The organism is Shewanella sp. DNRA4 (assembly GCF_012843185.1).
In the GTDB taxonomy this organism is placed as follows: domain Bacteria; phylum Pseudomonadota; class Gammaproteobacteria; order Enterobacterales; family Shewanellaceae; genus Shewanella; species Shewanella xiamenensis.
In genome coordinates this window covers 403,701-444,289 of sequence record NZ_JABAIP010000001.1, presented here as the reverse complement: position 1 = coordinate 444,289, position 40,589 = coordinate 403,701, and the positions used below count along the sequence as shown (strand labels likewise).

Genomic DNA, 40,589 nt, shown 5'->3' with positions numbered 1-40,589 from the left:
TCCCAATTTGTAGGGTAATCGACGCCAGCTTTTAATAAATACGATGAAGTTTTCATTACTACATATTGACACTGGTGGCGCTAAATGGATAGCCCTTATACCCATACATTGTTAGCCGATTTCTGGTAAGGCCAAACATAGGCAAATAGATGAGAATTTGTATGGCAGCAGGTGTGGGAATTTTCGATTGAGCTAACGAGCCGAAACACACTTTGGGGCAAAAGCTTTTAGCCAGATGAACTGTTGTTATCTTGTGTTAACAATTAAGGTAATCTCAGGTTAGCCGCCATTATCTTATAAACTGATAAGTTTAGTGCTAAGTAACCCTCTTTCGCTATCCGAAGTATTTCACCCATCACTTTAATCAATCGACCAAATTAGAAAGCACACTATTTTGCAGCGGTTAACTCAATAAAAGCGGCGGTGTACATTTTCAAATTCAGCATAAACTGTTTATGGGTAATAAATTCTTTCTCCGTGTGGCCGGTGTATTCCACGCCAGGCATGGCGGGGCCAAAACTTAAGGCGTTAGGAAATAATTTACTGTTGGTTGAGCCGCCAATGGCCACAGGTTTGGGAGATGCTATGCCGGTAAAGTGGGCAAACACATTGAGTAAGGTTTGCTGATGGGGTGCATCCTTTATCACCATAGGTTCGCCCCAATAACTTTCCACATCGATGAGAGTCACTTGATGCTCTGCTTGCCATTTGTTCAATGCATCCTTGGCTTGGGCTGAGAGTAACTCAGGCGTTTTGCCCACTGGTCGACGTAAATTAATGGTGACTTAAGTCCCTTTACTCGTTTGCGCAACGACAGTGGGGACCAGCGTTAAAGCGCCCATAAAATCATCTTTATAGGCCAGATCGCCAAACTGCTCGGCATAAATCCCCAACCCCACTAACTCATTCATGGCGGCGACAGTGAGTGCCGCGGTGGTTTTAGGCCAAGTGAATGGCTGCAGTAATGCGGCCAAATGCGTCACAGCATTCACCCCATCTTCTGGCGTGGAGGAATGGGCCGCCTTACCGTCGGCAAAAATATGCAAGTCGCACACGGCCTGCTCGCAAGTACGCTCGAATCGATACTTCATCCCCTGCTGCTTTGCGGCGCTCGCCTGTAATTGTTCAAACAAGCTTGGGGTAATGGCATGAATTTGCGCCTCGGCTTGCTGTGGCACTTGGCTAGCAAAATAGCCGCCTGAGAATGCCGTTAAGCTAGGAACTTTTGCGACGCCCTGCTCCTGCGTTGACTCAAGATTCGGTACAGTAAAGCCAATCTTACTCCAACCCTTTTCGGCGGTAACCACAGGATACTCAGCATCTATGGTGATATTCATCTGCGCTGGAGTGTAATGGGCTAAAAAGGCTTTTAGTGGATCCCAATCGGACTCTTCGGCTAAATACACCAACAGCTCAATGCGTTTTTCCCGTTTGAGTTGTTTATCTTTGATGGCCTTCATCGCATACATGGCGGTGACAATCGCGCCTTTATCATCTTCGGTACCGCGACCTATCAGCTTGCCAGGTTCAGACTCGGTATCCAGCACATAGGGACTTTTGGCCCAGAGCGCGGGATTGGCGGGTTGCACATCGCCGTGGGTGACGACTCCCAATTTCTCAACCTGTGAGCGTTGGGCATCGACAACATTGGCATCGAGGCCAATCAGCACCACATAACCGTGGTCGGCATAATCGAGCCCGAGTTCTTGGCTCAAGCTTTTTAAACTCGACTTAAAACCAATAAAAGCAGGGTTGGTATCGGGCGTTTGCCCCTCCACTGCTTGGGTATTAAAACTGATTAAATGCGCCAGACTCTTGACCATCTGTGCGTCATAGATGCTCACCGCATAATCGGCCACCTTAAGTGCATCTTGGCTAAGGCTAGTTGATGACGCTGCTGCTTGCGATGTCCACAGCGCAGCGGCTAATAGGGAATAAGAAAAACGACGACAGAGGCTCGTACAGTTAAACTGAAGCAATTCCATAGAGGTCCTATTTATTATTTGTATGATGAGGGACTTACATTCAAACGCACCAAAGTAATGGCTTTATCCTTTGCCGAATATTGCCTTAGTGCGGGGCTCAGTTTGCCATAGTTCTTCCGTTAAAAACCGCAGGCTAACCATTTGTTACAAACAAAACACAAAATCGATGGAACCCTTAGGCGAATACATGCTAAACAGTCAGCTTAAAATAAGCTTAATGGTTGTTAACACCATTAATCCAACAGAATAATAATCACCTAACGGGAAATTGACATGAAGGGACTAAGCCTAAAATCACAGGCCCTTAACGCGCGAACACTCAAACCACGCGCAATCACACTGACCTTTAGCGCTATCACGCTCGCCCTCGCCTTAAGTGGCTGTAGTGCACAGCACAGCGATATTGCGGCGCAGGCGAAAGTCGCACCGAATGCCATGTCGGCACAGATCATCAGCCAAAATGCCAGCAACCCATTCTTTAAACCCTATGATACGTTTATGGAAATACCGGCCTTCGATAAGATTAAGCCCGAGCATTTCCTCCCTGCATTTAAGGCGGGTATCGCCCAACAACACGAAGAAATCCAAGCGATTGTCGATAATAAAGACAAGCCGACCTTCGCCAACACCATTGAAGCGATGGAGTTTTCGGGCGATCTCGTCACCCGCGTTTCCAACGTCTTCTTTAACTTAACTGGGGCTGATACCACTCCTGAGCTGCAAGCGATTTCCAAGGAAGTCTCGCCAATGTTATCGTCCGCCGAAGACGATATCTTATTGAATGATAATCTGTTTCAACGCGTTAAAGCCGTTTACGACAGCAAAGGCAGCTTAAAGCTCAACACGGCGCAGGCCAAATTACTCGAAGACACCTATAAATCGTTCACCCGTGGCGGTGCTAACCTCAGCGAGCAGGATAAAACCAAGCTGCGCGCCCTGAATGAAGAAATCGGCAAACTTAACTTAGCCTTTGGTGACAATCTGTTAGCCGAAACCAATGCCTTCGAGCTAGTGATTAATAAGCAAGCTGACTTATCAGGTTTACCGGCCGATGTGATTGCCACCGCCGCCGAAACCGCGAAAAAACGTGGCCATGAAGGCAAATGGGTATTTACCACGTCACGCCCGTCTATCACGCCATTTTTAACGTATGCCGATAATCGCGAACTACGCGAAAAGCTCTATAAGGGTTATATCGAACGTGGTAATAACAATAATGCCAATGATAACAAAGTCATTCTGGCAAAAATTGCCGCACTGCGCGCCGAACGTGCGCAGCTCATGGGCTATAAAACCCATGCGGATTTTGTGTTAGAAGATCGCACCGCCAAGACGCCTGAAAATGTCTACGGCTTACTCAATAAAGTTTGGCCAGCAGCCCTTGCCCAAGCCAAGGCTGAGGTTGCAGATATGCAGGCGTTAATCGACAGCCAAGGCGGCAAGTTTAAGCTGCAAGCTTGGGATTGGGATTACTATGCCGACAAAATCCGTGTTGCGAAGTACAGCTTTAACGAGCAGCAAACTCGTCCTTACTTCTCCCTAGACAGCACCCTAAAAGGCGTGTTCTATACGGCCAATCGCCTCTATGGTTTAAGCTTTAAAGAACGCACCGACTTACCCAAATACAACCCCGAAGTGCGTACTTGGGAAGTGTATGATAAAGACGGCAAGCTTATGGCCATCTTTATGGGCGACTATTTTGCCCGTGATAGCAAACGCGGCGGCGCTTGGATGAACTCGTTCCGCAAGCAATACCATATGAATGGTGTCGATTCTAAACCCATTATTGTCAACGTGTTGAACTACCCTCGCCCAGCGGGTAATGAACCTGCGTTGCTCACCTTCGATGAAGCCAGCACCCTGTTCCATGAGTTTGGCCATGCGCTGCACGGCATGTTATCCAATGTTGAATATCGCTCACAGGGCGGAACAGCAGTACCTCGCGACTATGTGGAGTTCCCTTCACAGGTCAACGAAAACTGGATGACTCAGCCCGAAGTGCTCGCGCAATTTGCTAAGCACTACAAAACCGGTGAAGTGATCCCGCAGGAACTGGTGAAAAAAATCCAAGCCGCCAGCAAGTTCAACCAAGGCTTTGCGACCGTTGAATATATGGCCGCCACTAAGCTCGATTTAGATTGGCACACCTTAACCGATACCTCGCCTAAGGATGCCGCCAAGTTTGAGGCCGACTCGTTAACTGCCATGGGATTGATTAATGAGATCAGCCCACGTTACCGCAGCACTTACTTCTCGCATATCTTTGCGGGCGGTTATTCTGCCGGTTACTACAGCTACCTCTGGTCGGATATTTTAGGTGCCGATGCCTTCGAAGCCTTTAAAGAAAATGGCATTTTCGATAAAGCGACCGCCGATGCCTTCCGTAACAACATCTTGTCTAAGGGTGGCAGTGACGACCCTATGTTGATGTATAAAAAATTTCGTGGAAAAGAGGCAGGAATCGAACCGTTGTTGCGTAGCCGCGGTTTAATTGCTGAGTAATCAACCGCCAGCACGGTGAAAACAATGCGAGTATTGTAGTTATGAACAAAAAATAAGGTGCCATCGGCACCTTATTTTTTTAGTTCTTATTTAACCACGATGGGAATATTAAGCACCTCAGATGCCGTCCCTGCGAGTCCAACATCACTTAAGCCTGGCGTTGTAACTGTGACAATTAAATTACCAGAGTCGGGCTGATCGCCACCTTTTAAGCTTACAACAAACTGTCTGCCACCATTATAATTTGTACTTGGCCAAGTATAACTACCTGAACTCGTGACAGTAGCGCCTGTAGCTTTAAAGTTAACCACTGTTCCAGCAGGCATTTGCTGATTATTAATATCAGCTATAGTAAATACAACAGATGCGCTACCTTTTAGTCCGATATCAATTTGGTTGTTACCTGCAACATTATCAGTAATCACAACATTTCCAAGACTGGTTGCGTAAGCCTCACTGCTTGACATTACAAGAACAAGCGAGCGCCGAACCGAAATTGAAGCTTGTGGGCTACATTTTACCCCAGGAACTGAAGCGTCACATAACACACCGCTGTACTCTCCATCCGCTAAGTTAAACTCTCCTTGTCCTGTTGGATTCACGGGATCAATAAAGTCAGTGAAGGTTTCGCGAGCACCGGAGGTATCCGTAGTACTTGCTGTCATATACTTCGGCGTATAAATACCATCTTCGTTATGATCAACGTAGGCTTCGGTCAAGTCATAACAGTCTCCGCTGTTATCACGGCCACAATTTGTTGAGGTACCGACAAATAAATTAAATTCATTCGCGGTATCGAGAATATTGTTGCTATTTAGATCAGGGAAAGACTCTTCACCAATTGCTGTAGCAGTAATAGTGACTCGTCCACCATAGGGTTGGCCATAATAGTTCCCAAAATAGCTTCGACCAGCGAGATTGACCTCTTGCTTTAATAAAGCAGTAGGATCTTTAACGCGATTACCAATGCTATCGAAAAAAGGCCCATTAGCGGCAACACCAACTGGACGAGGTTGTTGACTAGTCCAAACTACAGAACACACTCCTTTTTTTGTTTGGCATGAACTCTCAATTGAACCACCTTCCGCAGTGAACACTACAGCAGTACCATCTGGCACAGGGTTGTTAAAAGCGTCAGCTAAACGGGCTGTTACAGTCACTTTAGCGCCATCATAATCCCAGCCTTCAACGTTTAAAACTGAAGCGGAGAGTGAAAAGCTGTCTTGATCAGGCTTACCCGTTGAAACGACTAATACATTAGATTGGCTTGAAATGACGGCCCCATTGGACCCTTGAGTCGTTGCAGTCACACGCACCGTGGTTGCGACAGTACCAGAATTCACTACTGTTTGTACGTAGCCTTGATTATTCGATGTCGCAGTTGCAGGTGTTAAGCTTAATCCAGCAGAATCATTGTTAAGCTTAAAATCGACCGATTTATTCGCTACAGCATTGCCATTTGTATCCAACACTCTAAAACGCAAAGTGGCAGATTCTGCAGTGCCAGTGCCTTTGATACCAATATTCTGAGGTGTTGCATCAACGAAAACGATACTACCTACACTTGCTGACAACACTTTAATAATACCTGTAGCGGAAAGGTTTTTACCCCCTACATCTGCAGTAACAGTAATATTGTCATCACCGACACATCCTTTTGCGAGATAGGTACTCGTTGCTTGGCCGCCGACTGCGGTAACAGGAGTACTTAACACTGCTTCTGGTGTCGCCTTATTTGAACAAGTTGAAGCAAATTTAACATCCACAGGCTCGGTAAATGGATTACCGTTACTATCCTGAAGAAGGACAGAAATCGTTGCAGTTCCTCCTGCTGATAATGTGGTAGCACTCACATCTGCTTTGCCTGACACGAAGGGCGAGCCACTTCCCATTAATACATTGGTAGCGCCCACTACAAAGACTTGCTCACCAAACTCACCCGTGTTCAACGATGCTTTTGCAGTACCCGCACCAGGAAGACTTCCCGCATATAAATTAACGCTAGCTTTGCCATTAATATCTGTAATGGCAGTTTTTACTGGTAGATCGCCAATTGTTGTATCAAAAGTAACAATGGCTGCTTTTGATAATCCAGTTACTGTTGCAGTTAAAATGCCAGGTGTAGTCGACGTAATACTATCAATCGCATTACCAGCAGAGTCTGTCAGTTTTAGAGTAACTTGAGCTCCCCCATTAGCGGCTCCGCCATCTCCTTTAGTTTTAAAATCAAAAGGATCAGATGTTACAGCTGCTCCACTAGCGGGTGTATATGTTGCAGTAATCCGACCAGAACCGAGCTTGTTTCCAGGTAAAACATCAATGGAAACTTTTCCATCTGCATTAGTGACACCACTTTCAGGTGTTAGAACTCCATCACCTTCTAAATTAAAAATAATTCGCCCCACAAAAGGGCTTCCATTTTTAGTTAATTCTGCATTCAATTTCCCAGGAACAGCATTCGAAACTTCAGTTATCGGTTGCCCACTTGAATTTGTCAGCCCCAGTTTAATGACATATTTATCTGATGGAGTGGTACCAGAGCCATCATCGGAGATACTGCCTCCGCCTCCACATGCAACCAAAAAAAGTGAACATAGTCCTGCGAGAAAAACCTTATACGCTGACTTCATTGTCAGGCTCCCTGTTATTCTAATGATAATACTAAGATTGACGCTTATAACTTATAGGCTAACATTACACAATTTTCACGTAACTTTTCCATTACTCTCTTATTTTATTTTGCATATTTTGAACTTAGTTTAACATTAGAACTCATTTAAACTTCTGCATTTTCTTGCTAGTCTTGTCGTCGCCAATATTAGAACGTATAAAAAACACACAGGAACCCCCATGGCAACCTCATCACAACATAAACTCGGCCTTACCAGTAAAATTTTAATCGGCATGGTTACGGGTATTGCAATTGGACTATTTCTACGTAATTACTTTCCGGATAGTGCATTTATTAAGGACTATATTACCAACGGCTTTTTACATGTTATCGGTACGATTTTCATCTCAAGTTTAAAAATGTTAGTCGTTCCACTGGTATTTATTTCCTTAGTCTGTGGGACATGTTCCTTAAGTGAACCCTCAAAATTAGGGCGATTAGGCGGCAAAACATTAGCCTTTTATTTATTCACAACCGCTATAGCCTTAGTACTAGCTATTATCAGTGCAGTGATAGTCCACCCGGGTAATGCTTCACTCGCGTCAGAGAAAATGCATTACGTTGCAAAAGAAGCGCCGAGTCTCGCTGATGTGTTAATCAGCATAGTGCCGACCAATCCAATGCAAGCCATGAGCGAAGGCAATATGCTGCAAATCATCATTTTTGCAGTGATTTTTGGGTTTGCTATCGCTCATATTGGCGAGCGTGGTAAACGTATTGCTGTATTGTTTGAAGATTTAAACGAAGTGATTATGCGCGTAGTTACCCTGATTATGCAGCTTGCGCCTTACGGTGTTTTTGCTCTAATGGGTAAACTTGCCTTAACTCTCGGCGTAGAAACTTTCAGCAGCGTGGTTCAGTATTTCTTTGTCGTACTCGTCGTATTGCTTATTCACGCTTTTATTGTATATCCCATTTTACTTAAGGTGTTTTCAGGTTTAAGTCCGTTGATCTTTATTCGCAAAATGCGCGATGTACAGTTATTTGCCTTTTCCACCGCCAGCTCTAACGCTACCTTACCTATTACCATAGAAGCTTCAGAACACCGACTTGGTGTAGATAATAAAATCGCCTCTTTTACCCTGCCATTAGGTGCCACCATTAACATGGATGGCACGGCTATTATGCAAGGTGTCGCAACGGTATTTATCGCTCAAGTATTTGGTATTGAGTTAACCATTACCGATTATGCGGCGGTGGTTGTAACCGCGACTCTGGCCTCGATTGGTACTGCAGGCGTCCCTGGTGTTGGCCTCATAATGCTCGCGATGGTGCTTAACCAAGTTGGCCTCCCCGTTGAAGGTATTGCATTAATTATTGGTGTCGACCGACTACTGGATATGGTTCGTACCGCAGTAAACGTCACTGGCGATTGTGTGGCCACAGTCGTGATCGCTAAATCAGAAGGCGAATTTAATGAAACCGTCTTTAATAATACTCAAGCTGGCAAAGTTGCCCCAAGCTTCGATGAGCAAGTCCATAAAATAGATTAAAAATATCTCTATAATTTATCGTTTATGTGATCATTCCAAGCCCAACATTGTTGGGCTTGTTTATTCTGCAATATCACCATTCTGTGAACAAGCAAATAGAATAGTCCTTTAATCATCGCTATATTAGCCTGCATCAATATTGGCGTTGGAGAAGATTATGTGGTGGAGAGTGAGTTGGATGATTGTCGCCTTTTGGCTGTTAAGCGCACATTTTTTACGGTATGACCAGCTTGTATTCACAAGCCTTTTTGCTATAGCACCTTGTTTCCTGCTTATTAAACAACCACTTGTGATTCGAATAGTTCAAGCCGCTTTGTTTATCAGTGTCATCACCGTTTGGGGAACCACTGCAATCGATGCTGTACAGATACGGCTCGCCCATGGAGAGCCTTGGTTAAGACTGGCGATCATCATGGGTAGCGTAATGCTATTTAGTTTAGGTGCAGTGTGGAGCGGCAACGGCATCTGGAGTAAAGCGAAATAAAGGCAATAGCCATTAAAAATGCATTAAAGATAATGACTTTAAAGACAATGGATTAGTACTTATTTTCGCCACTAACGAACCTTGGTCAGCCGAGGTTAAGTTCCTTGTGGGTAAGATAAGACAATATTTGGCTCCCGCGTATAATTTGCGTACACTGAGTCCAGTCGACGTTAAGGCATGAGTATTATGAGAATTTTGGTTGTTGAAGATGATCTTATTTTATCCCATCATCTAAAAGTGCAGTTAAGCGATTTGGGCAACCAAGTTCAAGTGGCCCTCACTGCCAAAGAAGGTTTTTTCCAAGCAACCAATTACCCTATAGATGTTGCCATTGTCGATTTAGGTTTACCCGATCAAGATGGTATTAGTCTTATCCAACAATTACGTGAAGAAGGCGTTAAAGCCCCCATTCTTATCCTCACAGCGAGGGTGAATTGGCAAGATAAAGTTGAAGGCCTCAATGCGGGCGCTGACGATTATTTAGTTAAACCCTTCCAAAAAGAAGAACTTGTCGCAAGACTTGACGCCTTAGTCAGACGTAGCGCCGGCTTTGTCAAACCAGTCATTACCAGTGGTGAGTTAAAACTTGATCTTGCCGCTAAACAAGTAACGCTCGGCAATGACATTATGGAAGTCACCGCCTTCGAGTACCTTATCCTCGAATATTTAATGCGCCATTGTCATGAAGTCGTCGCAAAACAGCGGCTATTAGATGTCATTTATGGCGACAAAGAAGGCGATCCTAATACTATCGAAGTGATGGTGAGTCGCTTACGTAAAAAACTCACCCGCGATGGCATTGATAATCCGATAGCCACAATCCGTGGCCAAGGATATAAATTTAATCTGCCATGCAACTAAGGCTCAAATTCAAGAAACGTCTGCTTACCCGGATGTTTCTCACCTCGTTATCTATCATCACCTTAGTAGGGTTTGGCCTCGCTTGGATGGTCAACATTCTGCATGCGCAAAATAGCTATAACGAAGAAACCGCCCAGCTTATCGCCGAAATTCCACAAGTTGCCGCCGAGCTTAGAGAACATGATCTTATTCCTGATACCAGTGCTTGGTTAGAGGAAAACAACAAGCAAGAGCGGTATGTAATCGCAAGTTGTGATGAGAAGTTTAAACAAGTATGGACCTCATCCCTCGCTGTTGACCGTGGCCTCTTCGATACCTGCGAACGTTTCAACGAAATCCGTAACGACTCTCCGCCCTATTACCTCACCATGGCCGATGACAGAGGTTACTTTGTGTATTTGCTCGCGGTAGAAATCGCTGGCGTACATTACAACCTGCTTGTAATGAAAGATGCAGCCAAGCTCGAGCAGGAATACAGCAAATTCAGTAAACGCACCTATATCCGTCTGGCCATGGTGCTCGCTCTCGCACTGATTCTGCTGGTCAGTGCGGCATATTGGGGGATGCGTCCACTCGTAAGGATGCAAAACGAGTTGCAGTCGATAAACCAAGGTAAGACTAAGTCACTTTCAGAAGGTTACCCCGTTGAGCTTGAAGGCGTAACTCAAGCGCTTAACCAACTATTACAGCAATCGAGCGCCCAACAACAACGCTATCAAAACGCGATGAACGATCTGGCGCACAGCTTAAAAACTCGTCTTGCAGCCGTTCACGCCATTACCGATGATACAAGTCTGACAAAGCAATCTGCCAATGAAAAAATCATGGAGCAGATCAGCCAAATGGATCAGCTGGTTAAATATCAACTAAAACGCGCCATGTTAGGTCGCCAGGGATTAAAGCAGGAACACACCGCGATTGCCCCACTTGTTGAGCAACTCGCACAAATGCTATTTAAAATTTACCGTGACAAACAGGTGAAATTTAAAGCCAACATATCGACTAATTTATTGTTTCCCGGTAATAAAGGCGATTTAATGGAACTCTGCGGTAACTTAATGGAAAACGCCTTCAGGCTATGTATTAGCCAAGTACAGGTAACAGCACATTTTAATCAGCAGGGTGATTTTGAATTGATCGTCGAAGATGATGGCCCAGGCGTAGAAGAACAACTTAGGCAAAAAATCATTCAGCGCGGCGTAAGAGCCGACAGCCAATCGCCAGGGCAAGGGATTGGCTTAGCCGTATGTGATGAAATTGTCAGTAGTTATGGCGGAAGTCTAAATATTGAAGAAAGCCATCTTGAAGGCGCGCGATTCAGAATTACCATCCCAACCTAACTATCCTATGCATAAACAGCATAAAGCTGCTCGGCGCGATTAAACATCACCCAAGAGGTGGCAATGTACTTATCATTACTGATAGGCATATTGCCACGATGGGAATGAGTAAAACCTGCTGGCGCAATCACCATTGTGCCTTTTTTAGGTGCGATTTTACGCTGCTGATAATAAAACTCGGTCTCGCCGCCCTCTTCTACATCATTTAAATAAAACATGTAAAGCACCACACGGTGTAAGGCCTCGTTGTGGTTAAGCTGAGGAAATTGCTCTGAATGCCAGTGGGGATATCCACCTTTATTCTTTTGATATTTCTGAATATTAATACTACCACTGCGGTATAAATATTTGACCAATGCTTCGGCTCTCGGCTTACCAAGACGCTCAAAATTCGTTGGCGTTAGAGTCACAGCTTGACCTTGTTCATCACTAACAGAAACCGCCACCGCCCCCATCAACGCCATCGAATATTGAGTAAAATAATCAGCGATCCCCTTAAGGGTATAAGATAACAACTCATTCTTAAGTGGCTGTAAATCTATGAAATTATCTAGTGTAAGATCTCGACTGATCTTTTTTTCAAGATCTACCCCATTACCGGTTTGCCCATCAACCACACCTGAGTGGTTTTCGAACGCAAGAATGAGACGATCACATAAGTCTTCAGGTATCGCATTAGGGTATACTTCGATAAAATCCATATAGGCTCAATGCTTCGGTTATTTTCCAATCTTACTATGCTGACATGTTAGTTAAGTAATTGTAAAGCTGCACCATTGATATAAAATAACTCCATTGGCTTCACGATAACAAAAATATGAAAAAAAGCTGTAAAGTATCAATTCATCAATTACAAGTGGGTAATTTTGTGCGGTTACCCGTTGCTTGGAAAGATCATCCTTTTTTATTCAGTAGCTTTCACATAAAACAGGCTGCGCAAATTGAATTAATTAAAAATCTCGGTATTGAACACGTAATTGTCGATTTAGAGCGCAGTGAAACCGCACCGTTAAATCCTGAGGCCATTAATCCTATCAAGCTGCCACCGAGTCCTGAACTGCACGATCTTAAAAATGATATGGATGTCTATAAGGCTGAGCAAATCGAAGTCCAGAAAAAACTACGCCGAGATATTCATAAAACGGAACAAAACTTCACCCGTTCAGTGGCCATGATGCGCAGTATGATTTCTAAACTACGCAATCGGCCGTTGAATGCCGTTGATGATGCTAAGGTGTTAGTCCACAGTATGGTGGAACAGCTGTTAACTTCCGATAATCTAGTACTGCACTTAATGAGTGACGCCAAACAGGATGAGAGTATTTACTACCATTCGTTAAACGTTGCCATACTGGCCATGCTGATTGCCAAAGAGATGGAATGGGATCGAAGTGAAATTGAATTAATCGGTTTAAGTGCGCTATTTCATGATGTGGGTAAACTCAAAGTGCCACCGCAGATTTTGAAAAAGACCACACCTTGGTCTGCGCCTGAGCTTAATTTTATTAAGCAACATCCCCTTCTTGGGATTGATTTACTCAAACTGGCTGAGAATTTCCCTGAGGCTGCCTTCCCTGCTATCACCAATCACCATGAGTTTCTTGATGGCACAGGTTACCCCAAGGGATTGCAGGAAACGGATCTTGATAAGATGTCCCAGCTATTAGCAGTAGTGAATGAATATGACTCCCTGTGCTACCCAGGTAATCAGGGTAAAGCTCGTATGCCATACGCCGCGTTGGGACACTTGTATAAACAATATAAAACAAAATTAAATCAGGAATATATTGGCAAAATGATCAAGATGCTTGGCATTTATCCCCCCGGAAGTGTGGTGGAATTGTCAAGCGGCCAATATGCGATGGTGATGTCGGTCAATCTGCAAAAGCTACTTTGCCCTAAAATCCTCGTTTACGATGCATTAGTGCCAAAAGATCAAGCGCCTATCGTTGATCTTGAAATCGAAGGGATCAGTATTGTCCGCTGCCTTCCTCCCGCGGCACTACCTGAAAAAGTTCACGAATATCTCAACCCTCGAGAACGAGTCAGTTATTACTTTGGTGGCGATAGCCGCAAATAACCCCCATAGAAAAGCCGGAGAAACTCCGGCTTTTTGCTAATACTTTGCGATTAAATCAAATTGGCCAATTACAGCCAATGCTTACGCTTAAAGAAAAAGTAAGTCCCCGCAGCGCTCGCAAGCATCATTAGAATCGCCATCGGATAACCATATTGCCATTCTAGCTCGGGCATACCATTAAAGTTCATTCCGTAGCTACTCGCGATCAGTGTCGGAGGCAGAAAGACAACGGCAGCGACCGAGAAAATTTTGATGATCTTATTCTGCTGTAATCCACTAAAACCCATCGCAGCATCCAGCAAGAAGTTTAACTTGTCGAAGATAAACTGGCTGTGAGGCATTAAAGACTCAATGTCCGAGAGCATTTCACGTAAGTCTTTTAAGTGTTCATCGGATAATTGCCCGCGGTAATATCGCTGCATATAACGTAGTGAGCGCTGGGTATCGAGCAAACTTAAGCGAATCTTACCATTGGAGTCTTCTTGCAACGTGATCAGCTTAAACACATCATCGAGCTCTTCACTGTCAAAAACCTGCTCACCGACATTTTCAAGCACGGTATACACGTCTTCGATCAAATCAGAGAGATAATCCACTTTTAAATTAAATAGTTCGAGAAACAATTCCTGAGGGGTTGATACTTCTAGCCGACCTAACCGCAGATAGTTTCGTAATAGGCGGATAAGTCCGACATCCTCTTCGCGGATAGTCAGTAGAAAATTAGTACGCAGGTTAAAGGAAACGTTCACCCCACGCACATCTTGCCCCACCCGTTGTGGGAATAAGGAATTGATATGCAGCCCGTCGCTGTTTTGATAAAAACGTGCCGACGCCTCAATCTCGTTGATATCTTCTTCGTCTGGCACTTCTTCAACTGAAAAATGACTTAACCACTCTCGCTCTGCATCATCAGGTTTATAAAGATCCAACCATATGGTCGACGCCGGAATACTGTCCTGAGTGTTAATCTCTGTCACCGTCAACTGACGGTTTTTATAGACGTAGGCAGTAATCATGTGTCCTCCTGAAAAAAACTTAAGCTAAAAAGTCCACTTAAGTGCAGGCTAAAAAATTGTCGCTAGTTTAACGCATAACTTCGCAATGAAAAGGCGGGAGAGATAAATTCGTAAAATAAATATGCCTTAGTCTTCGAGGATCTCTAGTCGCTCAGCATTTGAAAAACGAATATGTACCCCCTCAACCGTGACCATCTTTGCTTCTGAGATATCGCCTTTACGGGCATGATAAACACCGAAACTGTCACCCGATGGGGATACAATTGTCACGGTCACCACTTTATGCTGATCGTGCCAATACCACACACTGTAGCTTAAAACACAAAGCCCCAGCAGTAAAAATACCCCACTGATAGCGTAGCGCCGCAATAGGCTCGGCAACACAGGCGTATTTTGTAATGACGCTTGAACCACACCAGGCTTACGTTTAGCGAGCAGCAAAATCGCCATAATGATGACGGCGAGGGTGAGCAGCAGTTTTGTTAACAAGGTACACTCCAGAGGAACTAACTCGCCGTAGTATAATCGACAAATAAAAGGGAAACTGTCATTAAGATCAAGCTTATGAAACTCTTACTCAGGGGCTTGGACATTAATTTTGAATCGAAGATAACACCAAAAGATGACAAACAAAGGAAAGTTAACAATCCTCAAATTGTTTTGCCATCCTGCGAATTTGAGTTAACAGCACACCGTGACGATTACGTTCAGCACACAGTTTTTGATGAACAGGATCTGATGGATTACCAACAAGTATAATTCGCACTTGATAGCCAAGGGCTTTGGCTGCGGCCTCGTAAGCCATGTACTCCCAGCGGCAGAGATTAGTATTATCACAAATCACCACAGGCTGGGCATTGCTGAGTGCTTGAATAAATGCAGTTAAATTACGTTGATGGTATTCGGAAAGTTTTTTCGCATCGAATCGATACACCTCTCCCTCGTAGAAAAAACTGTCGGTCGAGAAAATACCACCTTGACGGACGCGCAGCGCATATTCTAACGGCAGATTAGCGACAAACTGTTCAACCCAATAGGATTTACCGCAGCCCGGCAAGCCACGCATGATAATCGCCAGTTTTTGCGCCATGGGCTCGTTGCTCATTCTTTTAAATCAGACTCGGCTAAATCGGAGCCAATAACACGCCCAGCAAGAATTGTATCGACTAATCTAGGTACGATATTCCCTGCCTTACCGGTTAAATGATATTGAAACTGGCTGTGTCTATCAGGCGATTGTAAATTAACCTCGACAGTTTGCGCCCCATGATGATTTGCCGTGTCAACAAAACCCGCAGCGGGATATACCGTGCCCGAGGTACCAATGGCGATAAATAAATCACAGTTATCGAGCGCATCGTGAATTCTATCCATGCCTAACGGCATTTCACCAAACCACACCACATGGGGACGTAACCTTTGTGCAGGAATACAACACGTACAACAGTTGTTTACCCCAAAGGGTTCTCTTAATAAAAAGGTCTGACGGGAGCGAGGACAGCGGCCTTTAGATAATTCCCCATGCATATGCAGTAAGCGACGCGATCCAGCCCGCTCATGTAAATTATCAATATTTTGGGTGACAACCAATAACTGTCCAGAAAACTCAGCCTCTAACTTGGCTAACGCCTCATGAGCCGCATTAGGCATCACAGTACCACTGTGTAACTGCTCCCAACGGCTATTATAGAAACGTTCAACAAGCTCGGCATCTCGGGCATAACCTTCGGGGGTGGCTACATCTTCAATATGATGCTCCTCCCACAATCCATCTTGATCGCGAAAAGTTCGTAATCCCGACTCGGCAGAAATACCCGCGCCAGTTAATACCACAATATGTTTGTACATACTGTTTCCTTTTATTGTAATTATTCTATTTATTGTCCCGAATTTTTCGCATCCTGAACATTATTCCTTGGTATAACCTTACAAAAACTATGCTTGAATTGCCGCAATTTATTGCGATTTCACGCTCAGTAACACAATTTATCTGCATATAGCCCCATAAAGCTAGAACAAAGGTTTAAGTTTTTAATTTGAGCCTCTATAATGGCAATCACTATCCACGGATGAACCTATTGGTTCTGCAATCAAGAGATTAGCAATGACAGATGGAAATCAAGCGCTAAAAAAAGCCGGTTTGAAAATCACCCTGCCACGAGTCAAGATCCTAGAACTGATGCAAGGACCTGAAAACCAACATATCAGTGCAGAAGACTTATATAAGAAACTGCTCGATTTAGGCGAAGAAATTGGTCTAGCGACAGTTTACCGTGTATTAAACCAGTTTGATGATGCCGGCATAGTCAGTCGTCACCACTTTGAAAGTGGTAAAGCCGTGTTCGAGTTATCGACTCAGCATCACCACGATCACTTAGTTTGCCTGTCTTGCGGTAAAGTAATTGAATTTTCAGATGAAGTGATCGAACGTCGTCAAGAAGAATTGGCCAGTAAACATAATATTAAGCTGACAAACCACAGTTTATATTTGTACGGCCATTGCACAAATGACACCTGTGATCATAACGACGAATAAGTTCGCTCGAAGGCATATTTCAATAGTGTCTTAGCTGTAAGCTATATCATAAAAAAACCAGCCATCGGCTGGTTTTTTATTAAAATACAAATGGTTAGTTATAAAGTTTTTGCGTAGACGTTGACTTTATACCCCATAAACTCGCTAGGTTCACGCCAATGCATTCCTATGCGTTTAGCCACTGCTTCAGAACCTAAATTCCCCTCTAAGATCAAAGCGATGATTTGCGTAATGCCAAACTGCGGGAACACGCTGATTGCTGCTTGAGCAGCTTCGGTACCGATGCCTTTACCCCAATATTCAGGAAAATAACGATAGCCAATTTCGACTTCGTTAAACTCAGGAATAAATTTTGGCCCACAAAAACCAATCACCTTGCTATCAGCCTTATGCTCAACAGCCCAGCGGCCAAATCCCCGTTGTTGATAATCCTGAAGGATCACATTGTGGAACAGTTCACGAGCTTGCTCACGCTCAGTAAAAGGCTCGGTTGGAATGTATTTCAACATCGCAGAGTTACTGTTCATCAAATAGAGGGCATCGATATCCTGCTCGGTAAAGGGTCTAAGAATTAAACGCTCTGTCTGTATAATCATATTGGCTTCCTTCATATTGCCCTCTATATACTCACTCATGTCCAGCTTAGCAACTAACGATGAAAATCACCGCTACGCTCTGGCTGATAAACAATTTCTTCAATACGGACTTTTACCATTGAGCCCCCAGGGCCTGGCCACTCGATTTCATCACCTTGTGATAAGCCCAATAAGGCGCTGCCTACGGGAGCGAGGATGGAAATCGTGCCCTCACCCGTCGCATCCTTAGGATAAACTAAACGCAAACAAAAAGTGTCGTTACTGGATGACACACTAAATTTCACTTCAGAATTCATCGTCACCACATTAGCGGGCATCTGCGCTGCGGGCACAATGTCTGCTCGGTCGAGTTCCGCCTCCAATGCTGCACGTCCCGGAAATGCATTCGCAGGTAATGACTCCAGCAGACGCTCGAGTCTTTCTAAATCGATTTCTGAAATAATAATCTTTGGCGTTTTCACAGTCTTTCCCTCATGTAAATAGATGCCCCTTAGGGTTAGCCATCTGCTCTGGGCTTATCCTCCCCCAATGGGATAAGCCCATAAAAAATACGCTCGCAGCTTAATGCCGCAATCGTGTGATAATTAAGTACAAGATTTATAGCTGAACAGCCATGGTGCCATAAGCGTAAGGCTTAGGGTTGTGGCTCTACGGATACATTTGCACGTCAATCAGATTATGACGCCCAGTAGAGAACCCCAATCTAACCCTTTGCCAACTAAAATGCTAGCCTGCATGGTGTTAGCTTTGTCCATTCTCACACTTCCACCAGAGTACTGGCTAACAGATGCACAATAAAAAAGGCGCCTTAGGCGCCTTTTCGTGTGTTAACGGTTAGATTACCAACCGGTTTTAGCACGCAGCGCTTTGCCGATATCCGCTAACGAGCGGACAGTGGTCACGCCCGCTGCTTCTAATGCAGCAAATTTGTCAGCAGCAGTACCTTTACCGCCTGCGATAATCGCACCCGCGTGACCCATACGCTTACCCGCAGGAGCAGTAACACCCGCGATGTAAGAAACAACTGGTTTAGTCACGTTAGCTTTGATGTATGCCGCCGCTTCTTCTTCAGCAGTACCACCGATTTCACCAATCATCACGATGGCTTCAGTCTGTGGATCGTTTTGGAACATTTCCAATACGTCGATGAAGTTAGTGCCTGGGATTGGGTCACCACCAATACCTACGCAAGTAGATTGGCCGAAACCTTCGTCAGTGGTTTGCTTAACCGCTTCATAGGTCAGCGTACCAGAACGAGAAACGATACCCACTTTACCTTTTAAGTGGATGTGACCTGGCATAATACCAATCTTACATTCACCTGGGGTGATAACACCTGGGCAGTTTGGACCGATCATGCGAACGCCAGTTTCTTCTAGCTTCACTTTCACTTCCAGCATATCCAGTGTTGGGATACCTTCAGTGATACAAACGATAAGCTCAATACCACCGTCGATAGCTTCGAGGATAGCGTCTTTACAGAAAGGCGCTGGAACGTAGATAACAGAAGCCGTTGCGCCAGTCGCAGCCACAGCGTCTTTCACAGTGTTGAACACTGGCAGACCTAAGTGCTCGCTGCCGCCTTTACCTGGAGATACACCACCGACCATTTGCGTACCGTAATCGATAGCTTGTTGAGAGTGGAAAGTACCTTGACCACCGGTAAAGCCTTGGCAAATTACCTTGGTATCTTTGTTGATTAATACAGACATTATTTGCCCTCCGCAGCTTTAACTACTTGCTCAGCCGCATCAGTCAGACTGTTAGCTGCAATGATATCAAGACCTGATTTAGCTAATACTTCACGGCCTAATTCAGCGTTAGTACCTTCTAAACGCACGACAACTGGAACTTTAACGCCAACTTCTTTAACCGCGCCAATGATACCTTCTGCGATCATGTCACAACGTACGATACCACCGAAGATGTTAACCAGAACGGCTTTAACATTGCTGTCAGACAGAATGATCTTGAATGCTTCAGCAACACGTTCTTTCGTCGCGCCACCACCTACGTCGAGGAAGTTAGCTGGCTTGCCACCGTGCAGGTTAACGATGTCCATCGTACCCATCGCCAGACCAGCACCGTTCACCATACAACCTACGTTTCCGTCCAACGCAACATAGTTCAGTTCGAACATTGCAGCGTGAGCTTCACGGGCGTCATCCTGTGATGGATCGTGCATTGCTTTGATTTTTGGTTGACGGAACAGTGCGTTGCCATCAATACCAATTTTGCCGTCTAAGCAGTGCAGGTTACCTTCAGTGGTGATAACCAGTGGGTTGATTTCCAGCAGTGCGAAATCGTGATCAACGAACATCGTTGCCAGACCCATGAAAATCTTGGTGAATTGCTTCATTTGAGTTGGGTTTAAGCCCAGTTTGAAGCCAAGATCACGCGCTTGGTATGGCTGAGGACCCGTCAGGGGATCGATGATCGCTTTGTGAATGAGTTCTGGCGTTTCTTCGGCCACTTTCTCAATCTCTACACCGCCTTCAGTTGATGCCATAAACACCACACGACGGGTGCTACGGTCAACTACTGCACCTAAGTACAGTTCGTTAGCGATGTCGGTGCAGCTTTCTACTAAAATTTTAGCAACTGGCTGACCTTTCTCATCTGTTTGATAAGTCACCAGATTTTTGCCTAACCAGTGTTCGGCAAAAGCTCTGATTTCTTCTTTATCGCCAGTGACTTTAACGCCACCCGCTTTACCGCGGCCGCCTGCGTGTACTTGACACTTAACAACCCATAAATTTCCGCCAATACGGCCAGCTGCTTCTACAGCTTCTTGGGCTGTATCACAAGCAAAACCTTCTGACACTGGTAAACCATATTCGGCAAATAAGGATTTTGCCTGATACTCATGCAAATTCATGATGATCTATCCGTATACTTCTAATCAAATCCAACTGGCCCGTTTGGACCAGTCACGAGGGTATGTCTTACTTTTGTCTTTAATAAACTCTTTAAACTGAATCGTTTATTGAGTTGAATTACAGATCAAGCAGCAGACGAGTTGGGTCTTCCAAGAAGTCTTTAATGGCGACTAAGAAGCCAACTGACTCACGGCCATCAATAATACGATGGTCATATGAGAGAGCTAGGTACATCATGGGCAGGATTTCAACCTGACCATTGACTGCCATTGGGCGATCTTTAATGGCGTGCATGCCTAAAATTGCGCTTTGTGGCAGGTTTAAAATTGGGGTAGACATTAACGAGCCAAATACACCACCGTTAGTCACAGTGAAGTTACCGCCAGTCATATCTGCCACAGTCAGCTTGCCATCACGGCCTTTGATCGCCAGATCGCGTACTGCTTTTTCGATATCAGCCAAGCTCATGGTATCGGTGTCACGTAGCACTGGTGTTACCAGACCACGCGGCGTAGATACTGCGATGCTCACATCAAAATAGTTGTGATAAACGATATCGTCACCGTCGATTGACGCGTTCACTTCTGGGAAACGTTTCAGGGCTTCAGTCACCGCTTTCACGTAGAAAGACATGAAACCTAAACGGATACCGTGGCGCTTTTCAAAGATATCTTGGTATTGCTTACGGATATCCATGATGGGCTTCATGTTCACTTCGTTAAACGTCGTGAGCATCGCGGTAGAGTTTTTCGCTTCTAATAAACGGTTAGCGATAGTCTTACGTAAACGTGTCATAGGTACACGCTTCTCGCTACGACCTGCCGCTAAAGGTTGTACCGCTGGAGCCGCAGGGGCAGCAGCCGCTTTAGGCGCAGACTTAATAAAGGCTTCAACGTCTTCTTTAGTGATACGGCCACCGACACCAGTGCCCTTCACTTTGCTCGCATCAACATTGTGTTCAGCCAGTAAACGGCGTACTGATGGGCTTAACGCATCGTTAGACTCTTCTGTCGCAGCAGCAGGTGCAGCAGCTTCAGCTTGCGCTTTAGTCACTTCTTGTCCAGAAACCGCGCCAGCAATGAACTTAGCAATCACTTGCTCGCCCAGAACGGTGTCACCTTCGTGGAATAGAAATTCACCAATATGACCATCTTCTGGTGCAACCACTTCTAGCACCACTTTGTCAGTTTCAATATCAACCAGATTTTGATCACGAGAAACTTGTTCACCCACTTTTACGTGCCAAGTGGCGATAGTTGCGTCGGCAACAGATTCTGGCAGTACGGGTACCTTGATTTCGATACTCATGAAAAACGATCCTTTTTATAAAATGTCTATGACTACAGTCTTATCAATTAGAGCTTTAACGCACTGTTCACTAAAGATTCTTGTTGGTGAGCATGCAGCTCTGGGTAACCACAAGCTGGTGCAGCAGACGCTTCACGGCCAGCATAGGTCAGTTTTGCACCCGCAGGGATAGCAGCCCAGAAGTGATGTTGGCTAGAGTACCAAGCACCTTGGTTTTGCGGCTCTTCCTGACACCATACAAAATCCTTCACATGTTGGTAATCAGCTAAGGCTGCAACCATTTCTTCATGCGGGAACGGATATAACTGTTCGACACGGATTATTGCGACGTTATTGATATTTTCTTTACGGCGTTTTTCCAGCAGCTCGAAGTATACCTTACCGCTACAGAACACCACGCGATCGACCTTGCTCGCCTCTAACGTATCGATTTCACCGATCACGTTTTGGAAACTGCCATTAGCCAATTCTTCCATGCTAGAAACCGCTAATGGGTGACGTAGCAATGATTTAGGTGACATAACCACCAGTGGACGACGCATTGGGCGCACCACTTGGCGACGCAGCATATGGTAAACCTGAGCTGGCGTTGATGGCACACACACTTGCATGTTGTGGTTAGCACACAACTGCAAGAAACGCTCTAAACGGGCGCTTGAGTGTTCTGGACCTTGGCCTTCATAGCCATGTGGTAGCAGCATGGTCAGACCGCATAGACGGCCCCACTTCTGCTCACCAGAGGACAAGAACTGGTCGATAACCACTTGCGCACAGTTGGCAAAGTCACCGAATTGAGCTTCCCAAATCGCCAGACCGCCGGGTTCCGCGGTTGCATAACCGTATTCGAAGGCGAGTACTGACGCTTCAGACAATACTGAGTCAGTGATGTCGATTGGGCCTTGGTTTTCGGCAATATTACGCAGTGGTAAATACGTAGTCGCATCGTTTTGGTTGTGCAGAACCGCATGACGGTGGAAGAAGGTTCCACGACCAGAGTCTTGACCAGTAATACGAACACGTTGTTTATCTTCAAGAATCGTTGCGTAAGCTAAGGTTTCAGCAAAGCCCCAGTCGAGTAACTTCTCACCTTTTGCCATCGCGACGCGGTCACTATAAATCTTAGCAACACGGGATTGCAGTGAATGGCTTTCAGGCACGTAGCTCAATTTATCGGCTAGTTTCTGCAAACGTTCGATAGGCAGTGAAGCGTCATAGGCTTCATCCCATTCGCGACCAATGTAAGGAGTCCAATCCACGGTGTGCAGTGTCATTGGGCGCCATTCTTTCACTACGCAATCACCTTGATCTAAGGCATCACGATAAGTGTTGATCATGCTGGTCACATCATCGGCAGCAATGGTATTTTCTGCGATCAGTTTGTCAGCGTAAATCTTACGTGGCGTTGGGTGTTTCTTGATCTTGGCATACATCAGTGGCTGAGTTGCACTTGGCTCATCAGCTTCGTTGTGGCCATGACGGCGGTAACACACTAAATCAATCACCACATCACGTTTAAATTCGTTACGGTAATCAACGGCCAACTGCGCAACAAAGGCAACCGCTTCTGGATCATCTGAATTTACGTGGAAAATCGGCGCCTGTACCATCTTAGCGATGTCAGTACAGTATTCAGTTGAACGCACATCGTGGTGATTTGAAGTGGTAAAGCCCACTTGATTGTTGACAACGATGCGGATACTACCACCCACTTTAAAGCCACGGGTCTGAGACATGTTGAATGTCTCTTGTACGATACCTTGACCAGTAATGGCAGAGTCACCGTGGATTGTGATTGGCATCACCTGTAAACCATCTTTACAACCGCGGCGGTCTTGACGAGCACGTACAGACCCCATAACCACAGGGTTAACGATTTCAAGGTGAGACGGGTTAAAGGCCAGCGCTAAATGCACATTGCCACCCGGTGTTTCAAAGTCAGATGAAAAACCTTGGTGGTATTTCACGTCACCAGAACCATGAGTATCAGCATGCTTACCCGCAAACTCATCAAACAGTTCAGCAGGACGCTTACCTAATACGTTCACAAGGACGTTCAAACGACCGCGGTGAGCCATACCGACGACGATTTCTTTAGTGCCCGCTTCACCTGCACGATAAATAATTTCGCGCATCATAGGTACTAGTGCATCACCGCCTTCTAACGAGAAACGTTTCGCACCTGGGAATTTAGCACCTAAGTATTTTTCAATGCCTTCAGCAGCATTTAGGCCTTCAAGAATGCGGGTCTTAACGTTTTTATCGTAGTTAGCTTTACCTAAGGATGGTTCGAGACGTTGTTGGATCCAACGCTTTTCATCGGTGTCGGTAATATGCATGTATTCGGCGCCGATAGAACCACAGTAAGTGGCTTTTAGCGCTTTGACTAAATCAGCCAACTTCATGGTTTCGCCGCCATGGGCGAATGAGCCAGTGTTGAACTCACGCTCCATGTCTTCTTTAGTTAGACCGTGGAATGCGGGATCTAAATCGGCAACAGGTTCACGTTTCCACAAACCTAACGGGTCAAGGTTAGCACCTTGGTGACCACGGAAACGGTGGGCGTTGATTAGCTGTAGCACTTTAACTTGCTTAGCATCCAACTCAGGATCGGTCACACGAGCTGCGCTCTTATGACGTCCTTCCATCGCTAAACTGCGAAAATAATCACGTACTTTTGAGTGGGCCGCTTCTGGCGCGTCTTTAGAGGCACCGTTCACCGGAGGGAGATTATCAAAAACCGCACGCCAATCGTCAGAAACTGACTGAGGGTCTTCTTGATAGGCTTCATACATCTCTTCTACGTAGGTCGAATTTGCACCACTTAAGTGAGATGATTCGAGCCAGGCTTTCATGATGCCTTGGTGCATTTCTATTCCTTTCAAACTTTATACACGTGCTTAGCCATAGTTTTTTTATGTGATCTCAGGTCAGTACCTTTGATACATAATTTCTGCCGCCCCTAGAATATCCAGATTTCACGGCGCGTTGTCTTCCATTACATACACAAAAGAGCCACCTTCTATGCCCAGAAAGTGACTCTTTGAGAGCTATATTATTATTGGTTTCAGCTCAGGTTCTCGCATTACACCGCTCGCTTAAGCAGCATTGACTTAATATGACCGATTGCTTTGGTCGGATTAAGTCCTTTTGGACAAACGTCAACGCAGTTCATGATGCCGTGGCAACGGAACACGCTGTAGGCGTCGTCCAGCTCAGAAAGACGTTCTTCTGTTGCTGTATCGCGACTGTCGATCAAGAAACGGTAAGCGTGTAGCAGACCGCTAGGACCGATAAACTTATCAGGATTCCACCAGAATGATGGGCAAGCCGTAGAACAACATGCACACATGATACATTCGTACAGGCCATCTAAATGCGCACGTTGTTCAGGTGACTGTAAATGTTCACGGGCAGGCATCTTCTCATCGTTGATAAGGAAGGGTTTAATCTTCTCGTATTGCTTGTAGAACTGAGTTAAATCAACCACTAAATCACGTACAACTGGCATACCTGGCAGTGGACGGATTTCCAACTTCTTACCTTTAAAAGTAGAGATTGGGGTAATACAAGCCAGACCGTTTTTACCGTTCATGTTCAGGCCATCGCTGCCACAAACACCTTCGCGGCAAGAGCGACGGAACACTAAGGTTGGGTCTTGTTCTTTTAACTTGATCAGTGCATCGAGCACCATCATGTCAGTGCCAGCAGCCACTTCAAGGCTGTAATCCTGCATGTAAGGTTTTGTATCTACATCAGGATTGTAGCGATAAACTGCAAATTCCAATTTCATCTTTGCAACTCCTACTAGTAGGTACGTTTCTTCGGCGGGAAAGCTTCACGCAACTTAGGCGCCATATTCACAGCACGACGGTCCATGGTTTCAGTCACAGGGTCAAACAAACTGTGGCATAGCCAGTTTTCATCGTCACGCTCTAAATAGTCTTCACGTGAGTGAGCACCACGGCTCTCTGTACGGAAGTTAGCAGCATAAGCAGTAGCAATCGCCGTCGCCATCAAGTTGTCTAATTCTAAACACTCGATACGTTGGGTGTTAAACTCACGAGAGTTATCAGACAATTTAGCATTTTCTAAACGCTTACGGATGGCTTTTAACTGCTCTAAACCTTCAGCCATTGCATCGCCACGGCGGAATACAGAGAAGTTTAATTGCATGCAAAGTTGTAAATCTTTACGAATTTGCGCAGGATCTTCGCCAGTTTTGTTGTTTTCCCAGCGGTTTAAGCGCGCTAATGTCGCTTGGATTTCTGCATCGGTCGCATCTTTTGGATCCGCAGTCTCATCGAGTGCTTTACCTAAGTGTTGACCCGCGGCGCGGCCAAAGACCACTAAGTCGAGCAGAGAGTTACCGCCTAAGCGGTTGGCACCGTGCACAGACACACAGGCAATCTCACCTACTGCGAATAAACCAACCACATCTTGCTCACTGCCATCTTCATTCTTACGAATAACTTGACCGCTCACCTTAGTTGGCAAACCACCCATCATATAGTGACAGGTTGGCAGAACAGGGATTGGACCATCGGCCGGATCGATATGCGCGAAGGTACGAGAGAGTTCACACACGCCTGGTAGACGGGCTTCTAAGGTCTCTTTACCTAAGTGATCGAGTTTCAGTAAGCAGTGTGGGCCTAATGGACCATCTAAACCACGGCCTTCACGGATTTCAGTCATCATAGAACGTGCTACCACGTCACGAGATGCTAAGTCCTTCGCGTTTGGTGCATAACGCTCCATGAAACGCTCGCCGTCTTTGTTCAGCAGGTAACCACCTTCACCACGACAACCTTCAGTCACAAGTACACCCGCGCCAGCGATACCGGTTGGGTGGAATTGCCACATTTCCATATCTTGCATCTGTACACCAGCACGCATCGCCATACCAACACCGTCACCGGTATTGATGTGTGCGTTTGTGGTTGAGGCGTAGATACGGCCTGCACCGCCAGTAGCGAGTACAGTGGCTTTGGCTTTGAAGTAAACGATTTCACCCGTTTCGATTTCAATCGCAGTACAACCTACGATGGCACCGTCTTGGTTTTTCACTAAATCGAGGGCATACCACTCAGAAAACACTTGAGTTTTGTGTTTAACGTTCTGTTGGTATAAGCAGTGAAGCAGTGCGTGACCAGTACGGTCTGCCGCAGCAGCGGTACGCGCCGCTTGTTCACCACCGAAGTTTTTAGATTGACCACCAAAAGGACGTTGGTAAATCTTACCATTTTCGAAACGAGAGAATGGTAAGCCCATGTGCTCAAGTTCAATAATGGCTTCTGGGCCGGTTTGACACATAAATTCGATAGCGTCTTGGTCGCCGATAAAGTCGGAACCTTTAACAGTATCGTACATGTGTTGTTCCCAATGATCTTCATGGGCGTTACCCAGAGCAACGGTGATACCACCCTGCGCAGACACAGTATGAGAACGGGTTGGGAATACTTTAGATAAAAGCGCACAGCTCTTACCTTCTTTAGAAATCTGTAGTGCTGCACGCATACCTGCGCCACCGGCGCCGATCACAACAGCATCAAATTCGCGTACTGGAATACTCACTTAGACACCCCACACAATAACAATGCCGGCCGCTAAATAGCAGAAAACGGTAACGACAAAGGTGAACTGTAAAACACCGCGTAACGATGTGCACTTGACGTAATCCGTCAATACTTGCCATACACCAATCCAAGCGTGAACAAGCAATGCAACTAACGCGAGCAGTGTAAACACTTTCATTGGCAGAGCACTGAAGAGGCCATGCCACACGTCATAGGTGAGAGGGGAACTACATGCAATAAAGCCAACCATGAAAATGGTGTAACAGGCGAGGATTACTGCACTAGCGCGTAGTAGAATAAAGTCATGAACACCACTGCGTCCAAAACTTGCTGCATTGGTTACCATACCCATAACCCCGCTAAAATTGAAAAGGCTACCGTTAACACAAATACAGCTTTCGCTGAGGCGGTGCCCGAAGCCAACTCTTCCCAACGACCAGTATCCATCACTAAGTGGCGCAGGCCACCGAATAAATGGAAGGTCAAAGCAGTCAAAATGCCCCAAATGATGAACTTCACAACAAAGTTATCAAACAGAGATTGAACGCCTGCGAAACTTTCAGCGGAGGCTAAAGATGAATTTAGCAACCAAATAAGAATGCCAACAGCGAACAGCATGATGACACCGGATACACGGTGAAGAATTGACACAATCGCTGTTGCAGGAAAGCGAATGGTCTGCAGATCTAAATGGACAGGTCTTTGCTTTTTCACGTTCTGCTCACTCAGCTCCATTGAGCATTTTTTTTGTTATGTGAACCGCTTTTGTACAAACTTTAAACTGAGTGATTAATCACAGCAAAAGTAAACACAAAAGCAAAGTTTAAACAAACAGATAACTATTTGAACACTCACTCATTTAACATGTAAACAAAGGGTGCTTTAACATCATCGTTTGCAGCCATTATTAGGCGGAGGCAAGTATACTCGCGGGAAATGTCAAATACAAACATCACAGAATGCAAATTTTGTTTTTTTAGGAAAATTTTCGCGTAAGTGCCAGCTGTAGCAAGGAAAGTAAAGCGTTTTATACCATGGTCTAACAAATTTAAACGCTTATTTAAATTGAAATGTGATCTACAATGGCTGTAAAGTAATGGCGGTTTGACATGCCGCACTCACAGATAAGAACGAAGTAAGGAGAACGGGGTATGGCTGATTTAAAAGCCAAATTAGAATTACCAGGGAATGACTCGATAGAGTTGCCAGTAAAGCAAGGATCCGCTGGTTTTGACGTAATCGACATCAGTAAACTTGGCAGCAAAGGTTACTTCACCTTTGATCCGGGTTTTCTTGCGACAGCCTCCTGCGAATCTGCAATTACCTATATTGATGGTGATCAAGGTATATTGTTACACCGCGGCTATCCAATCGAGCAACTTGCCGTTGACTCCGATTACCTAGACCTGTGTTATCTGCTGCTTTACGGTGAACTGCCGACAAAAGAGCAATATGCTGAATTTGTACACACAGTCAAAACCCACACTATGGTGCATGAGCAAATCGCCTTCTTCTTTAGAGGCTTCCGTCGTGACGCTCATCCTATGGCGATGTTATGTGGTGTGACTGGTGCATTGTCTGCATTTTATCAAGACTCACTCGATGTCAACGATCCTCGCCACCGCGAAATCGCCGCTTATCGCCTAGTCTCCAAAATGCCAACGATTGCCGCAATGTGCTACAAGTACTCTTCAGGACAGCCATTCGTTTATCCACGTAATGACTTAAGCTATGCAGGCAACTTCTTAAGCATGATGTTTGCCGTTCCTTGTGAAGAGTACAAGGTAAACCCAATTGTTGAACGTGCTATGGACCGTATCTTCATTCTACATGCGGATCACGAACAAAACGCGTCAACGTCAACCGTACGTTTAGCCGGTTCTTCAGGCGCGAATCCATTCGCGTGTATCGCTGCGGGTATTGCTTCTTTATGGGGCCCTGCACACGGCGGCGCGAACGAAGCTTGTCTACAAATGTTAGAGGAAATCGGTTCAGTAGACCGTATTCCTGAATTCATTGCCCGTGCGAAAGACAAGAACGACCCATTCCGTCTGATGGGCTTTGGTCACCGTGTTTACAAAAACTTTGACCCACGTGCCAAAGTGATGCGTGAAACCTGTCACGAAGTGTTAAAAGAGCTAAAAGTACAAGATCCATTATTAGATGTCGCCATGGAACTTGAGCGTATTGCGCTGGAAGATGAGTACTTCATTTCGAAGAAACTCTATCCAAACGTCGACTTCTACTCAGGCATCATCATGAAAGCCATTGGTATTCCTACCAGTATGTTCACTGTACTGTTCGCATTAGCGCGTACTGTGGGTTGGATTGCTCACTGGAAAGAAATGTTGGATCAACCTGGTCACAAGATCAGCCGTCCACGTCAGCTTTATACTGGCGAGACTGCGCGTGACTTCGTCGACCTAGATAAACGCTAAGCACTGCGGTTTATTGATTCAAAGCGCCCTCAAGGGCGCTTTTTTATTGCCATTTATCTCACTCTAACTCTAGGCATGTTATACCAAGACAGTAGCCCCTCACCCGATGACATGCTTCTTGCCCCACGATGAAAACTTATTTAGCATTTTTCATCACTTTTTAAACTTTTTAGCTACATATGGCGTATTCATCTTAGCGCAAAATCGTCAAAAATAATAATTAACAAATAAAAACAGCAACTTAATAAGTGGCACGTTTTATGCTGTTCAGCATCATTATATTCAAACAATAGGTAACAGTTCTTATGGAAAAGTCTAAAATGATTAAGTTCGCCCTACCCGTTTTATTAGTGTCAATGTTGGCGGCTTGTGGTGAAGAGGAAGTAGCTAAAAAAGAAGAAAAATATGCTATTCCCGTTGAAACGACGACCGTGATTCAGGGTAATGTCTCTTCTTTTTACAGTACTACGGCCACCCTTGAAGCCCCACAGGAGGCGAATGTTGTCAGTCGAATCGCTGGCCTAATCGAAGCCATTAATGTGGAAGAAGGCGACCGCGTTAAAAAAGGACAAATACTAGCGGTTATTGATGCCAAACGTCAGCAATATGATTTAGATCGTTCCGAAGCGGAAGTTAAAATCATTGAGCAAGAGTTAAACCGCTTAAAGAAAATGAATAATAAAGAATTTGTTAGCGCTGACTCTATGGCCAAGCTTGAATACAACTTGCAAGCAGCTATTGCTAGACGGGATCTTGCCGAACTACAAGTGAAGGAAAGCCATGTGGTTTCGCCGATTGATGGCATTATTGCCAAGCGATATGTAAAAGCGGGCAATATGGCTAAAGAGTATGGCGAATTGTTTTATATCGTTAACCAAGATGAATTGCACGGCATTGTGCATCTACCAGAGCAGCAATTAACCAGTTTGCGCTTAGGCCAAGAGGCTCAAGTATTTAGCAGTCAACAGAGTAAAAATGCTATCCATGCAACTGTACTACGTATCAGCCCTGTCGTGGATCCACAAAGCGGCACATTTAAAGTCACTTTGGCCGTACCAAATCAAGACGCCCGCCTAAAAGCGGGGATGTTCACTCGGGTCGAATTAAAATATGACACCCATGAAAATGTGATTACCGTGCCCTACAGCGCCTTAATCAATCAAGATAATAAGCAAGCCTTATACGTCATTGACGGTACCAATGCTAACCGTCGCGAAGTTCAAATCGGATACCGCGAAGGTGATTTAATTGAAATTGTTTCTGGTATCAAGCCTGGCGAGCTCGTCGTTACCCGTGGTCAGCAAAATTTGAAAGACCAGTCCTTAGTTGAAGTCATTACCCCACTCGATTTGGCCTCAACGAAGAACTGATAGGAGTCTTTCATGTCAATCATTAGCACCTCAGTTAAACGGCCAGTCACGGTATGGATGTTCATGCTGGCCATTATGTTATTCGGTATGGTCGGGTTTTCGCGCTTAGCGGTAAAACTCCTGCCCGATTTAAGCTACCCCACCTTAACCATTCGAACCATGTACGACGGTGCTGCGCCCGTTGAAGTGGAGCAACTGGTCTCAAAACCCATTGAAGAAGCCGTCGGTGTGGTGAAAGGCTTACGTAAGATCAGCTCTATTTCTCGCTCAGGCATGTCCGATGTGGTACTTGAGTTTGAATGGGGCACCACTATGGATATGGCAAGTCTCGATGTGCGTGAAAAACTCGACACTATCGCCCTGCCGCTCGATGTTAAAAAGCCATTACTACTGCGCTTTAACCCCAACCTTGATCCTATCATGCGCCTAGCGCTGTCTGTACCAAATGCCACTGAGACAGAGCTCAAACAGATGCGTACCTACGCAGAAGAAGAGCTTAAGCGCCGCCTAGAGGCTCTTTCTGGGGTTGCCGCTGTGCGTTTATCCGGCGGTTTAGAACAGGAAGTGCATATTCAGCTCAATCAGGAAAAATTATCCCAACTCAATTTGAATGCCGATGACATTAAGCGTCGTATCAACGAGGAAAACATCAACTTATCTGCGGGCAAAGTGATCCAAGGCGACCGCGAATATCTGGTACGAACCCTTAACCAATTCAATTCATTGGAAGAACTAGGGCAAGTGATCGTCTATCGCGACGCACAAACCTTAGTACGTCTATTTGAAGTCGCTACGATTACCGATGCCTTTAAAGAGCGCAGCGATATCACCCGTATCGGTAGCCAAGAATCGATAGAACTGGCTATTTATAAGGAAGGTGATGCCAACACGGTCGCCGTTGCCAAAAAATTGCGCGATGAACTATTGAAGATCAACAAAGATCCTCAGCAGAACAAACTGGAAGTGATTTACGATCAATCCGAGTTTATCGAAAGTGCCGTCAGTGAAGTGACCTCTTCAGCGTTAATAGGCAGTATTTTGTCCATGCTGGTGATTTATCTGTTCCTGCGAAATATTATCCCGACGCTGATTATCTCTATCTCAATCCCCTTCTCGGTGATCGCTACCTTTAACATGATGTACTTTGCCGATATCAGCTTAAACATCATGTCATTAGGTGGTATTGCGCTGGCGATTGGTCTGTTGGTTGACAACGCGATTGTGGTACTCGAAAACATCGACCGCTGTCGCAGTGAAGGCATGAGTAAATTGGATGCTGCGGTAACGGGCACAAAGGAGGTTGCTGGCGCGATTTTCGCCTCGACAATGACGACGCTCGCGGTGTTTGTTCCCTTAGTTTTTGTCGATGGTATTGCTGGCGCCCTCTTTTCAGATCAAGCCTTAACGGTGACCTTTGCGCTCTTGGCCTCCTTGCTTGTTGCCTTAACCTCGATTCCTATGCTGGCCTCACGGGAAGGATTTAAAGCTTTGCCGGAGCTCATGAATAAAACGCCGAAGGAAAAACCGACCACTAAACTTGGCAAATTAAAACACTATAGTGCGACGGTGTTCTCCTTCCCGATTGTGTTGCTATTTAGTTACTTGCCGAGTGCCTTACTCACCTTAGTGTTGATTATTGGCCGCTTCTTTTCGTGGTTGTTTGGCTTAGTGATGCGCCCGCTGAGCAATGGCTTTAATGTTGTGTACCACAGTATAGAGTCTATTTACCATAAGCTACTGGCTTTGGCGCTGCGTAAGCAAATCATGACGTTACTACTGACAATTGGGATCACTGGTGCCTGTATTAGCTTGCTTCCCCGTTTAGGAATGGAATTAATTCCACCGATGAACCAAGGGGAATTCTATGTTGAAATACTGCTACCACCTGGCACTGCTGTAGGTGAAACCGATAGGGTCTTGCAACAACTGGCGATGTCGATTAAAGACAGACCAGAAGTGAAACATGCCTACAGCCAAGCGGGTAGCGGAGGGTTAATGACCTCAGATACCGCTCGTGGTGGCGAAAACTGGGGCAGATTACAGGTCGTACTTGGAGATCACAACGCCTATCATCAGGTAACGCAAGTGCTACGAGACACGGCGCGCCGCATCCCCGAGCTTGAGGCAAAAATCGAGCAACCTGAACTCTTTAGCTTTAAGACGCCATTGGAGATTGAGCTAACAGGCTACGATTTAACCTTACTAAAACGCAGTGCCGATAACCTTGTTAAGGCGTTGTCAGCATCTGATCGCTTTGCCGATGTAAATACTAGCCTGCGTGATGGTCAGCCAGAATTGAGCATCCGTTTCGATCATGCTCGTTTAGCCGCATTAGGAATGGATGCCCCGACGGTTGCCAATCGCATTGCCCAACGTGTTGGTGGCACTGTCGCCAGTCAATATACGGTTCGTGATCGCAAGATTGATATTCTCGTTCGGAGTCAACTGGATGAGCGGGATCAAATTAGCGACATCGATACCTTAATTATCAACCCTGACAGCTCCCAACCCATAGCCCTTAGTGCAGTAGCAGAAGTATCACTGCAATTAGGCCCATCGGCGATTAACCGTATCAGTCAACAAAGGGTGGCCTTGGTATCGGCAAACCTTGCCTACGGCGACTTAAGTGATGCCGTAGCCCAGGCACAGCAAATCCTGTCTACGCAGGTATTGCCGGCATCGGTGCAAGCCCGTTTCGGTGGCCAGAATGAGGAAATGGAGCATTCATTCCAATCACTAAAAATTGCATTGATCCTAGCTGTGTTCTTGGTATACCTCGTGATGGCAAGCCAATTTGAGTCACTGCTGCATCCATTGCTCATTTTATTCGCGGTACCAATGGCACTGGCTGGAAGTGTGCTTGGTCTTTATATCACCCAAACCCATCTAAGCGTGGTGGTCTTTATTGGCCTTATCATGCTGGCGGGGATCGTCGTCAATAATGCCATTGTATTAGTGGATAGAATAAATCAACTACGTGCTGAGGGCGTGCAGAAGCTTGAAGCCATAAAAGTCGCAGCGAAATCCCGTCTTCGCCCGATTATGATGACAACGCTCACCACTGTACTAGGTCTGCTCCCTATGGCATTAGGGCTAGGCGATGGCTCAGAAGTTCGCGCACCAATGGCGATTACCGTGATATTTGGCTTGAGCTTATCGACGTTATTAACCTTGATTGTGATCCCAGTGCTCTATGCCCTGTTTGACCGTAAAGAGTTTACGCATACCGCCACTGAGCAAGACAACACGGCAGAAACTGCGGAGGCTCGCCTATGAACCTCACCCATCTAGCGATAAAGCGCCCTGTCACCACCAGCATGTTTTTCTTTGCTATATTGCTGTTTGGTCTGGCTTCTAGCCGTCTATTACCGCTCGAAATGTTCCCCGGTATCGATATTCCGCAGATTGTCGTGCAAGTGCCTTACAAAGGCTCGACTCCTGCAGAAGTGGAACGCGATATCACTAAGGTGCTCGAAGAGTCGCTCGCCACCATGGGCGGTATCGATGAACTTGAATCAGAGTCCTCCCAAGAGGGTGCTGAAATTGAAATCAATATGAAATGGGGCGAAAACGTTGCCACAAAAAGCTTAGAAGCACGCGAAAAAATCGATGCCGTGCGGCATTTATTGCCCAAGGATGTTGAGCGGGTATTTATCCGCCAATTTTCCACTGCCGATATGCCTGTACTCACTATACGCATTTCGAGCGACCGCGAGCTCTCTGGTGCATTCGATTTACTCGATAAGCAGCTAAAACGACCATTAGAGCGGGTGGAGGGCGTCTCTAAGGTGAGTCTCTATGGGGTTGAACAAAAGCAGATTGAAGTGCGGATCAATGCAAATAGACTCGCCGCCAGCGGTTTTTCAGCGACGGAATTACAAGCTCGTCTCGGGCGCGAAAACTTCGTGTTAAGTGCTGGCACCTTGAGAGAAAGTAACCTCGTTTATCAAGTCTCCCCTAAGGGGGAATTTAGAAACCTTGAGGATATTAAGGCGCTGGTGTTAATCCCTGGACTGACCTTAGGCGATGTTGCCGATGTGCAATTTTCCCTGCCTGAGCGCAGTGAAGGACGCCATTTAGATCAACACTATGCGGTGGGTTTAGATGTATTTAAAGCCTCCGGCGCCAATTTGGTGGATGTGTCCGACCGCGTACTTAAAGTCATTGAGCAGGCTAAACAAGACCAACAGTTTCAAGGTATCCGTTTGTTTATTATGGAAGATCAAGCCTCAGGCGTGAAATCCTCTTTATCGGATCTACTGCTGTCGGGATTGATCGGTGCGTTGTTATCATTTGTCGTGCTTTATCTGTTCCTAAGAAACCTCAAGATGACCCTAATTGTGGTGTCATCAGTACCAATTTCTATCGGTATGACGTTAGCCGCCATGTATCTGCTCGGTTACAGCTTGAATATTCTATCGATGATGGGCTTGTTATTGGCTGTAGGTATGCTTATCGATAACGCCGTTGTGGTCACCGAAAGTGTACTGCAAGAAAAACAAGGTAACTCACTCAAAACCAGCACCCAAGACAATGAAAACGCTGTTATGACGGGGGTCGATAAGGTCAGTCTTGCGGTACTGGCGGGTACTATGACTACAGCGATTGTGTTTTTACCCAATATTTTTGGGGTAAAAGTTCAGCTGACTATTTTCCTTGAGCATGTAGCAATTGCGATTTGTATTTCGCTGGCAGCATCACTTTTGGTGGCTAAAACATTAATTCCATTGATGTTGACTAAGTTCCACTTTGAGATTGCACCAGAGAAATCTGCGGGTAAATTGCAAAGTTTCTACAATCGCAGTCTTAATTGGGGGCTTCTCAGACCTTGGCGTTCAGGGCTGATCGCCATCGCGATTCTCGCATCTACCGCCCTGCCCTTGTCAATGGTCAAGCAGGATCAAGAGGACAGTCAAAGTAAAGAGCGAATTTACATCAACTACCAAGTTGAAGGGCGCCATAATCTCAATGTGACCGAAGCGATGGTGGGTCAAATGGAGGAATATCTTTATAAAAATAAAGAAAAATTCCATATTGACTCTGTGTATAGCTACTATGCTCCCGACGAAGCCTCATCGGTCATCTTATTGAAAAAAGATCTGCCCATGTCCCTTGATGAACTGAAGAAGAATATTCGCAGTGGCTTTCCTAAGTACTCCATCGCTAAACCTCAGTTTGGCTGGGGTGACGATAATTCGGGTGTACGCGTCACCCTCACTGGACGCTCCACCTCAGAGCTTATCTATTTGAGTGATCAAGTGTTGCCATTACTCTCGACGATCAAAGGCTTAGTGGATGTACGTTCTGAAGTCAACGGTGCTCAGCAGGAAGTGGTTATCCGTATTAATCGGCAAATGGCGGCAAGACTGGATTTAAAACTGAACGAAGTAGCTTCCAGCATTTCAATGGCACTAAGAGGGACACCACTGCGCTCATTTAGGCACGATCCAAACGGGGAACTGCGTATCGAAATGGCCTATGAGAAGGAATGGCAAAAATCCCTCGATAAGCTTAAGCAATTGCCGGTAGTGCGAATCGATCAACGCCTTTACACACTTGATAACCTTGCCAGTATCGAAATCCAACCTAGATTCGATACCATCAAGCACTATAATCGCCAAACTTCGCTGTCTATCGGAGCGAACTTGGATAATCTCACCACAGAGGAAGCCCAAACTAAGATCAAACAAGTGATGGAGAATGTGCGTTTTCCTGATGGCTATAACTATTCGCTACGGGGCGGTTTTGAACGCCAAGATGAAGACCAAAGTATCATGGCAATCAATATGTTACTTGCTATCGCTATGATTTACATCGTGATGGCGGCACTATTTGAGTCCTTGTTATTACCGACGGCCATTATTACCTCAATCCTCTTCTCGATAACCGGGGTGTTTTGGGCGTTGCTGCTCACAGGCACGCCTATGTCGGTCATGGCGATGATCGGTATCCTGATTTTAATGGGCATCGTGGTAAATAACGGTATCGTCTTGGTCGATCAAATCAACCAAATGACACCCGATCTCGATAAGCTGTCGGACACCATTCGCGAAGTGTGTGTTACCCGTTTGCGCCCGGTACTGATGACAGTAGGAACAACCGTACTAGGTTTAGTGCCACTGGCGATGGGCGATACCCAAATTGGTGGCGGCGGCCCGCCATATTATCCGATGGCAATTGCCATTATTGGCGGCTTGTCTTTCTCAACCGTAACTAGCCTATATTTGGTGCCATTGTGTTATCAACTCCTCTATAGAATGCGTTACCGCGCCGCAGTCCGACTTGGCGAATCGAATCGTATCGCCCAAAAACTCTTACCGTGGACAGCCAAAGCATGATATGACGGGATAGCTTGACATCACTCATTAAAAAGGCTGCATCGCAGCCTTTATTATTTTGTTAGCACCTTAAAACGGATCATATATAACTGTTCAAGGCCGGGATAAATCTCGGCAATCACCTGGTGCAGTTCGGGTAAGGTCATATTTTCTTGTTGGGCGTGCAGTGTTGTGAGTCCAGACAATGTTATTGGCATTACCTCCAACACTTGGATGTCACAAAACCAACGATGAGTTTCAAAGGTAGACACTGGGAGGATTTGCCCTGGTATCACATGGGATTCGGCTTCATTACGTAACGTAATCGTTTTCTTGCCCATCAAAATATCGTGTTCAAAGCGTTCAAAAAAAGTGATGTCAGTTAACAAGATTAATCCCTCTATTTATCCAGTCAAAATGCCGATAGTACGGCACAAAATACAGCAAAACATGGTCAGTTTGCGCGATTTAAGTTAGAATTCGACCTCAATTGAGCCATTGGCCTCATATTCCTGCGCTTAGCGGGTGCGAACGACATTAGAGACTTTATGAACAAGAAACAAAAGATCATCAAAAAAATTGCGAAACGTGCTAAAGCTAGACTGAATAAAGTCGATCCAGCCACCATTGGCGCACCCGCAAAATCTGGCTATATCTCTAAGGCTGAACGCGCCAAGATCGCAGCACTTGCTGCGGCTGCAGAAATAGAATCAGCAGCAAGTGAGCCACAAGAGGCAACAACTGAGCAATAATATTGTTTAATGAAAACAAACTTATGCGCTAATAAGACCAATATGTAATGCCACACCAGACTGTGGCATTTTTATTTTAAATAGTCAGTTATTAGGGCCTGTTGACGTTTCAGGGTTATTTTTGCAGCAATGTGGCTGGCTTTTATGCAAGGCAAAGTCCGTGCAGTGTAGTTATTCTACATAAACGGACGATAACGCGGCAGAAAAGCCAGCCAAATGCTGCCCGAAGGGTTCGTCTGGCAAGCCCTTGCTCTTTGTCACTCGTCATTTGAGTAGAATAACTACACATCATTCCTCGTTTCGCGAGCACGTGCTTGCCAGAACGAACAAAATCTAATCTCGAAACGTCAACACGCCCTAGTCACTACATACATTAACGCTTAGCATTATCCTGTTGCTCTATAAAGGGTATAACAGGCTCCATTTCTTGCTCTTCCGTCAATTGTGCCATCTGCGTGCAGGAAGATGAAAGTGGGCTAGTTGCACTCGGTAGATTCTGTGCCACCTCATTCGTCATCAATTCGTCCACATCGGCTGCTAAGCCAGCAACACCATGTCCGGTCGATGTCAACGCGACCTTATCAACTAAACGATAGGCAACCCAAACCCCTAAAACACCAAACAGAATTGAGCCTATGACTTGGCCAATAAGTACCCCATAAACCCCGCCCCACTGCGCGCCCATATACACAAAGGGAACGGTACCTAAAGTCGCCTTGCCCACATTAAATAAGGTGGAATATTTGGCCTTACCCAAATTATTAAAGGAGGCGTTTGCGACAAATAAAATCCCAGAGAAGATAAAAAACACCGCAATATAGCTGCAGAAAAATTCAATAAGCGCCGCACTATCGCCCTTCATATCAAACAAACTGACGATCTGCGCTTTAAGTAAAAACAAAAGTAACGACATCACCACCACATACAAGGTACAAAATTGAATCGCCTTCGTTAAACTTTCGCGCACCCGGTCGAATCGTCCAGCTCCAAAGTTTTGCCCAACAATAGGCCCAATAGCGCCGGATAAGGCAAAAATCATCCCAAAAGTGACAGGCACTAACCTGCCGAGTACCGCCCAACCCGCAACATAAGCATCACCAAAATCCGCAATTGCCCGGGTCACAAACGCATTCCCAATTGGTGTGGCAATGTTGGTCAGTATGGCTGGTCCTGCAATCGCGAAAATCGGTTTAAGATCGGCTTTAAAATAGTGAAGATTAAACCTGCCAAGGAGTTGATGTTTGACCACAACACCCCGACCCGCGATGATAAATACCGCAATACGAGCCAATACTGATGCCAGTGCAGCCCCTTCAATCCCCATCGCAAACAGGAAAATAAAAATAGGATCAAGCACGGCATTCACGCCGCCCCCCGCTAAGGTCGACATCATCGAAAGTTTTGCATCTCCCACGGCACGCAGCGCACCGCCAAGGGCCATCGCAAGGCAAATAAAAGGCAGTGAAGGTACCAAAATATACAGATAACTCTCTGCAAGCTCGGCAGTATGACCGCTGGCCCCCACAAGCGTGACTAACTCAGGAATAAAAGTCGTGACCACAATGCTGACCAACACACTAATGATCGTGGTCACCACCGCACTGTTAAGTAATAGGCGTTTCGCTAATTCGATATCCTTAGCGCCGATAGAGCGAGACACCAAGGCCCCGAGCGCAATGGAGAGACCTATGCCAATTGATGTGGTAAAAAATGAAATACTGCCCGCATAACCTACAGCCGCGGCTAATTCATGTTCGCCCAATAAGCTTAAGAAAAATATATCCAGTAAATCGACTACAAATAACGCAGAAATCCCCACCGCAGCGGTTGAACTCATCACGAGAATATGGCGAAGAATTGAACCTTCAACAAACTTAGCTTGGGTCATGGGGTTGTTTTACCTTATTAATTGCAAAAGCAAAGGCCAACACTGAATTGTTGGCCTTTGCTTTTATAGTCATCTATGGGTATTTAGGTCAAGCACTAAAGCAGCTTATGCCGCAATTGGGCTCATCTTCGTTTGGTGGTAACGCAGACGACTGATTGACAATGCAATTAACGCAAGCAGCGTTAACGACCCCATCACCACCCCTTGCCATTCGGCTTTATGCCAAAATAGCATCAAGTAAGGTCCGCCCAAAGCGGCGCCTAAGTAATAGCAACACAGATACAGCGAGGTGGCCTTGGCGCGATCGCGGCTTGCGCGCATCGCCACAAAAGAGTTGCAACAACTGTGGGTTAAGAAGAATCCACATGCCGTCATCAAAAAGCCCATGCAAATGGTGGCTGTGGTATCAAACAGGGTCAATAAACTGCCCAACAGCATCAAACACCAAGACCATTGATATAACTTGTGCTGACCAAATTTTGCCAGCCACTTGGCAGTAA

Annotated in this window: 31 protein-coding genes and 1 pseudogene (1 of these 32 only partly in view); 12 read left to right on the top strand and 20 right to left on the bottom strand. The window is 45.6% G+C overall.

Going from position 1 to position 40,589, the window contains the following annotated elements; all coding sequences use genetic code 11:
* Positions 1-389 precede the first annotated feature (389 nt).
* Positions 390-1,985 (bottom strand): annotated as a pseudogene (locus tag HG547_RS01905) (dipeptidase).
* Positions 1,986-2,258: 273 nt separating this feature from the next.
* Here HG547_RS01905 and HG547_RS01900 point away from each other — a divergent pair.
* Positions 2,259-4,487 (top strand): M3 family metallopeptidase, encoded by a 2,229-nt coding sequence (locus HG547_RS01900; RefSeq protein WP_169546785.1) that lies wholly within the window; start codon positions 2,259-2,261, stop codon positions 4,485-4,487.
* A gap of 86 nt (positions 4,488-4,573) precedes the next feature.
* On the opposite strand, the gene HG547_RS01895 is transcribed toward HG547_RS01900, so the two are convergent.
* Positions 4,574-7,117 carry a hypothetical protein gene (locus HG547_RS01895; RefSeq protein WP_169546783.1) on the bottom strand — a complete coding sequence of 848 codons (2,544 nt, stop codon included), beginning with the start codon at positions 7,115-7,117 and terminating at the stop codon, positions 4,574-4,576.
* 220 nt (positions 7,118-7,337) lie between these two features.
* On the opposite strand from HG547_RS01895, the gene HG547_RS01890 reads away from it, so the two are divergent.
* From HG547_RS01890 to HG547_RS01875, 4 genes are all read left to right on the top strand, one after another.
* A complete protein-coding gene (locus HG547_RS01890; protein WP_169546781.1) occupies positions 7,338-8,651 on the top strand; it encodes a dicarboxylate/amino acid:cation symporter in 1,314 nt (437 codons plus the stop codon).
* A 157-nt stretch (positions 8,652-8,808) separates the two neighbouring features.
* Complete coding sequence (locus HG547_RS20950; RefSeq protein WP_169546778.1) at positions 8,809-9,135, top strand: hypothetical protein; 327 nt, start codon at positions 8,809-8,811, stop codon at positions 9,133-9,135.
* Positions 9,136-9,321: 186 nt separating this feature from the next.
* The gene (locus tag HG547_RS01880) at positions 9,322-9,996 is read left to right on the top strand and encodes a response regulator (RefSeq protein WP_011072043.1); all 675 of its coding nucleotides are present in this window, start codon (positions 9,322-9,324) and stop codon (positions 9,994-9,996) included.
* On the top strand, positions 9,987-11,336 hold the full coding sequence (locus tag HG547_RS01875) for a sensor histidine kinase (protein WP_169546776.1): 1,350 nt from the start codon (positions 9,987-9,989) through the stop codon (positions 11,334-11,336). Before HG547_RS01880 ends, HG547_RS01875 begins: the two co-directional genes overlap by 10 nt.
* 5 nt (positions 11,337-11,341) lie before the next feature.
* Here HG547_RS01875 and HG547_RS01870 read toward each other — a convergent pair whose 3' ends face one another.
* A complete protein-coding gene (locus HG547_RS01870) occupies positions 11,342-12,037 on the bottom strand; it encodes a 2OG-Fe(II) oxygenase (protein ID WP_169546774.1) in 696 nt (231 codons plus the stop codon).
* A 116-nt stretch (positions 12,038-12,153) separates the two neighbouring features.
* On the opposite strand from HG547_RS01870, the gene HG547_RS01865 reads away from it, so the two are divergent.
* On the top strand, positions 12,154-13,416 hold the full coding sequence (locus HG547_RS01865) for a DUF3391 domain-containing protein (protein ID WP_037417439.1): 1,263 nt from the start codon (positions 12,154-12,156) through the stop codon (positions 13,414-13,416).
* A 68-nt stretch (positions 13,417-13,484) separates the two neighbouring features.
* Here the strand turns inward: HG547_RS01865 and corA are convergent, their stop codons facing one another.
* The 4 genes from corA to cobB form a co-directional block, all read right to left on the bottom strand.
* A complete protein-coding gene (gene corA / locus HG547_RS01860) occupies positions 13,485-14,432 on the bottom strand; it encodes a magnesium/cobalt transporter CorA (RefSeq protein WP_037417441.1) in 948 nt (315 codons plus the stop codon).
* 126 nt (positions 14,433-14,558) lie between these two features.
* A complete protein-coding gene (locus tag HG547_RS01855) occupies positions 14,559-14,921 on the bottom strand; it encodes a hypothetical protein (RefSeq protein ID WP_169546773.1) in 363 nt (120 codons plus the stop codon).
* A 151-nt stretch (positions 14,922-15,072) separates the two neighbouring features.
* Complete coding sequence (locus HG547_RS01850; protein ID WP_037425713.1) at positions 15,073-15,522, bottom strand: ATP-binding protein; 450 nt, start codon at positions 15,520-15,522, stop codon at positions 15,073-15,075.
* A gap of 11 nt (positions 15,523-15,533) precedes the next feature.
* Entirely contained in the window at positions 15,534-16,280 is a 747-nt protein-coding gene (gene cobB, locus HG547_RS01845) for a Sir2 family NAD+-dependent deacetylase (protein ID WP_169546771.1), read from the bottom strand.
* 256 nt (positions 16,281-16,536) lie between these two features.
* On the opposite strand from cobB, the gene fur reads away from it, so the two are divergent.
* Positions 16,537-16,968: a ferric iron uptake transcriptional regulator gene (gene fur, locus HG547_RS01840; protein ID WP_037417447.1), complete on the top strand. Its 432-nt coding sequence runs from the start codon at positions 16,537-16,539 to the stop codon at positions 16,966-16,968.
* 98 nt (positions 16,969-17,066) lie between these two features.
* On the opposite strand, the gene HG547_RS01835 is transcribed toward fur, so the two are convergent.
* The 10 genes from HG547_RS01835 to sdhC all read right to left on the bottom strand — a co-directional run bounded on the left by HG547_RS01835 (position 17,067) and on the right by sdhC (position 28,059).
* Positions 17,067-17,564, bottom strand: coding sequence for a GNAT family N-acetyltransferase (locus tag HG547_RS01835; protein ID WP_037417581.1), 498 nt, complete (start codon positions 17,562-17,564; stop codon positions 17,067-17,069).
* A 53-nt stretch (positions 17,565-17,617) separates the two neighbouring features.
* Positions 17,618-18,025, bottom strand: coding sequence for a nucleoside diphosphate kinase regulator (gene rnk, locus HG547_RS01830; protein ID WP_037417450.1), 408 nt, complete (start codon positions 18,023-18,025; stop codon positions 17,618-17,620).
* Positions 18,026-18,403: 378 nt separating this feature from the next.
* The gene (sucD, locus tag HG547_RS01825; RefSeq protein ID WP_037417452.1) at positions 18,404-19,276 is read right to left on the bottom strand and encodes a succinate--CoA ligase subunit alpha; all 873 of its coding nucleotides are present in this window, start codon (positions 19,274-19,276) and stop codon (positions 18,404-18,406) included.
* Positions 19,276-20,442 (bottom strand): ADP-forming succinate--CoA ligase subunit beta, encoded by a 1,167-nt coding sequence (gene sucC / locus HG547_RS01820; protein WP_037417455.1) that lies wholly within the window; start codon positions 20,440-20,442, stop codon positions 19,276-19,278. Before sucC ends, sucD begins: the two co-directional genes overlap by 1 nt.
* A gap of 118 nt (positions 20,443-20,560) precedes the next feature.
* Entirely contained in the window at positions 20,561-21,751 is a 1,191-nt protein-coding gene (odhB, locus tag HG547_RS01815; protein ID WP_169546769.1) for a 2-oxoglutarate dehydrogenase complex dihydrolipoyllysine-residue succinyltransferase, read from the bottom strand.
* 47 nt (positions 21,752-21,798) lie between these two features.
* Complete coding sequence (gene sucA / locus HG547_RS01810) at positions 21,799-24,618, bottom strand: 2-oxoglutarate dehydrogenase E1 component (RefSeq protein WP_037417459.1); 2,820 nt, start codon at positions 24,616-24,618, stop codon at positions 21,799-21,801.
* Between the two features lie 215 nt (positions 24,619-24,833).
* Positions 24,834-25,541 carry a succinate dehydrogenase iron-sulfur subunit gene (locus tag HG547_RS01805; protein WP_169546767.1) on the bottom strand — a complete coding sequence of 236 codons (708 nt, stop codon included), beginning with the start codon at positions 25,539-25,541 and terminating at the stop codon, positions 24,834-24,836.
* A 14-nt stretch (positions 25,542-25,555) separates the two neighbouring features.
* Entirely contained in the window at positions 25,556-27,322 is a 1,767-nt protein-coding gene (gene sdhA / locus HG547_RS01800; protein ID WP_169546764.1) for a succinate dehydrogenase flavoprotein subunit, read from the bottom strand.
* Complete coding sequence (gene sdhD, locus HG547_RS01795) at positions 27,323-27,670, bottom strand: succinate dehydrogenase, hydrophobic membrane anchor protein (RefSeq protein ID WP_011622411.1); 348 nt, start codon at positions 27,668-27,670, stop codon at positions 27,323-27,325.
* On the bottom strand, positions 27,664-28,059 hold the full coding sequence (gene sdhC, locus HG547_RS01790; RefSeq protein WP_037417467.1) for a succinate dehydrogenase, cytochrome b556 subunit: 396 nt from the start codon (positions 28,057-28,059) through the stop codon (positions 27,664-27,666). Before sdhC ends, sdhD begins: the two co-directional genes overlap by 7 nt.
* A 416-nt stretch (positions 28,060-28,475) precedes the next feature.
* On the opposite strand from sdhC, the gene HG547_RS01785 reads away from it, so the two are divergent.
* The 4 genes from HG547_RS01785 to HG547_RS01770 all read left to right on the top strand — a co-directional run bounded on the left by HG547_RS01785 (position 28,476) and on the right by HG547_RS01770 (position 37,470).
* On the top strand, positions 28,476-29,762 hold the full coding sequence (locus HG547_RS01785) for a citrate synthase (protein WP_037425617.1): 1,287 nt from the start codon (positions 28,476-28,478) through the stop codon (positions 29,760-29,762).
* Positions 29,763-30,067: 305 nt separating this feature from the next.
* Positions 30,068-31,132 carry an efflux RND transporter periplasmic adaptor subunit gene (locus HG547_RS01780; RefSeq protein WP_169546762.1) on the top strand — a complete coding sequence of 355 codons (1,065 nt, stop codon included), beginning with the start codon at positions 30,068-30,070 and terminating at the stop codon, positions 31,130-31,132.
* Between the two features lie 12 nt (positions 31,133-31,144).
* Positions 31,145-34,408, top strand: a complete 3,264-nt coding sequence (locus HG547_RS01775; RefSeq protein WP_037425622.1) for an efflux RND transporter permease subunit — start codon at positions 31,145-31,147, stop codon at positions 34,406-34,408.
* The gene (locus HG547_RS01770) at positions 34,405-37,470 is read left to right on the top strand and encodes an efflux RND transporter permease subunit (RefSeq protein WP_169546760.1); all 3,066 of its coding nucleotides are present in this window, start codon (positions 34,405-34,407) and stop codon (positions 37,468-37,470) included. The genes HG547_RS01775 and HG547_RS01770 overlap by 4 nt, the downstream gene beginning before the upstream one ends.
* A gap of 53 nt (positions 37,471-37,523) precedes the next feature.
* Here HG547_RS01770 and yqfB read toward each other — a convergent pair whose 3' ends face one another.
* Positions 37,524-37,841 carry a N(4)-acetylcytidine aminohydrolase gene (gene yqfB / locus HG547_RS01765; protein ID WP_037425625.1) on the bottom strand — a complete coding sequence of 106 codons (318 nt, stop codon included), beginning with the start codon at positions 37,839-37,841 and terminating at the stop codon, positions 37,524-37,526.
* Between the two features lie 156 nt (positions 37,842-37,997).
* On the opposite strand from yqfB, the gene HG547_RS01760 reads away from it, so the two are divergent.
* Entirely contained in the window at positions 37,998-38,201 is a 204-nt protein-coding gene (locus HG547_RS01760; protein WP_037425629.1) for a DUF2986 domain-containing protein, read from the top strand.
* A gap of 373 nt (positions 38,202-38,574) precedes the next feature.
* Here the strand turns inward: HG547_RS01760 and HG547_RS01755 are convergent, their stop codons facing one another.
* Positions 38,575-40,089 carry an MATE family efflux transporter gene (locus tag HG547_RS01755; RefSeq protein ID WP_169546758.1) on the bottom strand — a complete coding sequence of 505 codons (1,515 nt, stop codon included), beginning with the start codon at positions 40,087-40,089 and terminating at the stop codon, positions 38,575-38,577.
* Between the two features lie 105 nt (positions 40,090-40,194).
* Positions 40,195-40,589, bottom strand: the 3' portion of a protein-coding gene (locus HG547_RS01750) for an MFS transporter (protein ID WP_169546756.1). 856 nt of this gene lie beyond the right edge of the window; the window shows 395 of its 1,251 coding nt (coding positions 857-1,251); its start codon lies beyond the right edge, outside the window — the gene reads right to left on this strand; the stop codon is at positions 40,195-40,197.

Bases quoted from the DNA above. Each gene is read 5' to 3' on its own strand.
- HG547_RS01900 (WP_169546785.1), top strand. From the start codon at position 2,259: ATGAAGGGACTAAGCCTAAAATCACAGGCCCTTAACGCGCGAACACTC.
- HG547_RS01895 (WP_169546783.1), bottom strand. From the start codon at position 7,117: ATGAAGTCAGCGTATAAGGTTTTTCTCGCAGGACTATGTTCACTTTTT.
- HG547_RS01890 (WP_169546781.1), top strand. From the start codon at position 7,338: ATGGCAACCTCATCACAACATAAACTCGGCCTTACCAGTAAAATTTTA.
- HG547_RS20950 (WP_169546778.1), top strand. From the start codon at position 8,809: ATGTGGTGGAGAGTGAGTTGGATGATTGTCGCCTTTTGGCTGTTAAGC.
- HG547_RS01880 (WP_011072043.1), top strand. From the start codon at position 9,322: ATGAGAATTTTGGTTGTTGAAGATGATCTTATTTTATCCCATCATCTA.
- HG547_RS01875 (WP_169546776.1), top strand. From the start codon at position 9,987: ATGCAACTAAGGCTCAAATTCAAGAAACGTCTGCTTACCCGGATGTTT.
- HG547_RS01870 (WP_169546774.1), bottom strand. From the start codon at position 12,037: ATGGATTTTATCGAAGTATACCCTAATGCGATACCTGAAGACTTATGT.
- HG547_RS01865 (WP_037417439.1), top strand. From the start codon at position 12,154: ATGAAAAAAAGCTGTAAAGTATCAATTCATCAATTACAAGTGGGTAAT.
- corA (WP_037417441.1), bottom strand. From the start codon at position 14,432: ATGATTACTGCCTACGTCTATAAAAACCGTCAGTTGACGGTGACAGAG.
- HG547_RS01850 (WP_037425713.1), bottom strand. From the start codon at position 15,522: ATGGCGCAAAAACTGGCGATTATCATGCGTGGCTTGCCGGGCTGCGGT.
- cobB (WP_169546771.1), bottom strand. From the start codon at position 16,280: ATGTACAAACATATTGTGGTATTAACTGGCGCGGGTATTTCTGCCGAG.
- fur (WP_037417447.1), top strand. From the start codon at position 16,537: ATGACAGATGGAAATCAAGCGCTAAAAAAAGCCGGTTTGAAAATCACC.
- HG547_RS01835 (WP_037417581.1), bottom strand. From the start codon at position 17,564: ATGATTATACAGACAGAGCGTTTAATTCTTAGACCCTTTACCGAGCAG.
- sucD (WP_037417452.1), bottom strand. From the start codon at position 19,276: ATGTCTGTATTAATCAACAAAGATACCAAGGTAATTTGCCAAGGCTTT.
- sucC (WP_037417455.1), bottom strand. From the start codon at position 20,442: ATGAATTTGCATGAGTATCAGGCAAAATCCTTATTTGCCGAATATGGT.
- odhB (WP_169546769.1), bottom strand. From the start codon at position 21,751: ATGAGTATCGAAATCAAGGTACCCGTACTGCCAGAATCTGTTGCCGAC.
- sucA (WP_037417459.1), bottom strand. From the start codon at position 24,618: ATGCACCAAGGCATCATGAAAGCCTGGCTCGAATCATCTCACTTAAGT.
- HG547_RS01805 (WP_169546767.1), bottom strand. From the start codon at position 25,541: ATGAAATTGGAATTTGCAGTTTATCGCTACAATCCTGATGTAGATACA.
- sdhD (WP_011622411.1), bottom strand. From the start codon at position 27,670: ATGGTAACCAATGCAGCAAGTTTTGGACGCAGTGGTGTTCATGACTTT.
- sdhC (WP_037417467.1), bottom strand. From the start codon at position 28,059: ATGGAGCTGAGTGAGCAGAACGTGAAAAAGCAAAGACCTGTCCATTTA.
- HG547_RS01785 (WP_037425617.1), top strand. From the start codon at position 28,476: ATGGCTGATTTAAAAGCCAAATTAGAATTACCAGGGAATGACTCGATA.
- HG547_RS01780 (WP_169546762.1), top strand. From the start codon at position 30,068: ATGGAAAAGTCTAAAATGATTAAGTTCGCCCTACCCGTTTTATTAGTG.
- HG547_RS01775 (WP_037425622.1), top strand. From the start codon at position 31,145: ATGTCAATCATTAGCACCTCAGTTAAACGGCCAGTCACGGTATGGATG.
- HG547_RS01770 (WP_169546760.1), top strand. From the start codon at position 34,405: ATGAACCTCACCCATCTAGCGATAAAGCGCCCTGTCACCACCAGCATG.
- HG547_RS01760 (WP_037425629.1), top strand. From the start codon at position 37,998: ATGAACAAGAAACAAAAGATCATCAAAAAAATTGCGAAACGTGCTAAA.
- HG547_RS01755 (WP_169546758.1), bottom strand. From the start codon at position 40,089: ATGACCCAAGCTAAGTTTGTTGAAGGTTCAATTCTTCGCCATATTCTC.